Consider the following 57,671-nt stretch of genomic DNA (forward strand, 5'->3'; position numbering starts at 1 on the left):
GTTATCAGCACTCCAACCGGCAAATACACCCTTTTTGCTGCGTTAACCTGAACGGATGCCATACGAGCGGCTTTTAATATCAAAACGTCCTATCCAGCCCATCGACATCTTCAGAAACATGCTCCTAAAATGCGCCCATCTTGTTGTCGTGCTTAGAAAAAGTCGACCGTTCTTTCCGTATCTTCATTTAGTGAGCGTTGCTCTTGAACATTCGCACCTCCCTCATCAGCCTGTTTTTTGCTTTTACAGGTGCGGCACTGTCCACCGGTGCCCTTGCGAACGAACCCGCTGCTTTCAATCGTGACCCGGCCAATCTTCACCTGGCCTCTGGCAGCGCCATGATCACCGACCTGCAAACCGGCCAGGTCCTGTATTCCAGTAACCCGGATGTCATCGTGCCGATTGCCTCGGTGACCAAGCTGATGACTGCCATGGTCACCCTCGATGCCAAGCTGCCCATGGACGAGATGATCAAGGTGGACATCTCCCAAACCGCCGAAATGAAAGGCGTCTTTTCGCGGGTCAAGCTGGGCAGCGAGCTGAATCGCCGCGACATGCTGTTGATCACCCTCATGTCGTCGGAGAACCGCGCCGCAGCGAGTCTGGCTCACAGTTACCCGGGCGGGTACCCGGCGTTCATCAAGGCCATGAACGCCAAGGCCAAGGCGCTGGGCATGAGTCACACCGTGTACATGGAGCCCACCGGCCTGTCGGTGTACAACGTCTCGACAGCGCGGGACCTGACCAAGCTGGCGCTGGCGGCGCGCAACTACCCGCTGCTGCGCGAGCTGAGCACCACGCAGGAACGGACGGTTACTTTCCGCAAACCCACGTACAGCCTCGGGTTCAGCAATACCGACCACCTGGTGCGCAAATCCAACTGGGACATCAAGCTGACCAAGACCGGCTTTACCAACCAGGCCGGGCATTGCCTGGTGCTGTTGACCAGCATGGCCAATCGTCAGGTCTCGGTGGTGATTCTGGACGCCTTCGGCAAGTACACCCACTTCGCCGATGCCAGCCGCATGCGGTTGTGGATGGAAACCGGCAAGAGCGGTCCGGCGCCGGAAGTCGCGTTGCAGTACAAGAAGGAAAAGAACCTGGTGATGAAGCAGAAAGGCCTGCAGGCATCGGACTGACCTCGCGCGGGTCGTCCCTGGCCGTTCTCCTGGAAGGCCAGCGCCTTTTCTGACAACAGTTTCATCCGCGCCATCCAGCAGAACCCCCGTGACCCGCTAAGCTTGCAACGTCAATGCTCGTTTCAGACAGGCTCGGGGGAGTTCAATCATGGTCGTCAAGTGGATAGTGGCTGCGCTGCATTTACTGGCCTTCGGCTTTGCATTGGCGGCGGTACTGGCTCGTGGCCGCGCCTTGCGGCGGTTGCGCAAGGACGACCCCCGCTCGTTTCGCGACGTGTTCGTGGTCGATAACATCTGGGGCGTTTCGGCGGGGATTCTGCTCATCACCGGCGCCTTTCGAGCGTTTGGCGGGCTGGAGAAAGGCTCTTTCTACTACCTGCATCAACCGCTGTTCCACCTCAAGATGACCGCGTTCGTGGCGATCCTGGCGCTGGAAGTCGTCCCGATGTTCGCGCTCATCAAATGGCGCATCGCATTCAAGAAACAACAGCCTGTCGACACCTCCCTGTCCCGTCGTTTCGCGCGGATCAGCCACATGGAGGCGGCGTTGATGGTGATCATCGTCATCGCCGCGACCGGCATGGCACGGGGCATCCTGCTGAGCTGATCGCTTCGCCGCGCGCCGTGCCGCCCGCCCCTGGGTGGGCCGCATCGACGAAGCAAACGGCAGACTCACATCACCCAAAGCACCATCAACGTCACATTCGCCCCTGAGATCAGGCCAAACAGGCTCCAGGCCAGCGCCTTGGTCAACCGGCTGTTGGCAAACGGGCCCATGAGCTGTTTGTCGCTGGTGAAACGAATCAATGGCCACAGGGCGAATGGCAGTTGCAGGCTGAGCACCACTTGACTCAAGACCAGCATTTTGCCGACCGCGCCATCGCCAAACCAGATCACCCCCACCAACGCCGGGATCAATGCTAGGGCGCGGGTGATCAAGCGACGCTGCCAGCAAGGAATCTTGGCCTTGAGAAACCCTTCCAGCACCACCTGACCGGCGATGGTCCCGGTGAAGGTCGAGCTCTGCCCCGCCGCCAACAGTGCAATGCCGAATAACACGCTGGCCAGCGCGCCGCCCACCAGAGGGTCGAGCAGGTGGTACGCATCCTGGATTTCCACCACATCCGCATGCCCGGTGCCATGAAAGGCCGCCGCAGCCAGAATCAGGATCGCGGCGTTGATGACGAGCGCCATGCTCAGCGAAGCAATGGTGTCGATGCGCGCAAAACGAATCGCGCTGGCCTTGCTCTCCCGTGAGGCGCCATTGACGCGGGTCTGGACCACCGAAGAATGCAAGTACAGGTTATGCGGCATGACCGTCGCGCCGAGGATACCGATGGCAATGTACAGCGGCTCCTGCTGGCTGAGCACATCCCACGACGGCTTGAGGCCTGCCGCCACGTCCGGCCAGAAAGGTTTGATCAGCACCAGCTCGACGAAGAAGCAGGTAGCGATGGTCGCGATCAGGCCCAGCACGATGGCCTCCAGGCGGCGGAAGTTGGCCCCCTGCAAGGCGAGCACAATGACGGTGTCAAAGGCGGTCAACGCAACCCCGGTGGTGATCGAGACGCCCAGTAACAAGTGAAAGGCCAGTGCGGCACCGAGCACTTCAGCCAGGTCCGTGGCCAGGATCGACAATTCCGCCAATACCCATTGACCCATGCCGACGCGGCGGCTGTAACGTTCGGCAGACAATTGCGCGAGGTCGCGGCCTGTGGCGATGCCCAGGCGCGAGCAGAGGTTTTGCAGCACCATGCCTGACAGGCTCGCCAGCACCACCACGAACAGCAAGGCGTAGCCGAACCGCGAGCCGGCCTCGATGGCGGTGGCCCAGTTGCCCGGATCCATATAGCCGATAGAAACCAACAGGCCGGGACCGACAAACAGCATCAGTTTGCGAAGGAGCGAGGCGTTAGGCGGGATCGCGACGCTGTCGGTCACGGCGGAGGGGCAGAACGGCGCGGTGGCCGTGGTCGGGAGTCTGTATTTCACGGGGATCCGAAGGCTGGTTGCGAACAGCCTTGAAGCTTAATCGCAAGGAAATATTTTGTCTTGAATCTCGTCAAAAGCTCTAACATGCCCCGTCCCACGCAACGGAAAAATAATAATGGCCTCGCTTTCCCCCGCAACCGACATGCCCCGCGACGGAATCGATCCGATCCGCGCCGCGCACATTTCTGCCCGTATTGACCGCCTGCCGGCCGTGGCCACGATCTGGAAACTGGTGGCGCTGCTTTCGATTGGCGGATTCTTCGAGCTATACGACCTGTTCCAGACCGCCTACATCAGCCCCGGGCTGGTTCGTGACGGACTGTTCGCCACCGGCGCACAGGGCGTGTTCGGCTTTTCCGACCAGGCCGCCTTCGCCTCGGCGACATTCCTGGGCCTGTTTCTGGGGGCCAGCCTGTTGAGTCCGATCGCCGATCGCTTCGGGCGCCGGGCCATCTTCACGTTCGCGCTGATCGGGTACACCGTAGCCACCGTGCTGATGGGCCTGCAAACCTCAGCGCTGGGCATCATCTGCATGCGCTTCGTGGTGGGGATCGGGCTGGGTATCGAGTTGGTGACCATCGATGCCTACCTCTCAGAGCTCGTGCCCAAGCGGATGCGCAGTTCGGCATTCGCTTTCGCATTCTTCGTGCAGTTTCTCTCCGTGCCGTCGGTGGCACTCATGTCCTGGTGGCTGGTCCCACAGGATCCGTTCGGCATTGCCGGTTGGCGCTGGGTGGTGATCGCCAGTGCGGTGTTCGCGCTGTTCATCTGGTGGCTGCGCTCACGACTCCCCGAATCTCCACGCTGGCTTGCCCAACAGGGACGTTTCGCCGAAGCCGAAGCGATCATGGACAGTCTGGAAAGCCGTTGCTTGAGCGACCACGGCAAGCCATTGGACCCGCCCGAAACCCACGACGTGGCCGTCGAAGGCAAAGGCCGTTTCGCTGACATCTGGCAACCGCCCTATCGACGCCGTGCGTTGATGCTCATCGTATTCCACGTATTTCAGGCCATCGGTTTTTTTGGTTTCGGCAACTGGTTGCCCGCGCTGCTATCCGGCCAGGGCGTCAGCGTCACCCATAGCCTGGCCTACGCGTTCATCATCACCCTCGCCTACCCGCTGGGGCCGCTGTTGTTCGTGAAGTTCGCCAACCGTTTTGAGAACAAATGGCAGATTGTCGGGTCGGCCTTGGGCGCGATGATCTTCGGCACGCTGTTCGCGCAACAAAGCAGTGCGGTTGGCCTGATCGTCTGCGGGGTGATGATCACCTTTTGCAACGCCTGGCTCAGCTTCAGCTACCACTCGTATCAGAGCGAACTGTTCCCCACCAACATCCGTGCGCGGGCGGTGGGGTTCTGCTATTCGTTCAGCCGCCTGTCCACGGTGTTCAGCAGCCTGCTGATCGGCCTGTTTCTGGACCACTTCGGCACGCCCGGCGTGCTGACCTTCATCGTCATCAGCATGTTGATCGTGATGATCACCATCGGTGGATTTGGTCCGAAGACGCGCAATCTGGCGCTGGAAGACATCGCGCATCGGTAATGCAGCGAGGTGGCGGCCAGCGAAGGTCCGCCACCTGCGGTCAGCGGCCTTCGGCAGTTCGAACGTGCAGTGTCGAATGCCGCTAGCGGATCCCCAACCGCCTGGCCAGACGACTGAGATTGGCCCGGTCCAGTTTCAGCTCGCGCGCCACGTCCGCCCATTTACCCTGGTGTCGGCTGAGGGCTTCGATGATCAGACGTTTTTGAAAATCATCGACGGTCTGTTTCAGGCCCTCGCCCGGTGTGGGCACGGCGTCGGGGCCAAGGGGTGCAGCGACGCCTGGTACGAAGGGTGCTGGGTCTTGCTCCAGCCCCAGGTGATGGGCTTCCAGGGTCAGAATCTTCGGCCGCTCCCTGTGGACCGACAGCGCTTTGAGCACGGCTCGGCTGATGAGGTGTTCCAGTTCACGCACGTTCCCCGGCCATGGATGCCCCAGCAACGCTTTCTGTGCGTCCGATCCCATGCGCAGGCTGCGCAACCCCATGCGGGCACGGTTCTCTTCGAGGAAATACCCCGCCAGCAACACCACGTCCTTGCCGCGCTCCCGTAACGGAGGAACCACCAACGGGTAGACGCTCAGTCGATGGTAGAGGTCTGCACGGAAACGCCCGGCCCGCACCTCTTCGGCCAAGTCGCGGTTGGTGGCTGCGATGATCCGCACATCCACCCGGTGTTCCTGGTCCGAGCCGACCCGTTGCAACTGACCGCTCTGCAGCACCCGCAGCAGCTTCGATTGCACCGGCAACGGCAGCTCGCCGACTTCGTCGAGAAACAACGTGCCACCATCGGCCAGCTCGAATTTGCCGCTGCGCCCACTGACGGCGCCGGAAAAAGCACCTTTGACGTGACCGAACAATTCGCTTTCCACCAGCAACTCAGGCAATGCCGCGCAGTTGAGGCTGATCAACGCCTTGTGCCCGCGGGGCGAATGCAGATGGATCGCTTCGGCCACCAACTCCTTGCCTACCCCCGTCTCACCCGTAATCAACACCGTCAGCGGGCTGTTGCCTACCCACTCGATTTCTTGCTGCAAACGCCGGTGTACCGCACTTTGACCGATCAGCTCGCGCGGCCCGCGTGCTCCCGCCGCACGCTTGTAGACCTCCGCCAATTGCCGCTGATCTTCAAAGCTGCGCGCCAAATGGTCGATCCGCTCGCTGGCCATGACCGTGGCTGCCGCCAGGCTGGCGAACGCCTGCAGATTGCCCAGATCGACGTCGCCAAAGCGCGATGGATCGAGCGAATCGAGGGTCATCACGCCCCACAGTGTGCCTTGCACGTACAGCGGACAGCCCAGGCAATCATGCACTTCGAGATCGCCGTGCACGCCGTCTACCAAGCCGTCATAGGGATCGGGCAACTCGCAATCGGTGGAAAAACGGGTCGGCTCGGGGTGCTGCACGATGCGGTCCAACCGAGGGTGCTCACCGAGCCTGAAGCGGCGCCCGAGGGTGTCCGGACTCAAGCCTTCGACCGCCAACGGCACCAGCACGTCGCCTTCGAGCCTGAGCAACGCGACTGCATCGCAGGGCAGCCATTGGCGCAGGGACCGCAAGAGTCGTCGATAGCGCTCTTCGTCGGAAAGCTCGCGAGTGAGGTCAGCCACCACCGGTACCAGGGCCAGTAATAAAGGATGAGTCATGACCGCTCCGGTTGAGAAATGTGGTCATTATGACCGCATCGCCGAGATAAACGACAGCCCGAGCGTCAAAGAACCCCTGTACAAAAAGGGGCATGTCAATTTTCAGTGAGCAATACCCCGCCAAATAATGAGCGGTCCAGCGTTTCAATAATGATACGCCGCACTGTCTTGGGCGTTTTGTGGAACGTCTTCAACTTCTGGCGCCAAGCGGTCGTCAAGAATGACCGGCATGTTTAATTTAAATGAAGTGGTGAAAATTTTATTTTGTTTATAGTCGGATGGTCCCCGAAAGGAGCATCCGACATGGCAAGAATTCAGGGAAGAGTTCTCGAGACATTCCCCCCCTTGGTCGTCGATCTGGATGGCACGCTATTGCGTTCGGATCTGCTGATGGAAACTGCGATGGCCTTCGTCAGAAGCCAGCCGACGCAGGCGTTCCAGATGCTGCGCTGGTTGTTCAAGGGCAAAGCGGCACTCAAGGAAGCGCTGGCGCAGGCAACCGAAATAGACGTGTCGGTGTTGCCCTACGATTCGCACATCATCGAGATGATTCAGGCCGAGAAAGCCAGCGGCCGGATGATCGTGCTGGCCACTGCCAGCCATGTCAGTCTGGCCGAGCGCATTGCCGAACATTTGCAGTTATTCGATCTGGTGTTGGCGTCCAATGCCAACCGTAACTTGTCCGGCAATAATAAGCGCGATCTGTTAGTTGCCCACTTTGGCGAAGGGGGTTTCGACTATATCGGCAACTCCAAAGATGACTTGCCGATCTGGAAAGTGTCTCGCCAGGCGTATGTGGTCAATCCGGATTCGGGTGTGGAATCCCGGGTCAAAGCCATGCATCAGGTTCAGCCCACCGTCCGCACCAACGCCTCCGGTGTTCGCGATTGGCGCAAGGCCCTGCGGCTTCACCAGTGGCTGAAAAACACGCTGATCTTCGTCCCGCTGCTCGCCTCTCACCGGTTCGTGCAGCTGGATCTGCTGCGTGATGGCGTCTTCGCTTTCTTTTGCTTCGGGCTGTGCGCATCCAGTGTCTACATCCTCAACGACCTGCTGGACCTCTGCGATGACCGCCACCACAAAAGCAAATGCCATCGCCCCTTCGCCAGCGGTCGCCTGTCGATCAAGTCCGGGCTGATTCTGGTCCCTACCCTGCTGCTGACGGCCTTCGGTGTCGCCCTGGCGCTCTTGCCCTGGCAATTCTCGGCCGTCATGGCCGCGTACTACGGGCTGACGCTCGCCTATTCGTTGCAGCTCAAACGGCTGATGGCCTGGGACGTGATTGCCCTGGCCATGCTCTACACCGCCCGGATCATCGCCGGTGTCGCGGCGTTCAACCTGACGTTGACCTTCTGGATTCTGGCCTTCTCGATGTTCATCTTCCTGAGCCTGGCGATGGTCAAGCGCTACGCCGAACTGCGTGATGCGCGAGCCCGCGAAGTGAACACCTTTGCCCGGGGCCGTGGCTATTACCCGGGCGATCTAGACATGATCGCTTCATTGGGCGCCTCCTCGGGCTATCTGGCGGTCATGGTATTGGCGCTGTACATCCAAGACGCCAAGACCACTGCTTTGTACGTGACCCCCCACGTGATCTGGTTGGCCTGCCCCCTGTTGCTGTTCTGGGTCACCCGCGTATGGATGCTGACCCATCGCGGACAGATGAACGAGGACCCGGTGGTGTTCGCCATCCGTGACCGTACCAGCCAATTGATCGGCGCGATTTTCCTCCTCATGTTCTGGATCGCCGCATGAGCGCGCCGCTGTATTCCTGGGGGCGGTTTCCGCGCACACCCCAGCGTGGCCACGGTTGCGTATGGCTCGACGAGCTGCCCGGCCACCTGGACAAGGTGATCGAGGCGCACCGCAGCAGCCTGCCGTACGGCAACGGCCGCAGCTACGGCGACAGTTGCCTGGCGACCAGCAATCAAGTGCTGCACATGCGCTCGCTGGATCGCCTGATCGACGCCGACTGGGACGATGGCGTGCTGACGGTCGAGGCCGGTGTCACGCTGGCCGAGGTGCTGACAGTGAGCATCCCCCGGGGCTGGTTCCTGCCGGTCACGCCCGGCACCCAGTTCGCCACCGTCGGCGGCGCCATCGCCAATGACGTCCACGGCAAAAACCACCATGTGCGCGGCACGTTCGGGCGCCATGTGCGCAGCTTCGGCCTGCTGCGCCCCGGCCAACCCGGCATCACCTGCTCGCCCGACGCGAATGCCTCGCTGTTCTCGGCGAGCATTGGGGGGCTCGGTCTGACCGGGATCATCCATTGGGCACAGCTACAACTGATGCCGATCCGCGCCAGCCAGATCGACACCACGACCGTACGCTTCGCCAACCTGGCGGAGTTCTTCGCGTTGTCTGATGAACTGGATGAGCAGCACGAGTACAGCGTGGCGTGGGTCGATTGCCTGGCCAAGGGCGCCGATACCGGCCGTGGGGTGTTCATCGTGGGCGATCACGCGCCCTACGGATCGCTCGATGTGGGGCGCCGGACGAAGCTGAGCGTACCGCTCACGCCCCCAGTGTCGTTGATCAACAGCGTCTCATTGGGCGTGTTCAACACCCTGTATTGGCGCCTGCATCCGAGTCAACGCAGGCTGGGGCGCAGCGATTATGAGCCGTTTTTCTACCCGCTCGACCGCGTGCTGCACTGGAACCGCATTTACGGTCGTCGAGGCTTTCAGCAATACCAGTGCGTGATCCCGACCGCCAACGCCGAGGCGGCAATGGCTGAGTTGCTGCGGGCCATCGCCCATGCCGGCCAGGGTTCGTTTCTGGCGGTGCTCAAGCGCTGTGGCGATGTTCGCTCGCCGGGCCTGTTGTCGTTTCCGATGCCTGGCACCTCTCTGGCGCTGGACTTTCCGCACAGCGAGCAGTTGGAGAACGTTTTATTTCCCCGACTGGACGCCATCGTTCGCGCTGCGGGCGGCCGCTTGTACCCGGCCAAGGATGCCCACATGAGCGGCGCCGACTTTCGCCAGGCCTACCCCGCCTGGGAGCGACTGGAAGCGCTGCGCGATCCTTCCCTGATGTCCCGTTTCTGGAGCCGCGTGCTGTCATGACCCTTCCCACCGCAAAGAAAATCCTCATCATCGGTGCGACCTCGGCCATTGCCACGGCCTGTGCCCGTCTCTGGGCGAGCCAGGGCAGCGATTTCTTTCTCGTTGCGCGCAACGTCGACAAACTTCAACAGACCGCCGCCGACCTCAAGGCGCGCGGAGCGAAAAACGTAACGCTGCACGAAATGGACGCCACCGACATCGACGCCCATCCATTGATGCTCAGCCGTGGACTGACGGCCCTGGGCCAGATCGACATCGCTCTGATTGCCCATGGCACCCTGCCTGACCAGAAAGCCTGCGAACGAGACGTACAGCTGGCCATGCGCGAATTCGCCAACAACGGTACCTCTGTCATCGCCCTACTGACGATCCTCGCACAACAGTTCGAAACTCAACGTTGCGGCAGCCTGGCGATCATTTCGTCAGTGGCGGCGGACCGAGGACGCCCTTCGAATTACCTCTACGGCAGCGCGAAGGCGGCCGTCTCCACCTATTGCGAAGGCCTGCAAGCGCGTCTGTTCAAGGTGGGCGTTCACGTCACCACCATCAAGCCAGGGTTTGTCGACACGCCCATGACCCAGGGCCTGTCGCTGCCAGCCGCGCTGCTGGCGCAACCGGCCCAGGTGGCTCAGCGCATCGTCAACGGCATCGCGCAGAAGGCACCGACGTTATACGCACCCGGCTTCTGGGCACTGATCATGCTGATCATCCGCTCGATACCGCAACCGGTGTTCAAGAGGCTGAACCTGTGAATGCCGCGTCGACCGATGCCGTGCGGCTGTCCGGCTGGCGTTACCGCGCGGTGATGCTCTCGGTGGTGGGCTCGGCGCTGGGCTATCTCGGTTTTTCGCTCTGGGGCGGATGGCAGGCGGTCGGCGCAGCGGTGGCTGAGGTCGGGCTGGTGGGTATCGTCATCGCGCTGCTCATGTCGTCAGTCAACTACGGCCTGCGGTTTTTACGCTGGCAGGCGTACCTGAACGTATTGGGCCATCCGATACCGTGGCGCCCGAGCCTGAGGATCTATCTGGCGGGTTTTGCGCTGACGACCACCCCTGGGAAGGCCGGTGAGGCCCTGCGCGGCGTACTGCTCAAACGTTGGGGCGTGCCTTATCCGCAAAGCTTCGCGGCGTTCTTCAGCGAACGGCTGTCGGACCTGTTCGCCGTGGTCCTGCTGACGTTGTTCGGCCTGACGCTGTACCCCGAAGCAATGCCAGTGATCGTAGTGGGCTTGGGTCTGGTACTCACCGGGCTGCTGGTCTTGTCGCAGCGCCGCCTGATGCAACGGCTGATGAACGCCGTGCCCGGTGAGGGTGGCAAATTGATCGGACTGCTGCGTCACCTGCTGCAAGTGCTGATTCATGCCCAACACTGCCATCGGCTGCGCCTGATGCTGGGGCTGACGCTGCTCAGCGTGGTGGCCTGGAGTGCCGAGGCGCTGGCCTTCGATTGGATTCTCGGCTGGATGGGCGCCGACATCCCGCTGCCGTTCGCGGTCTTCGTTTACGCCCTGGCGATGCTCGCGGGCGCGATCAGCTTCATGCCCGGCGGGCTCGGCGGCGCGGAGGCCGTGATGGTCGGGCTGCTGGTGTGGAAAGGCATGAACAGCGCCGACGCTGTCGCCGCCACGGTGCTGATTCGCCTGGCCACGCTGTGGTTCGCGGTGGCCATCGGCGCCTTGATGCTGCTGCGGCTCAAGGGTGAAAACGCGCCCGAGCCGCACCCCATTCAACAACCTTGACCTACGGACAAAACACGGACTGGAGTGCATTTCATGGTGGCAGCTGTTGGTAATCGCCCCTCGACATCAATTCCCCTGCTGCTGGTGATAGGGGCCATCATTGCAAGCTTTCTTGCATCCAGCGGACCCGTCCAGTGGATGGACAATGGCATGTTTCTCGCGGACGCCGCGCAGGGTCAGTATTTCAGCCAAACCCTCACGCCGCTGGACCATCCGCTGTACCTGTTCGTCACCACCGCCTTGTTCGACGGCTTCGGTCCGCACGTGTTGAGCTTCATGAATTCACTGCTGCTGATCCCCTTGGCCTGGGCGATCTTCCGCCTGGCCCGTGGTGTGGGCGCCACCACGACCCAGGCACTGCTGGCGATTGCCGCGGCGGTGCTGAGCCATTGCGTGTTCTGGGTGTCGACCAAGGCGGAAGTCTACCTGCTGCACACGCTGCTGGTGACCCTGGCCTATATGGTGCAGTTCAATGACAAGCCCCGCCTCGGGGCGACCCCTGCGCTGTTGCTGATCGGGCTGCTGACCGGGCTGGCGGCGGCCATTCACCAACTGACCTTCATCGTGCTGTTCCCGCTTTACGTGCAACTGCTGTGGCAGCACAAAACGCGCACTTTGCTGACGCTGCCCGGCTTCGTTCTGGGGTTCGCGGTCGCGTTCCCCAGCATCCGCAACGAGCTGCAGACGGGCATGAGCCTGATCGACATCGGCCACCGCTACCTGATCGGCATTCCTGACAAAACCAGCGAGCAGAGCTGGCAAGGCGCGTTGTTCCGTTTCGACGACATGTGGCACGAAAAGAATTCCGTAGGGCTGCTGCTGTTATCGCTGATCGGCCCGCAATTGGCCGGCCTGGTGCTGTTCCCTAAAACACCGGCATTGAGGGTGCTGTGGTGCGCGGCCATGATGAATTTCATCTTCGCGGTGTCCTACAACGTCACTGACCGCTTCACCTTCTTTCTCCCAGGCGCGGTCTTACTGAGCATCCTGGGCGTCATCCAGCTGTACGCCCTGCTGCCACGCAAGGTGGCGGGGCTGGTCATGGCCTCTCCGCTTGCCGCTCCGGTCGCGATCCTGGCGGTGTACGCGGTTTATGCCAGCGGCGCGATCCAATTGCCCGTTCACAAGGAGACGTTGCCATTTCGCGACGACATTCACTACTTCATGACGCCCTATCTGAATGACCGCTCTGCCGAACAGTTCGTCCGCAGTTATGAAGCGTCCACCCCCGAGGGCTCGCTCATCATCGGCGACTGGACCCCCAACGGCGCCCTGCGCTCGGCCCAGGCCAGTGGCCTGCTCAAGGGCAGAACCTTCGAGCTGTGCGAAGAAGTGCAAGACATCGACCACTACCTCAACGGGCCTGGCGCCTACCTGGCACGCACGAGTTATTGCGACGTGATCGGCCAACGCTTTGCGCTGGAGACATTGCCGGTGGGGTACGAGTTGAGGGTCAAATAGGCCAGTGCGCCTGGCCTCAGCGCCTGGCGGGCGCGTTCAAGCCTTTTCCAGCGCGCCTTCCTTATGCATCGCCAAGTGCCCGGTCTTGTCGCTCTTGACCTCATATTGGGGGTCATCCTTTGAGGCTTTGCGCTGACGCCCCATGAATTCCACGTCGTGGGTGACGACGCGGGTCACCACGCCTTTCACATGCCCGGCCTCCGAGTTCCAGCGGACGTGGTCGCCTTTTTTGAATTTATGCGTCATGGGTTTCTCCTGGGTTCATGGTTGCCAGAGGGTCTGGGTGCCTTCGAGTTTGCGGTCTAGAAAGCTCGCCGCGCTGATCAATGCCAAGTGACTGAGGGCTTGAGGGGTGTTGCCCAAATGGTGGCCGCGGCTGTCGAATTCTTCGGCGTACAGGCCCAGTGGATTGGCATAGCGCAGCAACTGTTCGAATTCCAGATGGGCCTGTTCGACGCGTCCGGCGCGGGCCAGGCATTCGACGTACCAGAACGAGCAGGCAACGAACGCGCCCTCTTCTCCTTCCAGGCCATCACCGTAGCTGTCGTCGTTGCGATAGCGGTAAACCATGCCGTCGCGCACCAATGTGCGCTCGATCGCATCCAGCGTGGCCAACCATTTGGGGTCGCTGGCGCCGACGAAGCGCACCAGCGGCATCAACAGCATCGACGCGTCGAGGTTTTTGCTGCCTTTGTACTGGACGAAGTGGCCAAGGTCCTTGTCCCAGAAGTTCTCCCAGATGTCGTCGTGGATCGCTTGACGGGCCTTGTCCCAGCGGTCGAACGGCGCAGGCAGGGAGCGTTTGAGGGACAGGCGCAGGGCGCGGTCCAGCGCGACCCAGCACATCAGCCGCGAATGCAGGAAGTGCTGATCTTCGCCACGCATTTCCCAAATGCCGACATCCTTGCTCTGCCATTTTTCGCACAGGTCATCGACCAGCCGGGTGGCGTTTTTCCAGCCCTCATGGGAGATCGCCTCGCCGTATTTGTTGGCCAGGTAGACGGCGTCCATCAGTTCGCCGTAGATGTCCAACTGCGTTTGCTTGTAAGCCTCGTTGCCGATGCGCACAGGGGTGGCGCCGCCGTAACCGGCGAGGTGATCGAGGGTTTCCTCGGGCAACTCTTCCCGGCCATCCAGCGAATAGAGAATGCCCAGTTTGCGCGATTCCTCACAGCAATCCCCCATACGCCCGCGCACCCACTGCATGAAGGCGTTGGCCTCTTCGGTATAGCCCAGACGCATGAAGGCGTAGACGGTGAAGGAGGCGTCGCGTATCCAGGTGTAGCGGTAATCCCAATTGCGCTCGCCGCCCTGTTCCTCCGGCAAGCCAAACGTCGCAGCGGCAACGATACCGCCGTGTTTGCGCGAGGTCAGCAGCTTGAGCGCCAGTGCCGAGCGGTTGACCGTCTCTCGCCAGCGCCCGCGGTAGTTGGCATGACGGCTCCAGCGCTGCCAGAAGTGCACCGTATTCTTCAGGTCGCCATCGCACTGGCTGGCTTTCACGTTGACGTCATCCGCCCCGCCAAGCATGAACTCGACGATATCGCCCTGCTTCATTCTGAATTCGGCAACGGCGGCATTCCCGTCGAGCTTCAAGGGTATGGTCGCCGACAAGCGCAAGGCCGGTTGGCCTTTTGCTTCGAAACGCACGTCTTCGCCGTCCAAGGTCGCCTTCGTCTCGGCGCGGCTGTAATCGTGACGAACGCGGCACAGCATTCGCCCCCGCGCAGCGCCGTGGCGGACATGAATGCGCCGGACTAGGCGGGGCAGTTCGTCCACATCCGAGGCGATCGGCATCAGGTCGGTGACCTCCACCACGGCATCTTCGCCGATCCAGCGGGTCATCAACACATTGGTTTCGGGCAGGTAGAGCTGTTGGCGCCGGGCATCCGGGAGAACGGGCGACAGTTGGAAAATGCCTGCCTCCGGGGTGTCGAGCAGCGCGCTGAAAATCGTCGGGCTGTCGAAGTCTGGCCAACAGCAGAAATCGATACTGCCGGTGTCGGCGATCAGTGCCGCACTGCGCATGTCGCCAATGATGCCGTGATGCTCGATGGCGTTCTGTGCTTCGTCACGCGGATCGGCTTCAGTGTGCGGGCGCTCAGCCATTGTTGCGGAACTCCGGGTAAAGGCTCATGCCACCGTCGATGAACAACGTCGCGCCGTGTACATAGTCCGAGGCGTCTGAGGCCAACCAGACGACGGCGTTGGCGACGTCTTCGGCCTCCCCCACGCGACCATAGGGGATCAGTTTCAACAGTTTCTTTTCTGCGTCGCCTGTGGTCGCCTCGGTGTTGATGGCCGTACGAATGGCGCCAGGGGCGATGCTGTTGACGCGAATCCGCTGCTCACCCACTTCCTGAGCGATGCTGCGCATCAGCAAGTCGACACCGCCTTTGGAGGCCGCGTAGTTGACATGGCCGGCCCAGGGAATCACCTGGTGAACCGAGCTCATGTGAATGATCTTGCCCAACGCCCGGGAAATGTCGGATCGGATGGTCTGTTTTGCGAACTGACGCAACGCGGCTCGGGCGCAGAGAAACTGGCCCGTGAGGTTGACGTTGATGACGGTGTTCCAGTCTTCGAGGGTCAATTCGGCGATCGCGGCGTCTTTCTGCAGACCGGAATTGGCCACCAGAATGTCGAGCCGCCCGAAAGCGTCGAGGGTCGCGGCGAAGAGTCTTTCGACTTCGTTCTCTTTGGAGACATCAGCACCGACGGCGATGGCTTGACCACCCGCAGCGCGGATCTCGTCCACCAGTTTTTCGGCGGGCTCTGGTTGGGAGTGGTAATTGACCACTACCGCCGCGCCGGACGCTGCCAGGCCTCTGGCGGCGCCAGCACCGAGACCGGAACTGGCACCCGTGACCAGAGCGACCTGGCCTTTCAAGGAAATCAGCATGGAATGTCGAGCCTCAGGTAAGCGTTTCAATGCTGACTGATCGGGTGCGGAGGAAGTTCAGTTGGACCGCACGCCGTTCAGCGAGCCCCGCGCGACCTTGTGCTGGATAGCGGTTGCGCTGGACGTCGGGCAAACCCGGTCCATACACTGTCGCGCATCATTTCTCAGGCGTTGAGAGCAGGGGTACGAATGTTGGGTAACGGGGGCCAGGCATGAACCGCAATGAGCTGCGTAAGGCGGATATCAACCTGATGGTGGTGTTCGAGACCTTGATGCAAGAGCGCAATGTGACCCGTGCCGCCGAAAAGCTTTTTCTGGGTCAGCCCACCATCAGTGCCGCGCTGAACCGGCTGCGGGCGTTGTTCAACGATCCGCTGTTCATTCGCGTCGGGCACCGCATGGAGCCCACGGCGCGGGCCAACGAGATCATTCATCACCTCTCCCCTGCACTGGATGCGATGTCGGTGGCGCTGAGCCTGACTCGCGAGTTCGACCCCGCCAGCAGTGACATGACCTTCCGTATCGGCCTGTCGGACGATGTCGAGTACAGCCTCCTGCCTCCACTGCTGCGTGCGATCCGCGAGGAAGCGCCGGGGGTGATTCTGGTGATCAAGCAAGTCAACTACTGGAATGTTTCGGAATTGCTCATGTCCGGCGAGATCACCGTCGGCGTTTGCCTGACCCGTGAACTGCCCGCCAACGCCAAGCGCAAGCTGCTGCGCAGCGTTCAGCCCATGGTGGTGCGTTCCGATGAGTCACCCGAGCCTTTGACCCTGGACGAATACTGCGCGCGGCCCCACGTCGTGGTGTCCCATGTCGCGAATATCTCGAGCTTTGCCGATGAGTGGCTGGCCGCGATCGGGCGCAAGCGTCAGGCGGTGTTGTCGGTTCCGCAATACAGCACCCTGCCCGCCCTCATGGCCGGTACCGATCTGCTGTGCAACCTGCCGGATCACTTGACGCTGGCAATGGGCAAGACGGGCTTGCTGCGCGGAGAACCCTTGCCGTTCATCACGCCGAACCTGGAGCTGTCGATGGTCTGGCTGAGCGTGATGGATACCGATCCGGCAGAGCGCTGGCTGCGCAAACGCCTGGAGCAGTTCATGGGGGACCACAGCACGCTCCCGCCCTTGCCCAAGGGATGAGCGACGCGCCTTGACCGACCGCCCCTCGCCTGGCGATCGGTCATGTGACGGACCTCAGCCGAAACGACCGGTGATGTAATCCTCGGTCTGGGTCTTGGTGGGCTTGGTGAAGATGGTGTCGGTGTCGCCGTGCTCGATCAGCTCGCCCAGGAACATGAACGCGGTGTAGTCCGAGCAGCGCGCGGCCTGTTGCATGTTGTGGGTGACGATGACCACGGTGAACTGCTCTTTGAGTTCGGTGATCAGCTGTTCGATGCGGCCGGTGGAGATCGGGTCCAGCGCTGAGGTCGGTTCATCGAGCAACAACACCTGCGGACGCAACGCAATGGTGCGGGCAATGCACAGGCGCTGCTGCTGACCACCCGACAAACCCTGGGCATTCTTGTCCAGCTTGTCTTTCACTTCGTCCCACAGGGCTGCACCGCGCAGGGCCTCCTCGACGCGGTCTTCCATTTCCCGACGGTTGAGCTTCTCGTGATGCTTGACGGCGTAGGAAATGTTGTCGCGAATCGTCATGGGAAACGGCACAGGCTTTTGGAAGACCATGCCCACGTGGCTGCGCAGACGGTTCATCGAGTAGCCCGGAGCGAGGATGTTTTCGCCGTTGAGCAGCACCTCGCCCTTGGCTTCCAACTTCGGGTACATCGAGTAGATCCGGTTGAAGACGCGCAACATGGTCGACTTACCGCAGCCCGAAGGGCCAATGATCGCGGTGATGCGCTTCTCCGGAATGGTCATGTTGATGTTCTTCAACGACTGATGGCCGTTGTAGAAAAAGTCGAGGTTGCGCACCTGGATCTTGGTTTTTTCGTCGGCAAGGGAAAGGTTGTTCATCAGGACGCCTTATTGCGCAAAAGAAGGAGACGGGAGCTGAGGCTCAGCACCAGTACGAAGAGAGTCATGATCAGTGCGCCAGCCCAGGCCAAGGAATGCCAGTCATCGAAGGGGCTCATGGCGTACTGGAAGATCACCACTGGAATGCTGGCGATCGGCTTGAGCAGGTCGCCGCTCCAGAACTGGTTGCCGAACGCGGTGAACAACAGGGGCGCGGTTTCACCGGTAATACGGGCCAGAGCCAACAGGATCCCGGTGATCACGCCCGCTCGAGCGGCACGCAGCACGATCTGCAAGGTCAACTTCCACTGGGGGACTCCCAGCGCCAGGGCGGCTTCCCGCATGGTCGCCGGTTGCAGTTGCAGCATCTCGTCGGTGGTGCGCACCACCACCGGGATCACCAGGAGTGCCAGGGCCAAGGCACCGGCGAAGGCCGAGAAGCCGACGCGATGATCAGTGACGGCGCTGATCGGCAAAATCACCGCGGTGTAGACGAACAGCCCGAGGACGATCGACGGCGCGGAGAGCAGAATGTCGTTGATGAAGCGAACGGCGTTGCCCAGCTTGGTGTGACGGGCAAACTCGGCCAGCCAGATCCCGGCCATCAGGCCGATCGGCGTGCCGATGACCAGGCCCAGGCCGGACATCAGGAAGCTGCCGTAGAACGCGTTGGCCAGCCCGCCCTCGGCGCCCGGCGGCGGGGTCATTTCGGTGAACAGGCGCAGGTTGAGCGCTTGAAAGCCATTGATGACTGTGGTGAACAGAATCCACACCAGCCACAGCAGACCGAACACGGTCGCGCCACAACTGAGCACCATGGCGAGCTTGTTTTTGAAAGCCCGCATCCGGTACAGATTTTCATTATCGGCCTTGCTCATACACCCTCCTTGCGCGACAGACGAGACAGCATCAGACGGGCGATGGCCAGCACGATGAAAGTGACGACAAACAACAGGAAGCCCAGCGCGATCAGCGACGAGCGATGCAAATCGGTGTACGCCTCGCTGAATTCGTTGGCGATCACCGAGGCGATCGAGCTGCTGGGCATCATCAACGATGCGGAGAACTGGTGCGCATTGCCCAACACGAAAGTCACCGCCATGGTTTCACCGAGGGCGCGACCGAGACCGAGAAAAATCCCGCCCACGACGGCCGTGCGGGTGTAGGGCAAAACGATGTCCCACACCACTTCCCACGTCGTGCCCCCCAAGGCATAGGCCGACTCTTTGAGGGCCACTGGCACGGTGCGAAATACTTCGGTCATGACCGAGGTGATAAACGGAATGATCATGATCGCCAGGACGATGCCGGCCGTCAGCATCCCGATGCCCAGTGGCGGGCCTTGAAACACCGGGCCGATCAGCGGCAGCGCCCCCAGGTTGTCGTTGATCCACGGCGCCAGGTAGGCCGCCATGAACGGGCCGAAGACGAACAGGCCCCACATGCCGTAGATGATCGAAGGGATGCCCGCGAGCAGTTCGACGGCCGACGCGATCGGTGTACGCAACCAGGGCGGGGCGACTTCAGTCAGAAAAATCGCAATGCCGAAGCTCACCGGAACGGCGATCAGCAAGGCGAGAAAGGACGTGACGAGGGTGCCATAGATCGGCACCAGTGCGCCGAAGTGGCCGTTTACCGCGTCCCATTCGGTACTGGTAAGAAATTCGAAACCAAAGGTCTTGAACGCCAGGGCTCCGCCCCACAGCGTCGAGCCAGCGATACTCGCCAGCAACAGCAGAACCAACAGAGCCGCGCCCAGCATCGCGCGCCTGAACCAGGCATCGTGACGGTGATCGCGGGCCGCTCGTTTTTCGCTCTCGGATTCCACATCCGGAATAACAGCGGACATATATTGGGTGTTCTCAGTCATGTTGGGTCCACTCGCAAGGAAACCCTGTCACCGAGCGCTCGATGACAGGGGTAAGCCGGGTTGCATCGAGCTGTTACTTGAACTCGGTTTTCCAGTAAGTCTCGATCTTGCTCACCAGCTCTTTGGGCAATGGCACGTAGTCCAGCGACTCGGCCTGAGCCTGACCGTTCTCGAGGGACCACTTGAAGAAATCGAAAGCGGCCTTGCTTTCATCGGCTTTCTTCGGCTGCTTGTACATGATGATCCAGGTGGTTGCCGTGATCGGCCATGCCTCGGCGCCCGGTGCGTTGGTCATGATCAGGTTGAAGTCCTTGGCGCTCGCCCAGTCAGCGGTGGCCGCGGCAGCCGCGAAGCTCTTGGCGCTAGGCTCGACCACTTTGCCGGCCGCGTTTTGCAGCTTGGCGTAAGCGATGTTGTTGGTTTTGGCGTAAGCGAACTCCACGTAGCCGATCGAGCCTTTGATCTGCTTCACGTAGGCGGCCACCCCTTCGTTGCCCTTGCCACCGACACCGACCGGCCACTGCACGGCGGAACCCTCGCCCACGGCGGATTTCCACTCAGGGCTGACCTTGCTCAGGTAATTGGTGAAGTTGAAGGAAGTGCCCGAGCCGTCCGAACGATGAACGACGGTGATGTTGGTTTCTGGCAGTTTCAGACCGGCGTTCAGCTTGGCGATCGCAGGGTCGTTCCATTTGGTGATCTTGCCTTGGAAGATGTCAGCCAGCGTCTTGCCGTCCAGTTCCAGTTTGCCGCCTTCTACGCCTTCAACGTTGATGACCGGCACGATGCCGCCAATCACGCTTGGAAACTGGCCCAGGCCGCTGGCCTGCAGGTCTTCAGCTTTCAGCGGGGCATCGGAGGCACCGAAATCGACGGTGGCTGCCTTGATTTGCGCGATACCACCGCCCGAACCGATGGATTGGTAGTTAACTTTGTTGCCGGATTTTGTGCTGTACTCGGTCGCCCATTTGGAAATGACTGGAAAAACGAAGCTCGAACCAGCACCAGTGACGTCCGTAGCGTGTGCCATTCCGGACAGGGCCATGGAAGCCAGCAGGAGTGACAGGCGTGTTTTTGTCAGCAGATTCACGGCAATACCTCAACAAGAGAGTGTGGGTTTGTGGTCAGAGTCGAGACCCGATGCAGATTTAAAACCCCAAACATTTCTGTTTGATGACAATCTCTAGACAGGCCTGAAAATCCCCCTGGTTTTGTAGGCCGATGCTGACAGCCTGTGCACACTAAACCCCCGAATTCACTGGAGAATCCGGGGGTTGTCTAGACGACGCAGAATTAGTGTCAATGCGCCACATCGCGACCGCCTATTCCCCGCGTCAACAGGATTTCAGCGGGGTTTATGACGTAAAGATGTCAGTTACGTGGCAAAGCGAGGTTCAGGGCAGTCATTTGGCGGCGGATGCCTTTGCATCATGTGTTTCAAAGTTTTGCCCAGGGTCCATCTCATCGGCCACGAAGGTTTTCTGCGGCTGCATCGTGAACGTCATCAACACGCCGAACGCCAGCACCCCGATGGAGATGAGAAATGGCAATGCCCAATTGCCAGTCTGATCGATCAGGTAGCCGGCCAGCACGGGGCTGATGATGGTCGCCGTGGCGGCCGTCCCGTTCATGATCCCGCTTGCCGTTCCGGCGCGATCGGACGCAATGTCCATCGGCACGGCCCACATCGGCCCAACCGTCATCTCGTTGAAAAACAGCGCCATGGCCAGAAACACGAGCGAGTACATCGGCTCCTGAAACAGCAGCACGGGAATCAGGGACAGCCCGGTGCACGCCATGCAGACCGCCACCAAGTAGCTGCGTGCCACCTTCACATTGCCGGTCTTGCGCAGCAGCCGATCACTGATCATCCCGCCGAGCAAGTCACCCACGACACCGGCAAAAAAGACCCCGGAGGTGAACAACACGGCATTCTTGATGTTCATCTGGTAGTTGTGCATGAAGTACATCGGGATCCAGCTGAGCATCAGCCAGAGAATCCAGTTGTAGCAGAAGTACACACTGGACACCGGCAACATGCGCCGGAACAGACGACCATAGGTGCCCGGCGCATCGATGCGCCGGGGCTTCGGCACTGGCAACGCCGCCAGTTCTTCAGCTGTGATGCGCGGATGGTCGGCGGGCTTTTCAGTGTAAGTGACGTACCACAGCACCACCCAGCCGAAGCTCAAGCCACCGAGCAGGTAAAACGAAAAGCGCCAGTCATAGGCCGTCATCAATGCCGCCACGATCAGCGGCGCACAGGCGTTACCCAGCCGAGCCGCTGCGTGGGTAATGCCTTGCGCGAAGCCGCGCCGGTCCTTCGACACCCAGGCTGCCATCGCGCTGGTCGAGGCTGGAAAGGTCGCGCCCTCCCCCAACCCCAGCAACATGCGCGCCGCCACCAGGCTCAAAAATCCACCGGCCATACCGGTGAGCACCGTTGCCCCGGCCCATATAAAGGCACAGACGATCAGGGTGCGCTTGGCGCCATAGCGGTCGCTGACCCAACCGCCGATGAACTGGAACACCATGTAGGGGTACGCGAAGGCCGAGAAGATGAAACCCAGTTGCGTATTGCTCAAGCCCAGCTCGCTGCTGAACTGCCCGGCGGCGGTGCTGACGTTGACGCGGTCCACGTAAGTGATGAAATACATCAGGCACAACAGCGCCATGACGACAGTGGAAGCCTTGATTTTGAGACGGTTCATGAGTGCGGTCCTCAGTGCTTTTTATAGTTGTTCACTAACGCGCTTTCAGGTTTTCAGGACGCGAGAATCGCCCCCTCTCGCAGCAACTCGGCCACTTGGCCGGCGTCATAGCCGTATTCGGCAAGAATTTCCCGAGTGTGCTCACCCAACAAGGGCGAAGGCCGGTTGACCTGCTTGGGCGTCTCGGAGAAACGGATCGGCAAGGCAATGCTGCGCGCCGCGCCGGTGACCGGATGATGGGTCTCGACGATCATCTCGCGCTCCAGAATCTGCGGATGCTCGACGGCTTGCGAGATGTCGAGCACCGCGCCAACCGGCAGGCCCGCCGCATCGAGCCGCGCGACCCAGTTGTCCGTGGTGTCCTGAACCAGGCATGCCGTGATCAATTCGACCAGTGCGTCGCGGTGAGTCATGCGCAGCACATTGGTGGCAAAACGCGGGTCATCGCTGATGTGGGGCGCATCCAGCACCTGCAACAGCCGTTCGTAGTTGCCTTGGTTGGCCGCACCGATGTTGATCCAGCCATCTTGCGTCCTGAACGCCTGATACGGCGTACTGGTGGAATTGGCCGAGCCCATCTTCGGCAGGATCACGCCTTCGGAGAAATAATTCGCGGCTGGCCAGTACATCTGCTGGAACCCCGCCTCCAGCAAAGAGGTGTCGACGACCTGACCCAGGCCGGTTTTCTGCTTGTGGGCATACGCGGCGGCGATGCCCAATGCCGCGAGAATGCCCGCGTTGATGTCGGCAATCGGCGAACCCGCCTTGATCGGCGCCTGGCCCGGCTCGCCTGTGGCGCTCATCAAACCAGACAAGCCTTGGGCGATGAGATCGAAACCGCCCTTGTCCGCATACGGCCCTGTACGCCCGTACCCGGATACCGAGCAATAAATGAGCCCCGGGTTGAGTTGCTTGAGCGTCTCGTAACCCAGGCCAAGCTTCTCCATGGTGCCTTTTCGGTAGTTCTCAGTGACCACATCGGCCTCGCTGAGCATGCGTCGCAAGACCTCCTTCCCGCCTTCGGTCTTCAAGTTCAGTGCGATGTCACGCTTGTTGCGGTTGAGGATCATGAACGACGCCGACTCGCCGTGATCGAGAATCGGTGCAAAACGCCGGCAGTCGTCGCCGTCCATTTTTTCCACCTTGATCACGTCGGCCCCCATGTCGGCGAGCATCATCCCGCAGATGGGGCCGGACATGATGTGCGACAGCTCGATGACTTTCATGCCTTGCAATGGACCGGCCATATCATTTGCCTCCGAAAACAGGTGTGCGTTTGGCGAGGAAGGCCTGGTAGCCGATCTGAAAATCTTCGGTGGCAAAGCAGTCGAACGCCTCGTCGTATTCCTCCGCGCTCAATGGCGACGGGTCGAGGCTGCGCTGGACGAAGCGCTTGTGCCAGCGCGCCACCAAGGGCGCGCCATCGGCGATGCGTCGCGCGGCGAGCATGGCCGCTTCTTCGACTTCGTCATCAGCCACCACCCGGCTGACGATGCGTTTTTGCAGCGCCTCCTGCGCGCCGAACACCCGGCCTTCCAACAGCATTTCCAGCGTGACGTCAGGGCCGGCAATGCGCATCAGGCCGCCCATTTCGTCGTGGGACATGGCCAGGCCCAGCTTGTTGACCGGTACGCCAAAGCGACTCGACTCACCGCAGATGCGCAGGTTGCAGAGCGAGGCAATGCCCAGCCCGCCCCCCACGCAGATACCGTGAATCATCGCCACGAGCGGGTGGCGGCATCGGGCAAGGGTGCGCAAGGCACCGTGCATCACGGGTCCGTAGTGCCGTGCTTGCGCCTGGTTGCCACGATGGGTTTCGAATTCGGAAATGTCATTGCCGGGACCGAACGCCCGGGTCCCGGCCCCCCGGATGACAATGCAGCGTACCTGGTCGTCAGTATCGAGCATGGCCATCGTGTCATTGAGCGACTGCCACATCGACAGCGTGGTGGCGTTTAGTTTTTCCGGGCGATTGAGGATAACGGTGGCAATGCCGCCGTCGCGCTCAACGAGCACTTCTGGCGAGCGGAAATGAGGAGGGTTCATAGGTGTACCTTTTTATTTTTGGGATACCATTTCACAGGTTTGGCATCCCAAATATAGGACGACTATTTTTATGCGCAAGGCTTTTTTTGCATAAAATGACAGCCGCTGATGGGCAAAGATGAACGCGGACGCCAGCGATTTCGACCTTCAGCCCCCTAAACGTGGATTTCCCATAGAAAAAAATCGGCGTCATCGCGATAATCGCTCGCACGATGAAAATGATGTATGGGATACCAAGAGAGGGAAGGATGTCCGAAACCGGTCAGCTGACGAATATCAACGAGGCCGCTTACGCTGCCCTGCGCGATCGCATCATCAGTGGCGAGCTGATGCCGGGGGCGCCGCTGTCGGAGCGAGCCCTGTGCGAGGAACTGGACGTTTCCCGGACGCCGTTACGTGAGGCCATCAAAATGTTGGCCCGCGAAGGGCTGGTGGAAATCTCCGCCACCCGGCGTGCACGGGTCGCGAGCGTGAGCCTGGAAGAAGCGGCGAACATGTTGACCCTGTTAGCCGCGCTGGAAGGTCTATCGGGTGAACAGGCCTGTCAGAAAATATCGGCCAGTGAAATCGCCGAGCTGGAGGCTTTGCAGGCCGCCATGCGGCTGTCCCATGAGCAGAACGACCTGAGCAGCTACTTCAATCTGAATCAGCAGATCCATCTCAAAATCCTGCAGGTGGCCGACAACCGGGTTCTGTCGGAAATGTTCAATAACCTCAACGCCCGGCTGCGCCACGTGCGTCGCCGGTTGAACCCGACCCCCGGCCGCTGGCAGCAAGCGATCAATGAGCACGAGCAAATGCTGACGTATCTGAAAAAGGGCGAAAGCAAGAAACTGCGCGCCCTGATGGAAGATCACCTGCGCAACAAGATCGATGTGTTTCTGGCGACGATGCTCGAGCACGGGATTGTGAGTGTGCAGCGCTCCGCATAGCACCTGATCGCCTTCCCGACTCTACCGCTTGTCGGCAGAAGGGCACCTCTGAACACCGTCGCTTGACCAATGGGTATCCACAACAGAAAAGGGATTCACATCATGATCAAGACCCGATTGACTGCCCTGACCCTCGCAGCCCTGATGACGGCAGCCACCGGCTCGGCGTTCGCCGGCTCCACCGGCCCCACCGACCCGGTCGACAGCAGCACCACAACCGGGCCTCGCTCCAGCAGCGCGGGCCCGAATACGGACGGCACGCCGAAAACGCCGACCACCTCGACACCCGGCACTAAAGGCATGGGCAGCTCCGACGGTAATGGCAGTACCGGTCAGGGTGGGATGAACAACGGCAGCGGCACCGGCAGCAGCTCGACGGGTTCGAGCGGGTCGAAATAAGCTCCCGTCATGTGTTCCCTGGCAGTGTGGATGGCTGTCGAAGCTTGAATCAGGCATCGCCCATCCGCACCGCCCTTCATGCCACGGCATTTCTTCTGCTTTCCTCCCATCTTCTGCGCGATCGTCTGGCTCGCCGCTCGTTTTCCTCGCCTTACTTCCTTTAATTGGCCTACTCGTCAATCACCTGATTGGATACTGGCAATTGCACAAGTCCCCACTACTATGGCAACGGTTGAAATGACGATCTCGTTGCGACGGAGACACCCGCATGACCCAAGAAGTAGCCTCTAACACCGTAAAAATCTACGCCGCGCATGGACGTTCCGAGGAACTTGGGGAGTACCTCGCCAGCGTCGTAGAGCGCTTACCCTCCCTCCCCGGTTGCTTGAGTTGTGGGCTGAACCGAGACGCCCAAGACAGCGACCTGTGGGTCATCGATGTGCACTGGTCATCCTGCCAAGCCATGTCGGAGCACTTCGCCAAACCCAGCAACGAAGGCCTCAATGGACTGCTCAGCAATTGCTTCGTGCGTCAGGTGGTGTTCGACAGCGACGTTGAACGCTGCGAATTGCCGGGCGCCGTCTGAGGCGGTACGACTGCACAACGCACTTTAACCAAGCGCTTTAATTGCCTGTTAAGTAAACCAATCGTCTGATTCATAACCGTTGGGAAGGCAATTGCGGGTGCGCGGTGGCGAACTCATGCTCAGGGATTACGCTTTGCGACGTGCGGCAAGCGCGGTTATTGCACCCGGCGGTAATGGCGGCTTGCCTCAATTCTCCAGAGGTCATGCCATTATGAGAGTGATAAGCCTAAGCCTGATCGCGTTGGCGGTATCGGCGGGATATGTCCGATCCGTAGAAGCAGAAGCCTTCGTCAGTGACCAAGCCGATGCCAAAGGCTTCGTCGAAGACGCCCAGTTGAATGTGCTGTTGCGCAACTATTACTTCAACCGCGACGGCAAAGAGGGTGCCGGTGATCGGCGAGACTGGTCCCAAGCGGCGTTGGCCAATTTCAGTTCGGGTTTTACCCCTGGCACGGTCGGCTTCGGGGTGGATGCGTTTGGCTGGTATGGCCTCAAGCTCGATGGCGGCGCGGGGCATTCCGGCACCGGCAACATTCCAGTGGACAGCAGCGGTAGCCCGGAAGATGAATTCGGCACCGCAGGGGGCGCCCTCAAAATCCGCGTCTCGAAAACCGAACTCAAATGGGGAACGATGCAACCCACCGCTCCGGTTTTCGCTGCTGGGGGTACCCGCCTTTTCCCACAGACCGCGACGGGCTTCAGCCTGCAAAGCAGCGAAATTACAGGCCTGGACCTGGAAGGCGGCCATTTCACCGCAGGGAATGGCCCGCAACACACCAGCGCCAGCGGCGAGTTGTACGCCAGTTACGCAGGCGTCACTACCCGGCAGGTGGATTTTGTGGGGGGCAAATACGCGATCAATGACAGCCTTTCAGTGCAGCTCTACGGCTCTGAATTCAAGGCTGTGTGGCGCCAGTACTACGTCAACGCCAACTATGCGATGGCCTTGCCAAGCGAACAGGCGCTGACGTTCGATTTCAACCTCTACCGCACCAACGACGAAGGGCAAGCCGAGGCTGGCGAGGTCAACAACACCACGTGGTCGCTGGCGGCGGCGTACAACTTCCTGGCCGGTCACACCTTTACCCTCGCCTATCAGAAGGTGCATGGCGATGAGCCCTTCGACTACGTGTCATTCGGTGACAACGGGCCGGGTACCACCGGCGATTCCATCTTCCTCGCCAACTCGGTCCAGTATTCGGATTTCAATGGCCCAGGGGAAAAATCCTGGCAGGCCCGCTACGACCTGGCCATGAGTGCTTATGGCATTCCGGGGCTGAGCTTCATGGCGCGCTATATCAACGGCCGCGACATCGATGGGACCAAAATGGCCGCCGACAGCCCCTACCGTGCCTACGGCTACGGCGAGGACGGCAAGCACCACGAAACCAACCTGGAAGCCAAATACGTCATCCAGGGCGGTCCGGCCAAAGACCTGTCGTTTCGCATCCGCCAGGCCTGGCATCGCGGCAACGCCGATCAGGCCGAGGGTGATCAAAACGAGTTTCGCCTGATCGTCGACTACCCGATTTCCGTGCTATGAGGCAGGATCCCGCGCCGTCGTGTCAGGCGGCGCGTAGCGCTAGGCGTCGATGCGCGGATTCAACCTTTGCCATCACAAGTCGATAACGTGGGAGTAGAGCCCAAACCCTGGGCTGCCATTGCTGAACGAAAGGCTTGAACATGCACGACATCTATCTGCTGGTGGAACACGGTCGCGAACAAGGGGAAGTGTCCGTTCTGGGCTGGTTCGACGACGAACACGCCGCCAAAGAAACCGCCGAAGCCATGGAGTGGAAGGCCTGGCGCGAGGCTTCGAAACGCCACCATCAATGGACCAGCCAACCCTTGCTCCCACCGGACCAAACCCCGCATCGCCGATTCTGGGTAAAGGGCATTTCCAAATTCGCCCACACCCCTGCGCCGCGCTCTTGGGCTGTGCATTGAGGCGCGGGTGGCGTGGGTGAGTGGGCTGGGCTTGGCGAGCTAGTTGCTCTGTTCCTTGATTAATCCTGACCGACGTGGCGGTTGGCCCACTCGATTTGACGGCGAGATGCAGCGCAACGCTGATCGTCAGAGGGATGGTGGCCGTCTTGAATGTCCGGGTTCAGGCGCGGAACTGAAAGAACGAGCGGGCGCTACCTAAGACATGGAATTCCATCAACAGCCAGGAAGGTCCTGAAGAGTGAAGGCACGGGTTGGAAATTCAGTGAATGCTTCCGAACGAACTTTGCACCGACTCCTCAACACCGTTGCGCCCAATACCCGAGGCTCATCAACAACGGTCACCCAATACCCTAACTTGAGCGCAGCGGAAACTCCTCAGGATTGGAAACTTACGGGCTTTCGACCAGGTTCCATAACCTTAGCTTCCTGGTCCACAAGCAAATGCTCGAACGCATCGCTACTATGACGCCTTGTGTGAGATCTTTCAGACTCCGAAATCGCTATGCATTGCACCCAATTGATTCTCACGTCACCGTGAGTCAATTCTGTAAAATTGCCATCCTTCCACAGAAACGGAAAGGTTATCCGTGAGGCCCAGATGACATTATCCAAGTTATAAGATTTCATCACGGCACACACAATGGCGTGACTAGCTGAATGTTTTTTCAGATAGTGTTATATCACTCGCTGAAATGTTCAAAATCCGCATGATTCATCTGAGCAGTACGCAGGACAGCCAAGGCATTTTCCGAAACAACCATCCTGTGATCTTCTGCAATACCGAAATCATCAGCACCTGCATCGCCCGTTACTTGAAACCAGACAAATTCTGGTAACTCCTGATGACCATGGATATTGAAAAACACCTCAGACTTACTGATCTGTACAGGCGCTAGACGAAATCCCGACAGAATTTTAGAAGAATGTTTTTGCCCAAGCGATTTTGTAATAATAAAACAAGGAAAGCTTTCAAGTATTTCATCACCGAGCCAACCCTCAAATTTGTAATCAAGTCGACTAACGATGGGAGGATGGGAACCGGTATCCATCACAGTGCCGTCTCCCAATCCGCCAGCCACTTCGGGCTCTATGAAAAAAAACATTTTCTGCTCCATCAGTCTGTAAGTGGCAGATTAATCTGCGCCCCGACCCTCTTATCAATTTCAGTTTCTTGGTTCAGCAAGTGTTGAGCAGCATTAGCCAGTTTTGCCAGAGGGAATGTTCTCGTTAGACCAGACGTGTGTTGCAGATGCTAATCTGTGCCGAGGTTGATCAATCCCACCTACAGATGCAGCTTCTTCATCAAACCCGCAATAGCCTTCATGCCGCGTGCATCTTAATAGATTCTTAGGAGGCACTGACACTTAGCCTATGACCGTCGAATGATAAGATCAAGCACGAACTCCAACAACTGCCAAAATCAAACTCTTTAAGTGATGGTTAGCCAATACTAAAAATAGCAAAGGAAAAACCTGGCCATGCATATCTATTCCTCATCCTCGTGACTCAATAGATATTCAAAAAAACTCGCGTAGCTACTCCAACTGTCGGGCTCATTGACAAATTCCATGGTATTCAGCTTATTTACCTCAACGGCGTCGCACCAGATAACTGATGGAGGTCTTGTAACGTTAAGCACGATCAAGCTTCCGGACGGTTCAGCTAGAACTACATAGTCCTGACTCAGGCCGGTGGCTGCTCTTATCCTTAGGGTCTCTTGGACAATATTAGTTGCCTCGCCATGGGCCGCGATTTCATGATGGCTAATGCCCCCGAGGAAGCCGCCACTATAAAATTCCGATATTATTTTAAAGTCATCTGGAAGTCTTACACCAAGAGCATCCTCAATTTGGCGTAGTTCTTCAGCAGAACATCCTTCAAAACCATATATTGCAATGTATTTGTCTTTCAGCTTCGCAATGTCAGTCATCACTACTCCTAATTGTTCTCAGATCGCCATTTCCAATATTCGCGAGTATCCACGTCGAATTTTTTCCTATCGGGCTGTATGGTTGGATGAGGCTTACTTCTTCCGTACTGACTATGCAATATATCTTGACCAGGCTTTCCAACTCCATGATAGCGGGTACTACCTTCAACGAGCGGCCCGGGAGCCTTTTGACCAAGATGATGTAAGGTTGCAAAGCTACCATCAGGCAGCTGAGGAGGCAATCCTTTAGCTGAAGCTTCCAAGTTAGATTTTCCAATAAATCTTTTATCCCCGGATGTTCTGATCTGACTCCAATTGATGTCGTTCCTCTGAAAAACTTTATAGTTGTATTTTGTTCCAGCAGGTCGGGTCGCACTCCAGTCCACTGGATTCTTGCTAAAAAACTCAGCATCCCTGCTATAAGACGCGGGTCGCGGAAGTGGAACCACCGCGACCTTGCCTCTCGGAACAATCTCCACATTCCCAAAATTAGATCCTACTCCTTGAACCTTTATCTCATACCGCGCATCAAACCACTTCCCGCCCTTACCGCCTAGCCCACCGCCCAGCAACGCTCCGCCGAAGGCCATCAGTTTCTGACCATCAGAGCCCTCGCCGAATAACTTTCCTCCCCCCCAGTTTCCGCCCAGGCCGCCAGTTATCCCTCCCACCAGGCCAGCGATGACGATCACCGGGCTCGCCAATACGAAGGCGCTGGCTAGGCCCAGCCCGAGAATGCCGCGCTCGAGCCATCCCGGCACTTCTGGGTTGATAGCATCGGTCGTTTCAGTCCCGCCCCCGATATTGACATTGCCCGAACCGGCACTGATCTTCCCGTCGCAGACCGTCCGATCGCCCACTCGCGCCGCTGGCTGACCATTGATATGAACGGTGTTGCTGCCTTGCGCAAGAATTTGCGGCGAGGAACTGTGCTTGTCGCAATGACCGGTATCGACATGCGCGCGAGCCGCGGCCCTGCCGTTGATGTGGACGTTGGGCGACCCCGTCAAGATCTTCCCCGCGTCATGGCAGGCAAACGACAGGCTTCCGATCAATTGTCCGATCCCGGCGCCCGTGGCTGCGCCTGCACCGACCATAGCGGCCAGCGCCACTGCGCCGAATCCACCGGTCCCGACAATTGCAATACCGACCAGTACTGCACCAGCGCCAATGGCGAGTCCGGCCAGGAGCCCGCCGAGTGCTCTGGAGTGCTCAATGGGATCGTCGTCCCGTGCAGCTGCGGCACTCATACGGCCACAGCCTCTCCATTGCCCTTATCCTCTGGGTCACCCACACGCCGTAACTCAAGCGTGTCGATGATGGAAAAGAACGCAGCGCGCTCCTCTGGGGTCATGCCTTTTGCGTTGTTGCTGGTCCCGGTGATTTGCATCAGCAAGGGCTGCTGCTGCTCGTCATGATGCAGAAAAATGACTTGCAGCTGATGCACAGGCTGGCCTTGCTGTCGCCATTTGAACTCCACCTGCCTTGCTTCGACGCCCGCGATTTGGGTAGGAAAAAGCGGCTCGACCCACTGCAGGTGTGAAAGAGACTTTCCAAGTTCTTTGAGCAATTGCTGCGCGACGGTTTCCAGATCAGCATCGCCCTCGACCGCCGATCGGCCCACCACCACCGACATGGGACTGGGTCCGATATCAGTGAGCGTGAACACATGAAAGGTCTTGTCCTTGAACCCAACGGGCCTGATGAAGCTCAGCTCGTTGGTCAGAAACCGTTCGGGCGGTGGTGGGGGTACTTCAAGCGCTTCTTGTGCCAGCCGTTCTTCTTCCTGACGTTGCTGTTCACGGATGCGCTTTTCCGAAATCCGATCGTACATGCTGGTTCGCTTGGGATACATCTCCATGAGGGCGGTCCTTGTCCGTCAGCTTATTTATTCAGGTTGATGATGGTCGAGCCTTCGACGTCGACCACCTTGCCAGACAGGGTAATCGTCCCATCCGAATTCATGATCAGCTTGCTGGCACCCACCTCTAAGGTGATGGACGTCGCCGCCTTGATCTTTACTTCACCTTGATCGACGGTGACGTAATAGGAGCCGTCGGACACTGCGATGCTGGTTTCCAGCTTGATGGTCTCGGCGTGTTTGCCGTCGACCTTGATCGTCCGGTTGCCACCGACTTCATGGGTTTCATCGGCCTCGATCTCCGTGTCCAGATTGCGCTCGGCGTGCAGAATAATCTGCTCGGCGCCGGCCTTGTCTTCGAACCGGAAGAAGTTGGCATTGGACCCCTTGCCCTTCATCGACCGCGTCAAAAACCCACTCTGGGTCTTGTTCGCCGGCAGTGACCACGGGGGCGTGTTCTGGCTGTTGTAGAGGCTGCCCATGATCAAGGGGCGGTCCGGATTGCCGTCGAGGAAGACGACCACGACTTCATCCCCCACACGTGGAATCTGGATGCTGCCGAATCCGCCGCTGGCACCCGACTGGGCGACGCGGACCCAGCAGGAGCTGTGGTCGTTGTATTGGCCGTTGCGGTCCCAGTGGAACTGGATCTTCACGCGGCCCAGTTCGTCGGTGAAGATTTCTTCGCCCGGCGGGCCGACGATGAGGGCGGTCTGGGGACCGGCAATCGTCGGGCGCGGCGTGGACAGTTGCGGGCGGAACGGAATCTTTTTGCGCACGCAGGTGAAGGTGTTGTCGTAGCTTGCCGGGTGGCCGTTGAGGTAGTTGTTGTGCCCTTCGCTGTCGATGCTCATCAGCAGGAATTGCCGGTCTTCGGCCGAGCCCTGATCGTGGTCGTAGTGCTGCAGCAGTTCGAAGGTGTAGCCAGGCTTCATCGCCCGGCAGTTGCTGGCGCCGCTGAATGTCTTGCCCTTGAGTTCCAGGGCCTCGACGCGCAGGCGGACCAAGGCTTCGCCCTCGTCGTAGGTGCCGTGGGTGTACTGGCCGGGGAAGTCGTAGATTTCAAAGTTCTCGACGTCACCTTGCTTGTTCAGGCTGTTCATCGTCACCGGCAGGCGGTTTTTCGGCTGGCGGTAGTCGAAGGTCTGCACGGCGATCTTGCCTGACTGAAGCTGGCGGTTGCCGCTCCACTGGGTGATGGAGTCGGTGGTTTCGGTGACAGAGGCGGTGTGAAAGCGGATCTGAGGCTGTTCAGGCAATGCCACCAGCGTGCTGGAGTCATCGCAGATGATCATGGTGTGGCCTTCGGCAGTGTGCTCGAAGTAATAGAACATGCCCTCTTCTTCCAGCAAGCGCTGGACGAAATTGAAGTCCGTTTCACGGTATTGGGTGATGTAGGTGTAGCGCTTCTGGGGTTTGGTCAGGCGGAACTCGTGGCGGGAGAATGCGGTGCACAATGCGAAGACCTGAGTGACCACTTCCTCGACCGTGTTACCTTGAAAAATCCGCGTGTCGAAGCGGTTTTTCAGCATCGAGAACCAGGGGTTGAGGGTCGCAGTGTAACGGGCCATGCCACCATCGCTGCCGATGCTGGCGAAGCGGGTCAGGTAGCCCGCGATGTAGCGCGGCGAGCCGGTGGCCAGCTCGATCTCGATGGTCACGTGTTGGCCCATCATCGACTTGAGCTCGACCCCGGAATCTTCGCACACCAGCAGCAGCTCGAAGCTGTAGGCCTGCGACAACCCTTCGCGCCCCTTGAAAGACTCGATGAGCAGTTGCTGCTCGGGGTTGGCCAAATTCTTGAACTTGAATAGACGCCGGTTCTGGGGAGTGAACAACGCGGCAAGGTCCATCGACATGTGTATCTCCTTGGAGGCATGGGGAACAACGCTACCGCCATGCTCGGCAACAACAGGTTACGAGCAACCGGGGAGAACAGAGTTTCCTGTTGGCACCCTCGCTTATTTTCGCGGGCGAATCGCGCTACAAGCGCTTCGCGCCCGGTGCGACTGTTCTGAACCCCGTGTAGGACCTGAACTACCGACCTCCTTGAGTTCAGATCACACGGATACCGCGCAAGCGCTCTGAGACCACTCGGTATCGCTCTCGGTTCACACCCCACTATCGTTATTACTGATGAGACGAATTAGCTGTTTTCATGAGCTCGATAGCGTGGGCTCAGCGATGATTGCACTGTGCCATAAAGGCACCTATCTCAATCAATCGCGTCCTGATGGACTTCGGAGTGTTTCATGGCCAACAAAATGACCGTCGCTCAGCGGCTCGGGCTTGGCTTCGGACTGATGCTGGCTTTAATGATCGTGGTCACACTGATCGGGGTTTATCGCGTCAACATGATCGAAGCGAAGCTGACCGAAGTGAGTGAAAACTCGACGGTCAAGCAACGCTATGCCATTAACCTGCGCGGCAGCGTGCACGACCGGGCGATCGCGATTCGGGACGCCATTCTGGCCAACGACGACGCCGCCTTTAAACGCTACGTGGCGACCATCGAGCAATTGGACCAGTTCTACCAGACCTCGGCCAAGCCACTGCATGAAGTGGTGCAAGGCAAAGGCGCTTCCGAGTTGGACAAGACCCGACTGGAGGCGATCATCGCTCAGGAAAATCTCGCTCAACCGCTGACCCGACAGTTGCTCGGGCTTCGTCGCGACAACCAGACCGACCAGGCCCAGGCGTTGTTGCGCGAGCAGGTGGCCGGCGCATACCGGGAGTGGCTCAAGCGCATCAATGACTTCATCGATTTGCAGGAAGCCGATACCGGCAAAAACGTGCAGATCATTCGGGACACCGCAGGGAGCTTCGCGCGTCTGATGCTGTTGAGCACCAGCGTCGCCGCCCTGATTTGCGTCCTCGCTTCGATCCTGATCATCCGCAACATCAAATCGACCTTGGGTGCAGAGCCCGAAGCCGTGGCCGAACACATTCGCGAACTGGCCAACGGTGAGATCAACAACGCCATCGAAACGCGGTACCCGCAAAGCGTCATGGGCGCCCTGCGGGAGAGCAATCAACGCCTTTCCGATACGCTGACCCGCGTGACATCCGCGGCCATCGAGCTGCAAGGCTCGTCGCGCCAGCTCAAGAACAGTTCGGAGTTGAACAACCAGCAGTTGCGTATCCAGGCCGAAGAAACCGAAAAGATCGCCACCGCTCTCTCGCAAATGGCCACCTCCGGCAGCGAGATTGCCCGTTACGCCGAGACCGCGGCGAAGGCGTCGAGTACCGCTGACCATGAGGTGGAAAGCGGCAAGCGAGTCGTCGAAAACGCGAGCGTTGCCATGCGCGATCTGTCGGACCTGCTCAATGATGCATCGTCCTCGGTGGTCCAACTGGCCCACGACAGTCAATCGATCGAAACGATTGTCGGGGTGATCAACTCCATCGCCGAACGCACCAACCTGCTGGCGCTCAATGCGGCCATTGAGGCGGCCCGAGCGGGCGAGTTCGGGCGCGGGTTCGCGGTCGTCGCCGAGGAAGTCAGGTCTCTGGCGACCCGCACCCAGGAATCCACCCAGCAGATTCGAAACATGGTCGGCCAGTTGCAGAGCGGTTCGAGTCATGCGGCGTCGATCATGCAGAACAGCCGCGAGATGGCCGAGCAGACGCTGGAACAAACGCGGGTTGCCGAGCAGTCGCTGACCACCATCAGCCGTGAGGTCAGCGCCATTAGCGACATGAACGCCCACATTGCCAGCGCTTCGGCGCAACAAGGTGCGGCGGTGCAGGACGCCAGCCAGAACATCGCGCGCATCCACGTTGCGGCCCAGCGGACCTCGGTCAATTCCGCCGACGTGGCCAGCTCCAGCGAGGAACTGGCCAACGTCGCCAGCGGACTGATGGACAAGGTCAGCTTCTTCCATGTCTCGAGCGCTGACACCCCGCGCCCGGCCGCCCATCGGGTGCGGGACATCGCCTAGCAGCTGTATGCAGCCAGCGGTTAGGGAACTTCGGGGGCGAGCGGCGGGCGCCGTGTGGAACAGCGCAAGGGATGCGCAAGCGATCAAGCGCTATGCGGTGCCCGGATTCAGGCGGTTTCCAGTCTCCGGGCACTCTGTGCTTGAGGGCTTGAAAGCCCTGCGGTTTCAAGGCGTGGCGAGCACCGGTGCAGTTTTTTCACGGCGCACGGTCATGATCACGGCAGAGGCCACCAGGCACAACACGCCCGCCGCCATGAAAGCAGGAAGGTAACTGGAGACGTTCTCCCGCGACCAGCCGGCAGCGAAAGCGGCAAACGCGGCGCCGATCTGATGGCCTGCGAACACCCAGCCAAACACCAACCCTGCCCGCTCCGGCCCGAAGCGGCTGATGGCCAGGCGCACGGTGGGAGGGACCGTGGCGATCCAGTCCAGGCCGTAGAACACCGCGAACGCCGACAGACCGAGGAGGGAGAAATCCGATTAAGGCAAGGCGATCAGCGACAAACCCCGCAGGCCGTAATACCAGAACAGCAGGTACCGGTTGTCGAAGCGGTCGGACAGCCAGCCTGACAAGACCGTCCCGATCAAATCGCAGAAACCCATGGCCGCCAGCAGACCGGACGCCTGCAGCGGGCTGATGCCGAAGCCGCCACACAGTGGGATTAGGTGCACCTGCACCAGGCCGGAAGTACTGGCGCCGCAGACGAAGAAGGTGCCGAACAGAATCCAGAACACGCGGGTCTTGGCAGCGTCGCGAAGCGTTGTGAGGGTGGCGGCGAAAATCGAATGACCGTTTTGCGCCGGTTCAGCGATTGGCGCTGTGCCGGTATCGCCATAAGGCCGCAGCCCCAGATCACTGGGACGGTCGCGCATGATCATCAACACCGCGACCGCCGCCACCGCCAACATCGTCGACAGCACCACCAGGGCCCAGCGCCATCCATAATGGTCGGACACGCTGGCCAGCAGTGGCATGAAGATCAGCTGGCCCGTCGCATTGCTGGCCGTGAGCACGCCAACGACCAGGCCCCTGCGATGATTGAACCAGCGTGACGAGACCACCGCGCCAAGCACCAACGCGGTCATCCCGGCACCGACCCCTACACCGATCCCCCACAGCGCCATCAGTTGCCAGACCTGTGTCATGCCCAGGGACAGCAACAGGCTGGTCATGATCACGATGATCGCGGAAATGGTCACGTTCCGCGGGCCGTACTTGCTCATCAACGCTGCTGCGAAGGGGGCGGTCAGGCCGAACAGAATGAAGCGAATCGACAGCGCCGAGGAAATGTCCACCGTGTTCCAGCCAAACTCCATCTGCATGGGCACGATGAAAATGCCCGGCGCACCGACCGCCGCCGCGCTGACCAACGAAGCCAGGAACGTCACCGCCACCATGGCCCAGCCATAGTGGATACCTCGACGCGTGAGGGCGTGTGAAAGCCATTCAGACAGCATGATTACCTCGATCAAATGGGCTTCGCTTGAATCACCGCGGCAGCACCCGGCCACGGCCTGCGGAACGTCATGCGTTGCGTGCAGGCGCCGTTCCTGGAGCCGAGCCTCAGTAATCATTGAACGAAAAGGTGGGAATGAGCCTTGCGGGATGATAGGTCGACCGTCATGCAAAGCGCGTCGAAACAGAATCTAACATTTGTTAGATGATGATTGCAATCTAAAGCGGTTTCTTGGCTCTCTCTGGTGTGTCTCACCCGTCGAGCCTGGCCGAGGGCGAGGATCAGTCGGCAGTCGGGCGATTCCCTGCAGGCTCGGCCAGCCGCTGACGGGCCTGGGCCAGCACCTCGTTGGCGAGTTCGGGATCGTCGAGCATACGGGCCAAGGTCACGGCACCGATCATCGCGGCCAACCTGAACATTGCGTCGGCACGGGCGTGGGTCGAGCCCTGCTCCTCGGCCTGCCTGGCCAGGATGTCGATCCAGGTGCGAAAACCTTCCGAAATCGCATGCCGCGTATGCTCGTCGGCACGCGCCAGCTCGCTGCCCATCGTGACGAAGGTGCAACTGCGTGCGCAGTCGTCGTGCTGAGTCAGGGATAGAAAGTCGTTGAAATAGTCGGCGAGCCCGCGCTCCCCGCCGCCGACCGCCGCGCTGGCCTTCTCGGCGATCCGTTGCATGGCCGTCGCGCAGGCTTCGGCCAGCAGTTGTTCCTTGGAATCGAAGTGGCGATAAAACCCGCCATGGGTCAAACCGGCGGCGGCCATGATGTCCGAGACCCGTGTCGCCTGGATGCCGGTTCGCTTGAATTCCCGCGACGCGACGTCAACTATCCGTTTGCGGGTCTGTGCGGTCTCGGCTTTGGATTTTTTCATGGCTGTTCCTGTGTCTGCACCCGAGGCCAGGCGGGGCCGTGGCGTCATGGGGTGCGTCATGGGGTAGAGAAAGCTTACCTAATTGTTCAGGGATTGACGCCTGGCCAGGCGCGCCAGTGGGTCGGCTCTACGCGCTTTTCAGCTATTTCTGCCTGGGCGCCGCACCAGCCGCGCAGTGAGCGCACGCTGCGTGGAACGGCTTCAAACGGTGGCTCGATGCGCTACCCTGCTCCCCCAAGCCGTGCTTTTCCATGAGGATGTGATGACACTTGCCGCCGCTGCCGCTTATGACGAGCTTGAGCTCGAATTCATCCCACCATTCGACTGGACCCGAATGCTGCGATTTTTCAGCGGCCGGGCCACCGGCGGCGTAGAAGCAGTGCATGAACAGGTGTACTACCGGACTGTGAAGGTCGACGATGCGACCGGCTTGCTCAGCGTACGCCGTGATCCGCAGCGCGACGTGCTGATCGTGCGAGTCGAGGGTGAGGCGCGGCATCATCTGGACCGGATGACGCCACGCCTGGTTCGCCTGTTTGACCTCAAGACGCACCCGGACGCTGTCCGGCAAGGCCTGACGCAGGACCCATGGCTCGCCTCGCTGCTCGACAATGCGCCAGGGCTGCGCGTCCCCGGCGCCTGGTCCGGGTTCGAAATGGTGGTGCGAACCATCGTCGGGCAGCAGGTGAGCGTCAAAGCGGCGACGACCATCGTTGGCCGCCTGGTGCAACGCGCCGGTACCGCTGCGACTGAGCCCTCTCACCCCCTGACGCCGTGGCATTTCCCGACACCGCATGCCTTGGCGCAGGTGAACCTCGACAAGATCGGCATGCCGGGCAAACGCGTCGCCACGCTGCAACGTTTTGCCCAGGCCGTGGCCGACGGTGAGGTGGACATCGATAACGACGAGCCCGACATCGCGACGCTTCGCAGGCAACTGCTCGACATGCCGGGAATTGGCCCCTGGACCGTCGAATACGCCGCGATGCGCGCCTGGCGTGACGCCGACGCCTGGCCTGCCACCGATCTGGTGCTCATGCAGGCCATCGCGCGGCGGATGCCCGAACTGACCCGCAAGGCCGACCAACTCAAGCACGCGCAGAGCTGGAAGCCATGGCGGGCCTATGTGGCGATGCACCTCTGGAATGAAATTGCCGATCAGATGGGGCTGGCACGCGGCGGCTGAGGCCCTGATAGGCCCTCGCCTGAGTGAGTCTATAGGGGCACGCGCCCGTCATTCATGCAGCCCCCGGGCTGCGCTCAGTAAGCTGCGGAACTTCGCATACCGCGCCTGCAAGGCCGGCTGCACGGCGGGCATTGGCTGGAAGCGGGCCTGGATCGGCAGCCCTGCCGACAGGCGTTCCTCGGAGTGACCGATGGCCAGCAATCCCAACTGCGCGGCGCCAATGCAGGCACTCAGTTCGCTGCCCTGCAAGGTGAAGATTTCGCGATCCACAATGTTGGCCAACAACTGTGCCCAGTAATCGCTGCGTGCGCCCCCGCCCACCAACGCACAGGCGTTGACGGTGGCCCCCGCCGACAACACCGCATTCATCGCGTCCAGCAGCCCGAAGCCCACCCCCTCCAGCACGGCGTAGCCGAGCATCGCCGGGGTGCAGTCGTGCCCGAGGTTCATGAAGCCGCCACGCAACAGCGGATCGTTGTGTGGCGTTCGCTCGCCCGCGAGATACGGCAGAAACAAGGGGTGCGTCAAGGGAACTGGCCGATCGAGCGGCAAGGCCGCGCGGACCTGCTCCAGCAGCACGCGCTCATCCGGCTGGCCCAGCAGGCGGGTGACCCAGCGCAGGCAACTGGCTCCTGCCAACATCGCCCCCATGGTGTACCAGCGGTCCGGCAGCGCATGGCAGAAGTTGTGCACGGCACGGGCCGGGTTACCCGCGGGGTGCTCGGTAATCGCCACCAGCGCGGCGCTGGTCCCCAGGGTAATGAAGGCATCGCCTGCGCGGATTGCGCCAATGCCGACCGCCGCGACCGGGTTGTCGCCGCCGCCGGTCGCCACCACAAGGTCCCGAGGTAGCCCGAGCGCCTGGGCCGCTTCGGACGTCAGGCACCCCGCCGGCTCGCTGGCTTCCAGCAGGCGAGGCATCTGCGCGAGGGTGAGGCCGCAGGCGCGCAGCATCGGTTCGTACCAGGTGCGATTGGCCACATCCAACCACAGTGTGCCGGCGGCATCGGAGACATCGCTGGCTCGCGCTCCCGTCAACCGCAGGCGCAGGTAATCCTTGGGCGACAACACGCAATCAACGCGGGCGAACACCGCTGGCGCGTGCTGCTTGAGCCACACCAGCTTGGGTGCCGTCAGGCCGGCCATGGCCAGGCTGCCCGTCACCTGCGCGTAGCCGGGAAAGTCGCGGTTCAGCTGCTCGGCCTCTTCAACGGCGCGTGAATCATCCCAGAGCACCGCAGGGTAAAGGACCTGCCCTTCGGCATCGAGCAGCACCGCGCCGTGCATCTGCCCCGAGAGGCCGATGCAAGCGATCCGGGCCCACGCCATGGGGGCGTCGCTGCGCAGGCGCTCAAGCGCATCGGTGCAGGCCTGCCACCAGTGGAGCGGATCCTGTTCGGACCAGCCCGGTTGACGGCGAGCCGTGGTCAGCCCAGCACCGGCTTTTGCCAGTACGTGCCCGTGACTGTCGAGCAGAATCGCCTTGAGTTCGGAGGTGCCCAGATCGATGCCCAGCGAAACGGCGTCGCTCATGTCGGTTCAATTCCTTTCAACGGGACGCCGAAGGGGCATCCACACGAATTTCGGATGCGCAGCGTGGCGGGCAGGCGTTCAGACTGGCGCTCACCGTCGGGGTCGTCGATGCGCTGCAACAACAATTGCACCGCCCGCTCGCCCAAGGCCTTCACCGGCTGAGCGATCACGCTCAGGCGCGGCAGGAAGAAATCCGCCCAGTCGAAGTCGTCGAAGCCGACCAGCGCCATCTGATCCGGCACCTGTACACCGGCTTCTCGCAGGGCCTGCATGGCGCCGATGGTCATCAGGTTGTTGGCCGCCATGATCGCCGTCGGCGGCACCGGCAATGCCAGCAAGCTCAGGGCCGCCCGGCGCGCCGATTCGCTATTGGACTGGCCGTTGACCAGCAGGCGGTCGTCGAACTTCAGGTTCGCGTCCGACAGCGCCTGCTGATACCCCTCGATGCGCTCTTCGGTGGTGCTCAGGCCACGGTGCCCGGCAATCATGCCGATGCGCTGGTGACCGTGGCCGATCAGATGCGTCACCAGCGCCTGGGTCGACGCGCGGTTCTCTACCCCCACCTGATCGAAGCCCTCCGCCGCCAGCCGGTCCACCAGCACTGTGGGAATGGCATGGGTCCGCAGGTAGCCGAGTGCTGCCCGTTCTGGATCGCTGGACGGTGCCAACAGAATGCCGTCGACCCGGCGGTGATGCAGCGCTTCCACCACGCGCAATTCCTGCACGGGGTCATCGTGGGTGTCGGCGAAAAGCATCATCAAGCCGTGCCGGGCGCATTCGGTTTCGATGGCGTGGACGGTCTCGCTGAAGTAGTGGTTGGAGAGCGCCGAAATCGCCACGCCGAGGGTGTAAGTGCGCGAACGGGCCAGCGAGCGCGCGAGGGTGTTGGGGATGTAACCCAACTCCCGCACCGCTTGCTGCACCGCGTCCACCGTTTGCGCGCTGACTTTGCGCGTGCCGTTGAGCACGTGGGACACGGTCGAGGTCGACACCCGCGCGCGGCGCGCCACGTCCTCCATCTTGACCACGGCGTACACTCCCTCGGCATGGCGCTTCAGCGTTTGCTCGACCAACCGGTGTAGGTGCCGACATTGTCACGGGTGATCAACTTCGGCGTGAGTTGGGTCACCGCTTGTGCCGGTGGCTTGTCATTGAGCAGGTCATTGCCGATCACCACCGCCTGCTGCGCCATGGCCCAAGGGTCCTGACTGGAGGAGGCCTGAATCAGCGAATCGGACTTCAGGGCGTGTTCGATGTCCGGTGCGCCATCGACCGATGTAATGATGATTGCGCTGCGTTTGAGCTGGCGGGCCGCCAGGTCGCTGCCAATGGCTTGCGGATCGTTGATCGCGAACAGGCCATCGATTTTCGGGAAGCGGGTCAGATAACCCTGCATGGCGTTCAGGCCGCCGTCGCGGGAGCCCTTGGCGTCCTGGTCATCGGACAGGATCTTGATGTCCGGAGCGGCGGCGAACGCGGACTTGCAACCGGCGACCCGGTCGGTCACTGCAGTGACCTGCGGGCCGTTCTCGATGATCACGTTCCCTTTGCCCGACAGCTTGTCGACGATGAACTGGCACGCCAGCTTGCCCGCCTCGACGTTGTCGGTCTGCACCGTGGCATCCACCCCGGCAGCGCTGACATCGACGGCGACCACCTTGATACCCGCGGCTTGCGCTTTCTTGACCGCCGAAGCGATGGCTTTCGGGTCCACTGCGTTGATCAGGATCAGGTCGACGCCTGCCGCAATGAAGTTGTCGATCTGGGAAAACTGTTTGCTCAAGTCGTAATCGGCCGAAACCGACGTCACCTTGGCCTGCGGGTTGATCTCCAGCGCCTTGGCTTTCGCGCCTTCGGCCAGGGTCACGAAATAGGGGTTGCCCAGCGAACCCAGAGTGATGCCCACGGATTTCAGCTCGCGGGCCTCGACACTTTGGGCCACGAGTGCAGCCAGACACAACGATACGGCAGTGGGGAATAGGCGTTTGACGTTCATGTTTTCTCTCTTGTGATTGACGCGTTCAACGGGTATCCAGTTCGTGATCGGTGTGGCGGAGCCTTTCCATCAAGGCGCCACGGTGCTCAGCGGCAGGCCCTCAGGTTCGTGCACCGGACTGGCGATAGCGGTCCAACGCCACCGCGCCGATGATCACGATGCCTTTGATGATGTACTGCCAGATGTCCGAGACGCCCAGAAGCACCAGGCCATTGGTCAGCACGGCAATGATCAGCGCCCCGATCAAGGTGCCGCCGATGGTGCCCACGCCCCCGGTGAAGCTGGTGCCGCCGAGGATTACCGCAGCGATGGCGTCCAGCTCATAGGATTGCCCGAGCTGCAGGCCGTTGGCCGCGAACAGGCGCGATGCGCTCATCACGGCACCGAGCCCCGCCAGTGCACCTGAAACGGCGTAGACGAACAGCAGGACTTTCCACACCTTGATACCGGACAAACGGGCGGCTTCAGGATTGCCGCCCACCGAATAGATTTGCACGCCCATGACCGTGCGCCGCAGGATGAACCAGGAAATCACGATGACCGCTGCGGCGATCACCACCAGCCAGGGCACGCCGAATAATGCATCGTTGCCGATGAAGGCGAACGGCAGGTCGGGGTTGAACACCGTCTTGTCGTCCGCCAGCAATCGGGCCAGCCCTCGCATGGCGGTGAGCGCACCCAGGGTGACGATGAAGGGCGGCAAGCGCATGAAGGCGATCAGCCCGCCATTGACCAACCCCAGCAGCAAACCGAAGCCCACCCCGGCGAAGATCCCCAGCATGCCCCACTGCGGCGACATCGAGGCTTGCAAGGCCACGACCGCCGAGGCCGCGAGAATTGCCCCCACCGACAGGTCGATACCGGCGGTGAGTATCACAAACGTCATTCCCGCCGCCAGCACCACATTGACCGAAGCCTGCTGGGTGATGATCGACAGGTTCTGCCAGGTCATGAAACTGTCGGTCATCAGCGCGAAACCGAGCACCAGCAATACAAGCACCGGCAACATACCCAAGGTGCGCATCAGGTCACGCATACGCTCGCGCTTACTGATCGCGGCGACGGCGGGCGAGTTTTGCAGAGGCAGACTCATCGTCCAGGCTCCTTATTATTGTCGTTGAGGTTCAGGCCTTCATATCGCAGCGCCGATGGCGTCGGAACCCGGTTGCGCAGCCTGGCCGCCCGTGGCCAGGTCGATGATCCGCTCCTGGGAAATCGCCTGCCCCGAAGCGCCGCCGACTTCCGCCACCAACTGACCTTCGCGCATGACCAACACCCGGTCGCAGGTGCCGATGATTTCCGGCAACTCGCTGGAGATCACCACAATGCCCACCCCGGCTTTCGCGAGTTCGTTGATGATGCGGTAGATTTCCGATTTGGAGCCGATGTCCACCCCACGCGTGGGCTCGTCCAGGATGAGCACGTGAGGTTTCACTTCCAGCAGTCGCGCCAGCAGCACCTTCTGCTGATTGCCGCCGGACAGCGCACCGACATTGACCTTGCCCGACGCCACCCGGATCGACAGCGAACGGATAGCCTCCGCGGCCCGTTGCGCGCCTTTGCCACGGTCCAGCACGCCCGCGGCATGGGCATCCGGCACACAGGCACAGACGTTGATGTTGTCGCGCACACTCATGTCGAGAAACAGCCCTTGCGCCTTGCGGTCTTCGGTGAGGTAGACCACTCCCGCGCGAATGGCATCCGCTGGGGTGTGCAGGTCCGTCACCGGTTTGCCCGCAACTTCCAGGGTCCCTGAGCGGCGCGGATCGGCCGCGAAAATCAGCCGCGCCAGCTCCGTGCGCCCTGCTCCGACCAGCCCCGCTATGCCCAGCACCTCGCCGGCGTGAAGGTCAAAACTGCAGGGCTTGACGCGCTTGCCGTCCGCCATATCGCGGACCCGCATCACCACTTCACCGGGATCGTAAGGCGCGTGCTCTTTTTTGTAGAACCCGGACAGGTCGCGGCCCACCATCATTTTCACCAGCGCCTCGGCAGACAGCTCGTCGCGACGCAGCATGCCGACGTACTCGCCGTCACGCAGGACAGAAACGCGGTCGGACAGCTCATAAATCTCGGCCATGCGATGGCTGATGTAGATGATCGCCAGCCCCTGATCGCGCAGTTGCTTGATCAACGCGAACAAGCGGTCCGTTTCGCGGGATGACAGCGGGGTGGTCGGCTCGTCCATGACCAGGATTTTCGCCTTCGCATGCAAGGCCCGGGCGATCTCCACCAACTGGCGTTCGGCGATGGACAACAGGCTGACTTTGGTGGACGGCTTGAAATCCGCCCCTAAGCGCACGAGGACATCGACGCAGCCGGCCTCCATCGCCTTGCGATCGATGCTCCACCCGCGGCGCAGTTCGCGGCCCAGATAGATGTTTTCCGCCACGCTGAGATTCGGGCAGAGGCTCAGTTCCTGGTAGATCACCGCAACACCCTGCGCCTTGGCCGTCAGCGGGTCGAAGGCCGACAGGTCATTGCCGGCAATACGGATCTGCCCTCCCGTGTCGGCCTGATAAGCGCCGGAGAGTATTTTCATCAAGGTGGATTTGCCCGCCCCGTTTTCACCCATCAGCGCATGGACTTCACCGGCATAGACTTTCAACGAGACTTCCTTGAGCACGCGCAGGCCGTTGAAGGTCTTGGAAATGGCCTTCATTTCCAGCACGGGATCGAGGGGTTCAGCGAGGACGGCGCTCATGGTCGCCCCTGCGCAATCGATGGAGAGGGGGCGTCAACGAGCATGCCTGTAACGGGCGGCACAGCGTATGGGCTGTTCATCAGTGTCTCCGAGGCTCTTGTTTTTATGCCTGGGCCGCCTCGTGCACCGCGTGCAGAGGCCGCTCTCGGGAAGTACGTTGAAACACAATAGAAGAGCTGAAACGATTCACGCAAGCGCTTGCGCGCACCTAATTAAAAAAGGCGACCTGTGGCAGTCGCTCTTCGGATCGCTCCGAAGGCTCTGGCTGGGCTGGCAATTCTTCAAAGGCCTTTCACATGAGCGCAATCAAGCTGGCGCGACACGAGTGGTACCTAAAAGACTGGACACGTGTTTAGTCGCTAAATCGCACGTGCCCTAACGCGATACTCACGACCCGCATATACAACTACGCGCCGGTATCAGGCGGCATTAATCCAATGAGCCGGGATCAAACCATCACCTCGGCGCTCCCAGGCCTCGACCTCCACTGTGTGCTCAACCTCTCCCCAGATATCAGGCCCGGCGTGCTCCAGCACAATGATTTGGACGAAATGCCCCGCACGTTTCAACCCTTCGGAAAGCACCTCGAAGATTCGTCGAGTGGCAATTACGTCTGCGGGGCGCGCCTTGCTGATTGCCTCAAAGCCATCATCTAGGGCGTTGAAGCCACCGGAGTTACTTGGAAAGTACACCTGGCTCGGCTGGTCAATCACGATGAAACTGAAAGGAGGCAGGTTCCTGTTCTCTTCTCGTGATAGGTATTCATGGATGCCAAGAAAAGTCGCGATGTGGTACCCCATCCAGTTCGCACCACTGCCAATCTCCCAGAGAAAATCCCTTCTGTCGTCGGAGTCGAAGCGCAGTGTGAGCTCTTTTCTGTCCAGCAGAATCCGAGAATCCGGGGTGCCATTCAGACCAAATTTGTCAGCGTACTCCTCGATCATCGGGGTGAGCTGACGATCAACTTTTCGCTCCTGCTCAGCCAAGTGGGTAGCTGACATGGCATCGCTGTAATCCCTGATGATCTTGTCTAGCTCAGCAAGACGTTTCAGAAGATTTTCATCGGCGGTGGATCCGTCCAGTTGCTTGACGAGCCTGCTGATCTCGCCCGCTACAAAATAGATCTGGCCGATCGCATCGCGAGTACGCTCATCGTCCTGGATCAGCCGATTTCGCTCCTTAAGCAGCGAAGATAGTTCGCGCTCTTCTTTCGCACGCTTGCGCTTGAGAACCGCAAGTTGCTGATCGACGACCGGGTTGTCCTTCAGTGCATCTGAGATTCGAGTGACCTTGTTGACCCTCGTTTCGAGGTTTTCGATCACAACAGGCAGTGCATTGGTAAAGGAGCCACAGGCGACGCAGTGCCCGCCGTCAGCGACACTCTCTTTTAGCCATTCGAGCCCGATCACATGAGACTTTTCGGTATCGATCGCTGCAACGAAACGTTGACTAGTACGTGCAAGATGAGAGAAACCGTCGATCTGTGTATCAAGCTCGTCGACAACCCCTTGCTGCTTACCGACCGCTTCTATCACCTCCTTGAGTTTTTGGGAGATGTGAAGACGCTGAGGCTCTAACAGGGTCTGTTCCAACCGACCCTCATGGGTTGCAGACAGTATGCGTTTGAGCTGCATCACCTTCTCAGCGTTCATCGACGCGTTGGCATTCGATAGCAATCCAAGCTGAACACATCGATCAAACAGCTGGTCGACATCAGCGTGATGACTTGCCTTCGCGGCGGCATGCACGTCCATCAGTTTACGCAGCTTGTCCTGTTCCCTTTGGGCCTCTTCTCGGCGGCGCGCGTTCATCACGTAGTTAGCGTCGACCATCCCCAAGGCGTAGGGCATCGCACGAGTTAAGCGTTCCTTGTGCGCAAAGGAGTCGGTTTTGAAGAACAATGTGTTGGGGTTCGCGACAATGTGCTGCGGAAGAAAATTGAACGCTGCCATATCACGATACGTGCTGCGTCGGTCGAAGTTGGACGGTTCCTCATCATCTGAATGTGGCAGGTCACTCACCCTTACCATGGCGTTGAATGCTGCCTGGTACTGACTTTGGGTATGAGTCCTGGTAACGGTTTCGGGAATGTCTCCTTCTTCAGAGACGAGCATGAAGAAGTCGCTGGATGCCTGAGAAGAACCCGGCGTGCGCCGAGCAACGATATGCGTCGCGTCCAGGATGCGGATTTTGAGGCCAAACCATTCGACGGTGTCTCGAATGATCCCGATTGGGATCTGGCATTTCTTCGCACCGAGGACGTAGTCGATGATGTGGACAATCGACGACTTACCCGTGCCGCTCAGCCCGTGAATGATGTTGATTTTGCCTTCAACGAAGGGAATGACTCGTGGCTCCATGCCCTGAAAACGAGGCCAGAGGACTACAGCGTCAATTGTGAATTTCATTAGGAATTCCAAACAAGAGCTTGTACAGATTTTCGGTGGACTCCGCAGCGAACCATTTAGCCAACTTCTCGACGGTCTTAAGCATCGCGGTAGGAATAGTGTTCCGAATACCCCTTGGCCAACGATCCGCCAGTGATTGAAAGCTCGCCACGTCACCACTACCAATCTTGCCAACCAAACGTGAGGACACCGCGAGGTTGAGACCTTGCAGCGTGGTAGGCATGTGCCCCGTTACTCGCTGCGCAAGATCAATCTTCAATACGGGAGCTTCCCTCATCACATTCGCGATCGTTGATCGGGAATTGCGCTTGCTGAGTGCCTCGCGCGATCGTTCACTCCAGGTCAGCGGAAGCACGAGCATCAACTTCGGTAGATCGGGAGGTTGGCCAGAGGCTGCGTCCTGGTATTGCTCGATGAAGTGCGCGAGGAGAAAGCAAGCCAGTGATGAGTTATGAATCAATTGGCGATCTAGGTAAGGCTCACTCATGCGTCACCTGCCGAAACGTCGCGGTGCCAATGAATAGGCGATAGGGTTTCCACCGCATTTGCCATCCTGTGGTACGTCCCACAAAAAAGGTATTTCGCCGACGAACTCATCCGCCCGACTTTCATCGGAAACGTTTCCGGGAACAGCGTCTTGGCCAGGACAGCGTTGTAATCCGAGATGTCGAACTGGTCGAGAGTCTTGCTGGATACGATTCGGTGAGCACTGCCAATCGATTTCCATCGATCGCTCAAAACACCTTCAGCTTTGTCGAAATCACTGAGCAACACACGTCCCGACTCAAGCAGTCGAACCCGCTCTGAGTAGGCGGCGCAGAAGTAACTGAACTGCTCCATAAGCAGATCGCCAGGCACACTCAGCTTGTCGAGTTGTGCCATGAAGCGCATGTCAGAGGGATCAATTTTTTCCGCCCATTCTGCAAACTTGGTTTCCTCGAATGGCATGGGCTCCCATGGGCCATCCAGAAACCTGTTAACCAAAGCCTGGCGATGGTTATAAAACGGTTGAGCGCACGTCCAGAATTGTCCACGGGACTTCCATGTTTCCTGGCACTGGGTGAACAGGAACCCCACCAATCCCGAATAGATCGATTCGCTGCACGCAAGGGCATCTTCTGGCAGATGCAGCGAGGAGATGATCCGCTCCTTCATCTGCGCATTGAACTGACCATCCTCGACGCGCATGTGCCCAATCAGAAATTCCAGGTCAGCATCAGAATATGCCGCTACTTCCTTTGCAATCTCACCGCCCTTCCCCGTCATCCCGTGAGCTTGAGTTCGTAAATCGATGAGTACCTGAGCAATCTCGTCCTTTGACTGAGCCTCCGACAACCGCATGACCAAAGTGCCCTTTTTCAGGACTTTATTGGTCACCAGTAAATACTCCAAGTGATCATATTTCAGGCGGGCCTCAGCCATCCCGGCCAACCAAATCCGTAGAGTTTTCCAGAGGTTTTGACTGCTGTCCTGTAGGGGGTTCTTGCGCGGCTGAACCGACAGCTTAGCTTGCTCCGAAACCCGACGTGACCCGGATGAGGTCTGGCTGATCTCTTCCACATCGTCAGCCGTTTCGATGCCGAACCATGTCTGTGCGTTTGGAGCAGTGTAGATGCGGTAAAGAGCACGTTCGTACTGATAGCCATAGCCAGCAGCGCTGGCACTTCCTTCTGGATCCCTCATCGCCCCATCCCGTATTCCAGTCCTCGCCATACCAAAGTGCTCGCTCATGCGACTTATTTTCAAGTGCAAGGGCAGATACGCACCAGATGATACCACTTAGCCATTAATTAGTGACAAAATAGGATCCAAGAATATTTAAGATCGCCGCTAGCCGATCTCCAATTGAGACGCGTAGAACACGCGTGTATTGAGCCGTATCCGAAAGGCACCTTACACACCCTCTCCAAATCCACGCTCTGAGCGTTACCCACTCATCTGAGGAAACACGCTCATAGGCGGTGTTTTTGATTCACAATTGTAGTGGTCAACTGATCCCGGACACGACATTAAGTCTTTTTTAGGACTGAGCTGGTGGCAGTCCGTTATTGAACTGATGTGGCCTAATCCAGTCGTGGCGATGCATCAGATAATGATCTGATGTCCCGCTGAGCTTCCTGGGCAGCCATGTATCCCACAGTCGGTACCCACTCGGTTTTTAATACTCGCGCCATCGGCGAGTTGTCGTAGCAGTTGCCACGGCGACTCATGCTCTGGCGAATGCGATACCGCCAGAGCCGCTGGTGAAACTGTCGGCTACCATATTGGGCCCCCTGATCCGAGTGGAACAGCAGACCTTGGGGCTTACCGCGTTGCTCATAGGCCATATCCAGCGCCTTGATCACCAGATCCGTATCCGGTTTGCTCGACAAGGCCCAGCCCACCACTCGGCGCGCGAAGATATCCATAACTACGGCCAGGTAATGCCATTTCCCTTGTGCCCAGATGTAAGTGATGTCGCCGCACCAAACCTGGTTGGGCGCGGGAACATTGAACTCTCGATTCAAATATTCGGAATATCTGGTCGCTCCACCGTCGCTTTTTTACAAGCATCCGAGCCCGGTTGTTTGCTGACCAATCCCAGCTCTCGCATCAAGCCACGTACCTTGAAACGGCCAATGTGCTCGCCATCTTCCTGCATGATCGAGACGATGCTGCGGCTGCCGAGTGCTCAGTTGATCAATCAGCGCGTACGCCCGTGCTCTTCCGACATCAAGAGCGCGGTAGCCTTTTTTAAATGGACTTCTCGCTCAAGTCGAGCGATTCGAGCTTCCAATTCTTGGATTTTCTGCTGCTCTGGCGTCAGCGCTTTACTCTGCGGAATAATGCCGGTGCGCTCCTGCTGAAGCTTATCAACCCAACGGCGCAACGCGGACTCAACGACCCCGAGCGAACGGCAGGCCTAGATATGGCTGTAGCCTTGACCGAGTACGACTCCTGCGGCCTCGCGTTTGAATTCAGCGGAAAAGGAACGACGTTGTTTGGTCATCAGACACCTCTATCTGGCGAACACTCTCGCCTATATAGGTGTCCGGTTTCATTAGACCATCACAAGGAGCAGGAGCAGGAGCAGGAGCACCAAGAACTTGTGGGTCTTGGCATCAAAAGCCAATAAAAATCAAAAGTCAGAGCTAGGCTAAGCTGATCGAGACACCTGAGATTTATTGTCCGGAAAATGACGAAGGGCAGTTTAAAACAAGCGACCGGTGGCAATCGCTTGTCGAATCGCTTGGAAGGCTCTGGCGCGCAGCCTCCCGAGGCATGAGCGCCCCTCGTTGGCCACTCGAAAATTTTTCGGCTGCGCTTGTCCATGGAGCATGAAGCGACACCGCCCCGCAGGCCAGGCGCTTGCTTAGAACAACCCCATCTGGCCGCCAATCAAGGTCGTGAAGTTGTCGTCGACGAAGGGCAGTATCGCGTCGGCGATCGGCTGCAGTTGGCGCGTGATGTAGTGGTCGTAATCGATCGGTGCACTGCGGCATTCCAACGGCTCAGGACCGGCCACAGTGATCACGTAGCTGATCCAGCCGCGGTTCTGGTATTGCAGCGGGCGGCCCTGGCGACGGTTGTAGTCATCGGCCAGGCGAGCCGCGCGAACGTGAGGTGGCACATTGCGTTCGTAATCATCGAGGGAACGGCGCAGGCGTTTGCGGTAGATCAACTGGTCGTCCATCTCCCCCGCCAGCGTCCTGCGCACGTAGTCGCGGACGTAATCCTGGTAAGGGCGGCGCTGAAAAATGCGCTTGTACAATTCCTGCTGAAAGGCCTGGGCCAGCGGTGACCAATCGGTGCGCACGCTTTCAAGGCCTTTGTAGACCATTTCGTCTTCGCCGTTGGCGCGGGTGACCAGCCCGGCGTAACGCTTCTTGCTGCCCTCCTCCGCGCCACGGATGGTCGGCATCAGAAAGCGCTTGAAGTGTGTTTCGAACTGCAGCTCCAGGGCGCTCTGCAGGCCGAACTCGGCGCGCAAGTGCTCGCGCCACCAGTCATTGACGCCCTGCACCAGGGTTTTGCCGATCTGCGCGGCTTCGTCCTGGCCATGGGGGCGCTTGAGCCAGACGAAAGTGGAATCCGTGTCGCCATAAATGACTTCGTAGCCCTGGGCCTCGATGAGTTCACGGGTCTGGCGCATGATCTGGTGGCCACGCATGGTGATCGATGAAGCCAGACGGGTATCGAAGAAACGACACCCGCTGGAGCCCAGGACGCCATAGAAGGCATTCATGATGATCTTCAGCGCCTGAGACAGTGGCCCATTGCGCTCCCGCTTGGCGGCTTCGCGCCCCTGCGCCACGCGCTCGACGATGGCAGGCAGGCAATGCCGGGTCCGGGAAAAACGGCCGCCGCGAAATCCGGCGACCGATTCACTGTCGTCGGGGTGCTTCAAGCCTTCGATCAATCCAACCGGGTCGATCAGAAAACTGCGGATGATCGAGGGATACAGGCTCTTGTAATCCAGCACCAGCACCGATTCGTAGAGGCCGGGGCGAGAGTCCATGACAAAGCCGCCGGGGCTCGCTTCGGGCATGCGCTCGCCGAGGTTGGGGGCGACGAAGCCCTGACGGTGCATCAGCGGCAGGTACAGATGCTCGAAGGCAGCGACCGAGCCGCCGCTGCGGTCGGCGGGCAATCCGGTCACCGTGGCCCGTTCGAGCAGGAACGTGAGCAGTTCGGTCTTTTCGAAAATCCGGGTGACCAGCTCGCAATCCTTGAGGTTGTAGCGGGCCAACGCAGGCTTGTCCTCAGCGAACATGCGGTTGATTTCGTCCATGCGCTGGTAGGGGTTGTCGATTGCCTTGCCCTCGCCCAACAGCGTCTGGGAGACGTTTTCCAGGCTGAACGAAGGAAAACTCCAGGTCGCCGAGCGTAGCGCCTCGATGCCGTCGATGATCAACCGTCCCGCCGCCGAGGCGAAGTAATGATGGGCCTGACCGTGCTCCCGCCAGCCCATGGCCTCGCCATCACGCCCCAGGCGCAGCGGCACATTGAGGCGTCGGGAATGTTCATGCAGCACCCGCAGATCGAACTGCACCACATTCCAGCCGATGATTGCGTCGGGATCATGCCGTGCCATCCAGCCGTTGAGGCGCTCTAGCAGCGCGGCTCGGCTGTCGCAGTATTCCAGCAAGAAGTCCACGCCCGACGCATCGCCATTGGGCGGGCCGAGCATGTACACCTGACGCTGGCCGCAGCCCTCCACGGCGATGGAGTACAGCTCGCCACGCTCGGTGGTTTCGATGTCCAGTGAGGCCAGTTTCAACTTGGGTCGGTAATCCGGTGCGGGCCTGAGGTGCGCATTGAACCAAACGCCGCTGGCATCCGGTTGACCGCTGAATTGCACGGGTGCGGTGATGAAACGCTCCATCAGGTAGCGCTCGGGAGGCCGTACATCGGCTTCGTACACGTCCACACTGGCCTTGCGCAGTTCCTTTTCCAGGTTCATCAATTGCCGGTGCTGCCGGGTGTAGAGCCCCAGCACCGGCCGATGGCGGAAATCACACAGTTCCAGCGGCTTGAGTTCGACGTGGCGTTCCTGGCGCAGCACGGCTTCGGCCCGCTCGCGATGCACCGCTGGAATGAACGCCGTCGATGTCTGCGGCGGCAGACGCAGGTGGCGTGGCCCATCGTCGGTGGCCAGCCAGAAGTCGACCTCGGTCCCTGCCTCCGTGTCACGCCAATGTCGGGTCAGGACAAAGCCCTGCTGCACATCCACTGCTACCGCCTTGAAGAAACCGATGAATAAGCCGTGATTCTACGGGATCGGCACGCAAATGCGCGTCCGGTCTCCCTGCGTTCACCGGGCAAACGGACGGACGCCATCGCGGGTCCTGCTGGGAAAAAACCTGGCGATACTGAATTTTTTTGTATCCCTTCGTATCTGAACCAAGAGCGATGCCATCACACCGACAGCATCGACGTCCTGCGATACCGATCAGCAATCGAGTGACCCGAATGAAATCAGGCAAGAAAAAAGTCCAGCCCATTGGGCTCAAAGACATCACCATCGTCGACGATGCAAAGATGCGCAAGGCGATCACCGCCGCAGCATTGGGCAACGCTATGGAGTGGTTCGACTTCGGCGTGTACGGCTTCGTCGCCTACGTGCTGGGCAAAGTGTTTTTCCCCGACGCAAGCCCCGGCGTGCAGATGATTGCAGCCTTGGCCACCTTTTCGGTGCCGTTCCTGATTCGGCCGCTGGGGGGCGTATTCTTCGGTGCGCTAGGGGACAGGTACGGTCGCCAGAAAGTCCTGGCGGCCACCATTGTGATCATGTCGTTGAGCACCACCGCCATCGGCCTGATTCCCTCCTACGCGTCCATCGGGATCTGGGCGCCCATCCTCTTGCTGTTGGCGAAAATGGCCCAGGGCTTTTCGGTCGGCGGCGAATACACCGGTGCCTCGATCTTCGTTGCCGAATACGCCCCCGACCGTAAACGCGGGTTCCTCGGCAGTTGGCTGGACTTCGGTTCCATCGCCGGTTTCGTTCTGGGCGCGGGCGTCGTGGTGCTGATCTCGGCTGTCATCGGCGAGGACCAGTTCCAGGAATGGGGCTGGCGTCTGCCGTTCTTCCTGGCGTTGCCGCTGGGCATGCTGGGGCTTTACCTGCGCAACGCCCTTGAAGAAACGCCTGCGTTTCAACAGCACGTCGACAAGCTGGAACAAGGCGATCGGGAAGGTCTGTCCGGTGGCCCGAAAGTGTCGTTCAAGGAGGTCGCGACCCAACACTGGCGCAGCCTGGTGACCTGCATCGGGATCGTGGTGGCAACCAACGTCACCTATTACATGCTGCTCACCTACATGCCGAGCTACCTCTCGCACAACCTGCATTACAGCGAGAACCATGGGGTGCTGATCATTATTGCGATCATGGTCGGCATGTTGTTCGTTCAACCCCTGATCGGCTTCCTCAGCGACAAGATCGGCCGCAAGCCTTTCATTATCGTGGGCAGCATCGCGCTGTTCGTTCTGTCGATCCCGGCGTTCATGCTGATCATCAGTGGCAAGATCGCTTTGATCTTCGCGGGCCTGTTGATCCTCGCCGTGGTGCTCAACTTCTTCATCGGCGTGATGGCCTCCACCCTTCCTGCGATGTTTCCCACCCACATTCGCTACAGCGCGCTGGCCAGCGCATTCAACGTGTCGGTATTGATCGCTGGCCTGACCCCGACGGCCGCGGCGTGGCTGGTGGAAAGCACCGATAACCTGTACATGCCAGCGTATTACCTGATGGTCATCGCGGTCATCGGCCTGGTCACGGGTGTCACCATGAAAGAAACCGCTAACCGACCGCTGCGGGGTGCCGCGCCTGCGGCTTCGGATATCCAGGAGGCGCGAGAACTGCTGCAAGAGCACCATGACAACATCGAGCAGAAGATCGAAGACATCGACGCGCAAATCGCCGAACTGGAGGCCAAGCGCAAGGAACTGGCACAGCAGCATCCTCGCATCGACTGATGCCCTCTCGTGCCCCTGCCCAGGGGCACGCCCCTTCAGAAGCGGCGGACGGGGGGCCCATTCGTAGCGGCCAAGCGATCGACTACAAATGCGCGCGTCTGCCCCGCCGTAAAAAAGCAGCGCAGTCAGCCGGTTTTTTTTATCATGCCGTCCTCCCCGCACGATGAGACTGCCATGACCGCCCCCGTTTTTCGCACCGCCACCCTGGCCGATGTCGAGCGCTGCTTCGAGATCGAAACCACGGCCTATGAGGGTGATGAAGCCGCCACCCGTGAGAAGATCGCGATCCGCATCGCCCAATACCCGGAAGGTTTTCTGATCATGGAGCTGGCCGGGCAGATCATCGGCTTCATCAATTGTGGCTGCGCCCATCAAGTAGTGATGTCCGATGAAGCGTTCAAGGAGTTGGTCGGTCATGACAGTGCGGCGCCGAACGCGGTCATCATGTCCGTGGTGATCGACCCAGCCCATCAAGGCAAAGGCTACGCCAGCCTGATGATGCGCACCTTCGTCGAGCGCCTGCGTGCGCTGGGCAAACGCACGATCCACCTGATGTGCAAGGAACGGCACGTCGAGCTGTATGCGCGCATGGGCTACCAGTACGTGAAACCTTCCGAATCGGACCATGGCGGCATGGCCTGGCATGAAATGGTCATGACGCTGTAGACCCTTCAGTTTCCTGACGTGCTGCCTACGCCGAGCATGTCGCTGATCCACCGCACTTCCCTTTCGATGGCGTCCACTTTCTCGCCGGGCACCGGCCGCCGGGCGCGAGCGAAATCGGCCAGCGTTCGTTGCCGGCCTTCGAGCAGGCGCTGCCACTTGAGCAGAAATGCCGCGGGGCGGGATTGCAGCAAAAGCGGGCCGAAATACAACGCTTCGGGGCTGTAGCGAACGGGCCCGGTGCGCTCGGCGACGATGATTTCGTAATCGAAACGGTTTTCCCGCAAGACCTCTTCGTGAAGAATGCGGTAGCAGTTATCCATCAGCCATTGGCGCAGGGGCTGCTCGCCGCCATTGGGTTGCAGAATCAGGCGCTCCTGGCCGGTCAGCCGCTCGTGGTCGCGGTCGAGGATGTCGCGAATGGTTTCGCCGCCCATCCCGCACAGGCTGACGGCGGTGATACCGTCACCCGGTTCAATGGCGGCCAGTCCATCGGCCAGACGCACCCGGACGGTCCCTTCCAGGCCGTTATCACGCACGGTCCGCAGGGCGGCAGCGAAAGGCGTCTGCGCTACCTCCCCCGCCACGGCAGCTTCGATGAGCCCGCGACGCTTCAAGGCCACCGGCAGATACGCATGGTCGGAGCCAATGTCGGCGAGGCGCGCGCCCCTTGGCACGCACTGCGCAACGCGCTCGAGGCGGGCGGACAATAGCTGTTCGTTCATGGGCATATTCCTGGAGGGGTCGATCCTGACCCTTTACTCAACTTTTACGGAACGCAGACGTTCCTTTACAGCGATTCGGGGTTTCATGACTCCATGGCGAACCCAATACCTCGCCTGAGGAGACACCATGATTTCTAAGATGACAAAAGCCCTGATCCTGTCCGGTTGCCTGGTCGCTGCGGGTGCCGCATCGGCCGCCGATCGCGACGTCGTCGTGCCGGTCATCGCCGGGGCCGCAGTGGGTGCGGTATTGGCCACGGTGATCAGCGGCTCGGGCCATGATCACCACCGCCCCGATTATCGGGATTATCGGCCTCGCCCGCGTTACCAGCCGGTGTATCAGCCGGTGGCCTACGTGCCCGTCGCGCCACGCCGGTTCGCACCGCCACCCCCTCCGCCGCCACACGCCTGGCACCCGCGGGGCCATGACTATCACGTCGACTACCGCAGGGACAATCGCTGGTAGACGCCCACAAAAAAGGCCAGCTATTTAGCTGGCCTTTTCCGTCTTCTATGTGGCTCCACGACCTGGACTCGAACCAGGGACCCAGTGATTAACAGTCACTTGCTCTACCAACTGAGCTATCGCGGAATGCGAGCTATCTTACTGATTGAAAAAGGGAAGTCAAGCAACCGGTCGAAAAAAATCGAAGGACGCCCTGACACAGGATCGAGGCGTCCACTGATCAGCGACGATCCAGCCACACCGTCTGGGCGTTGCAGAACTCACGAATGCCAAAATGCGACAGTTCGCGGCCAAAACCGCTTTTCTTCACGCCGCCAATCGGCACCCGTGCGTCGGACGCGGTGTAGCCGTTGATGAATACGCCACCGGTTTCCAGCCGAGCCGCGATGTCGCGCGCCTTGGTCACGTCAGCGCTCCAGACGCTGCCTGCCAGGCCGAATTCGCTGTCGTTGGCCAAGGCCACCGCGTGGTCGGCGTCGCGGGCGGCAATCAGCGAGGCCACCGGGCCGAACAGCTCTT

51 protein-coding genes, 1 tRNA gene and 1 pseudogene (1 of these 53 only partly in view) are annotated in these 57,671 nt (G+C 60.0%); 19 read left to right on the plus strand and 34 right to left on the minus strand.

Annotation, left to right across the window (positions count from 1 at the left end; genetic code table 11):
* Positions 1-197 precede the first annotated feature (197 nt).
* The gene (gene pbpG, locus DBP26_RS13805) at positions 198-1,139 is read left to right on the plus strand and encodes a D-alanyl-D-alanine endopeptidase (RefSeq protein WP_108238010.1); all 942 of its coding nucleotides are present in this window, start codon (positions 198-200) and stop codon (positions 1,137-1,139) included.
* Between the two features lie 148 nt (positions 1,140-1,287).
* Positions 1,288-1,746, plus strand: coding sequence for a DUF2214 family protein (locus DBP26_RS13810; RefSeq protein ID WP_108238009.1), 459 nt, complete (start codon positions 1,288-1,290; stop codon positions 1,744-1,746).
* 65 nt (positions 1,747-1,811) lie between these two features.
* On the opposite strand, the gene DBP26_RS13815 is transcribed toward DBP26_RS13810, so the two are convergent.
* Entirely contained in the window at positions 1,812-3,131 is a 1,320-nt protein-coding gene (locus DBP26_RS13815) for an Nramp family divalent metal transporter (protein WP_108238008.1), read from the minus strand.
* Between the two features lie 115 nt (positions 3,132-3,246).
* Here DBP26_RS13815 and DBP26_RS13820 point away from each other — a divergent pair, with 115 nt between their 5' ends.
* Positions 3,247-4,674: an MFS transporter gene (locus tag DBP26_RS13820; protein ID WP_108238007.1), complete on the plus strand. Its 1,428-nt coding sequence runs from the start codon at positions 3,247-3,249 to the stop codon at positions 4,672-4,674.
* 82 nt (positions 4,675-4,756) lie between these two features.
* Here DBP26_RS13820 and norR read toward each other — a convergent pair whose 3' ends face one another.
* A complete protein-coding gene (norR, locus tag DBP26_RS13825) occupies positions 4,757-6,316 on the minus strand; it encodes a nitric oxide reductase transcriptional regulator NorR (protein ID WP_108238006.1) in 1,560 nt (519 codons plus the stop codon).
* A gap of 303 nt (positions 6,317-6,619) precedes the next feature.
* Here norR and DBP26_RS13830 point away from each other — a divergent pair, with 303 nt between their 5' ends.
* The 5 genes from DBP26_RS13830 to DBP26_RS13850 are packed head-to-tail and all read left to right on the plus strand — an operon-like array spanning position 6,620 to position 12,583.
* The gene (locus DBP26_RS13830; RefSeq protein WP_108238005.1) at positions 6,620-8,071 is read left to right on the plus strand and encodes a UbiA family prenyltransferase; all 1,452 of its coding nucleotides are present in this window, start codon (positions 6,620-6,622) and stop codon (positions 8,069-8,071) included.
* On the plus strand, positions 8,068-9,384 hold the full coding sequence (locus DBP26_RS13835) for an FAD-binding oxidoreductase (RefSeq protein ID WP_108238004.1): 1,317 nt from the start codon (positions 8,068-8,070) through the stop codon (positions 9,382-9,384). Before DBP26_RS13830 ends, DBP26_RS13835 begins: the two co-directional genes overlap by 4 nt.
* Complete coding sequence (locus DBP26_RS13840; protein WP_108238003.1) at positions 9,381-10,136, plus strand: SDR family oxidoreductase; 756 nt, start codon at positions 9,381-9,383, stop codon at positions 10,134-10,136. Before DBP26_RS13835 ends, DBP26_RS13840 begins: the two co-directional genes overlap by 4 nt.
* 53 nt (positions 10,137-10,189) lie before the next feature.
* Complete coding sequence (locus tag DBP26_RS13845; RefSeq protein WP_108238149.1) at positions 10,190-11,122, plus strand: lysylphosphatidylglycerol synthase transmembrane domain-containing protein; 933 nt, start codon at positions 10,190-10,192, stop codon at positions 11,120-11,122.
* Between the two features lie 33 nt (positions 11,123-11,155).
* On the plus strand, positions 11,156-12,583 hold the full coding sequence (locus DBP26_RS13850) for a DUF2723 domain-containing protein (RefSeq protein WP_108238002.1): 1,428 nt from the start codon (positions 11,156-11,158) through the stop codon (positions 12,581-12,583).
* Between the two features lie 36 nt (positions 12,584-12,619).
* Here the strand turns inward: DBP26_RS13850 and DBP26_RS13855 are convergent, their stop codons facing one another.
* The 3 genes from DBP26_RS13855 to DBP26_RS13865 are packed head-to-tail and all read right to left on the minus strand — an operon-like array spanning position 12,620 to position 15,485.
* On the minus strand, positions 12,620-12,829 hold the full coding sequence (locus DBP26_RS13855; RefSeq protein WP_108238001.1) for a DUF2945 domain-containing protein: 210 nt from the start codon (positions 12,827-12,829) through the stop codon (positions 12,620-12,622).
* A 15-nt stretch (positions 12,830-12,844) separates the two neighbouring features.
* Positions 12,845-14,692, minus strand: a complete 1,848-nt coding sequence (locus DBP26_RS13860; RefSeq protein WP_108238000.1) for a glycoside hydrolase family 15 protein — start codon at positions 14,690-14,692, stop codon at positions 12,845-12,847.
* On the minus strand, positions 14,685-15,485 hold the full coding sequence (locus DBP26_RS13865; RefSeq protein ID WP_108237999.1) for a glucose 1-dehydrogenase: 801 nt from the start codon (positions 15,483-15,485) through the stop codon (positions 14,685-14,687). Before DBP26_RS13865 ends, DBP26_RS13860 begins: the two co-directional genes overlap by 8 nt.
* A gap of 212 nt (positions 15,486-15,697) precedes the next feature.
* Between DBP26_RS13865 and DBP26_RS13870 the strand changes: the two genes are divergently transcribed.
* Positions 15,698-16,630, plus strand: a complete 933-nt coding sequence (locus DBP26_RS13870; protein ID WP_108237998.1) for a LysR family transcriptional regulator — start codon at positions 15,698-15,700, stop codon at positions 16,628-16,630.
* Between the two features lie 54 nt (positions 16,631-16,684).
* Here DBP26_RS13870 and pstB read toward each other — a convergent pair whose 3' ends face one another.
* From pstB to DBP26_RS13905, 7 genes are all read right to left on the minus strand, one after another.
* Positions 16,685-17,464, minus strand: coding sequence for a phosphate ABC transporter ATP-binding protein PstB (pstB, locus tag DBP26_RS13875; RefSeq protein ID WP_108237997.1), 780 nt, complete (start codon positions 17,462-17,464; stop codon positions 16,685-16,687).
* The gene (gene pstA, locus DBP26_RS13880) at positions 17,464-18,342 is read right to left on the minus strand and encodes a phosphate ABC transporter permease PstA (protein WP_108237996.1); all 879 of its coding nucleotides are present in this window, start codon (positions 18,340-18,342) and stop codon (positions 17,464-17,466) included. Before pstA ends, pstB begins: the two co-directional genes overlap by 1 nt.
* Positions 18,339-19,334 (minus strand): phosphate ABC transporter permease subunit PstC, encoded by a 996-nt coding sequence (gene pstC, locus DBP26_RS13885; RefSeq protein ID WP_108237995.1) that lies wholly within the window; start codon positions 19,332-19,334, stop codon positions 18,339-18,341. Before pstC ends, pstA begins: the two co-directional genes overlap by 4 nt.
* A 73-nt stretch (positions 19,335-19,407) precedes the next feature.
* A complete protein-coding gene (gene pstS / locus DBP26_RS13890; RefSeq protein WP_108237994.1) occupies positions 19,408-20,424 on the minus strand; it encodes a phosphate ABC transporter substrate-binding protein PstS in 1,017 nt (338 codons plus the stop codon).
* Between the two features lie 313 nt (positions 20,425-20,737).
* Positions 20,738-22,045 carry an MFS transporter gene (locus DBP26_RS13895; protein ID WP_108237993.1) on the minus strand — a complete coding sequence of 436 codons (1,308 nt, stop codon included), beginning with the start codon at positions 22,043-22,045 and terminating at the stop codon, positions 20,738-20,740.
* A 53-nt stretch (positions 22,046-22,098) separates the two neighbouring features.
* The gene (locus DBP26_RS13900; protein WP_218565120.1) at positions 22,099-23,292 is read right to left on the minus strand and encodes a CoA transferase; all 1,194 of its coding nucleotides are present in this window, start codon (positions 23,290-23,292) and stop codon (positions 22,099-22,101) included.
* A 1-nt stretch (position 23,293) separates the two neighbouring features.
* The gene (locus DBP26_RS13905) at positions 23,294-24,091 is read right to left on the minus strand and encodes an enoyl-CoA hydratase-related protein (protein WP_108237992.1); all 798 of its coding nucleotides are present in this window, start codon (positions 24,089-24,091) and stop codon (positions 23,294-23,296) included.
* Between the two features lie 248 nt (positions 24,092-24,339).
* Between DBP26_RS13905 and DBP26_RS13910 the strand changes: the two genes are divergently transcribed.
* From DBP26_RS13910 to DBP26_RS13930, 5 genes are all read left to right on the plus strand, one after another.
* On the plus strand, positions 24,340-25,023 hold the full coding sequence (locus DBP26_RS13910; protein WP_158541432.1) for a GntR family transcriptional regulator: 684 nt from the start codon (positions 24,340-24,342) through the stop codon (positions 25,021-25,023).
* 102 nt (positions 25,024-25,125) lie between these two features.
* Positions 25,126-25,422 (plus strand): hypothetical protein, encoded by a 297-nt coding sequence (locus DBP26_RS26960; protein ID WP_158541431.1) that lies wholly within the window; start codon positions 25,126-25,128, stop codon positions 25,420-25,422.
* 268 nt (positions 25,423-25,690) lie between these two features.
* Positions 25,691-26,008, plus strand: a complete 318-nt coding sequence (locus DBP26_RS13920) for an antibiotic biosynthesis monooxygenase family protein (RefSeq protein ID WP_108237989.1) — start codon at positions 25,691-25,693, stop codon at positions 26,006-26,008.
* A 211-nt stretch (positions 26,009-26,219) separates the two neighbouring features.
* Entirely contained in the window at positions 26,220-27,551 is a 1,332-nt protein-coding gene (locus DBP26_RS13925; RefSeq protein WP_108237988.1) for an OprD family porin, read from the plus strand.
* Between the two features lie 140 nt (positions 27,552-27,691).
* Positions 27,692-27,955 (plus strand): hypothetical protein, encoded by a 264-nt coding sequence (locus DBP26_RS13930; RefSeq protein WP_108237987.1) that lies wholly within the window; start codon positions 27,692-27,694, stop codon positions 27,953-27,955.
* 375 nt (positions 27,956-28,330) lie between these two features.
* Here DBP26_RS13930 and DBP26_RS13935 read toward each other — a convergent pair whose 3' ends face one another.
* From DBP26_RS13935 to DBP26_RS13960, 6 genes are all read right to left on the minus strand, one after another.
* A complete protein-coding gene (locus tag DBP26_RS13935; RefSeq protein WP_108237986.1) occupies positions 28,331-28,582 on the minus strand; it encodes a suppressor of fused domain protein in 252 nt (83 codons plus the stop codon).
* Positions 28,583-28,635: 53 nt separating this feature from the next.
* Entirely contained in the window at positions 28,636-29,058 is a 423-nt protein-coding gene (locus DBP26_RS13940; RefSeq protein ID WP_108237985.1) for a hypothetical protein, read from the minus strand.
* A 383-nt stretch (positions 29,059-29,441) separates the two neighbouring features.
* Positions 29,442-29,885 carry an SMI1/KNR4 family protein gene (locus DBP26_RS13945; RefSeq protein ID WP_108237984.1) on the minus strand — a complete coding sequence of 148 codons (444 nt, stop codon included), beginning with the start codon at positions 29,883-29,885 and terminating at the stop codon, positions 29,442-29,444.
* 8 nt (positions 29,886-29,893) lie between these two features.
* Positions 29,894-31,135 carry a PAAR domain-containing protein gene (locus DBP26_RS13950; protein WP_108576129.1) on the minus strand — a complete coding sequence of 414 codons (1,242 nt, stop codon included), beginning with the start codon at positions 31,133-31,135 and terminating at the stop codon, positions 29,894-29,896.
* On the minus strand, positions 31,132-31,740 hold the full coding sequence (locus DBP26_RS13955) for a DcrB-related protein (RefSeq protein WP_108238147.1): 609 nt from the start codon (positions 31,738-31,740) through the stop codon (positions 31,132-31,134). The genes DBP26_RS13950 and DBP26_RS13955 overlap by 4 nt, the downstream gene beginning before the upstream one ends.
* A gap of 29 nt (positions 31,741-31,769) precedes the next feature.
* Positions 31,770-33,605 carry a type VI secretion system tip protein VgrG gene (locus DBP26_RS13960; RefSeq protein WP_108576130.1) on the minus strand — a complete coding sequence of 612 codons (1,836 nt, stop codon included), beginning with the start codon at positions 33,603-33,605 and terminating at the stop codon, positions 31,770-31,772.
* Positions 33,606-33,998: 393 nt separating this feature from the next.
* Between DBP26_RS13960 and DBP26_RS13965 the strand changes: the two genes are divergently transcribed.
* Positions 33,999-35,687 (plus strand): methyl-accepting chemotaxis protein, encoded by a 1,689-nt coding sequence (locus tag DBP26_RS13965; RefSeq protein ID WP_108240514.1) that lies wholly within the window; start codon positions 33,999-34,001, stop codon positions 35,685-35,687.
* A 165-nt stretch (positions 35,688-35,852) separates the two neighbouring features.
* Here DBP26_RS13965 and DBP26_RS27310 read toward each other — a convergent pair whose 3' ends face one another.
* The 3 genes from DBP26_RS27310 to DBP26_RS13975 form a co-directional block, all read right to left on the minus strand.
* The gene (locus tag DBP26_RS27310) at positions 35,853-36,131 is read right to left on the minus strand and encodes a hypothetical protein (RefSeq protein ID WP_256601431.1); all 279 of its coding nucleotides are present in this window, start codon (positions 36,129-36,131) and stop codon (positions 35,853-35,855) included.
* Between the two features lie 36 nt (positions 36,132-36,167).
* Complete coding sequence (locus DBP26_RS13970) at positions 36,168-37,145, minus strand: MFS transporter (protein ID WP_256601430.1); 978 nt, start codon at positions 37,143-37,145, stop codon at positions 36,168-36,170.
* Positions 37,146-37,425: 280 nt separating this feature from the next.
* Complete coding sequence (locus DBP26_RS13975; protein ID WP_108240513.1) at positions 37,426-38,016, minus strand: TetR family transcriptional regulator; 591 nt, start codon at positions 38,014-38,016, stop codon at positions 37,426-37,428.
* Between the two features lie 262 nt (positions 38,017-38,278).
* On the opposite strand from DBP26_RS13975, the gene DBP26_RS13980 reads away from it, so the two are divergent.
* Entirely contained in the window at positions 38,279-39,202 is a 924-nt protein-coding gene (locus DBP26_RS13980; protein ID WP_108240512.1) for a DNA-3-methyladenine glycosylase, read from the plus strand.
* 48 nt (positions 39,203-39,250) lie between these two features.
* On the opposite strand, the gene xylB is transcribed toward DBP26_RS13980, so the two are convergent.
* The 10 genes and pseudogenes from xylB to DBP26_RS14030 all read right to left on the minus strand — a co-directional run bounded on the left by xylB (position 39,251) and on the right by DBP26_RS14030 (position 53,556).
* On the minus strand, positions 39,251-40,735 hold the full coding sequence (gene xylB, locus DBP26_RS13985) for a xylulokinase (RefSeq protein ID WP_108240511.1): 1,485 nt from the start codon (positions 40,733-40,735) through the stop codon (positions 39,251-39,253).
* Positions 40,732-41,763 carry a LacI family DNA-binding transcriptional regulator gene (locus DBP26_RS13990; protein ID WP_108240510.1) on the minus strand — a complete coding sequence of 344 codons (1,032 nt, stop codon included), beginning with the start codon at positions 41,761-41,763 and terminating at the stop codon, positions 40,732-40,734. Before DBP26_RS13990 ends, xylB begins: the two co-directional genes overlap by 4 nt.
* A 26-nt stretch (positions 41,764-41,789) precedes the next feature.
* Positions 41,790-42,731: an ABC transporter substrate-binding protein gene (locus DBP26_RS13995; RefSeq protein ID WP_108240509.1), complete on the minus strand. Its 942-nt coding sequence runs from the start codon at positions 42,729-42,731 to the stop codon at positions 41,790-41,792.
* 100 nt (positions 42,732-42,831) lie between these two features.
* On the minus strand, positions 42,832-43,824 hold the full coding sequence (locus DBP26_RS14000) for a ribose ABC transporter permease (RefSeq protein ID WP_108240508.1): 993 nt from the start codon (positions 43,822-43,824) through the stop codon (positions 42,832-42,834).
* Between the two features lie 39 nt (positions 43,825-43,863).
* Complete coding sequence (locus DBP26_RS14005) at positions 43,864-45,435, minus strand: sugar ABC transporter ATP-binding protein (RefSeq protein WP_256601426.1); 1,572 nt, start codon at positions 45,433-45,435, stop codon at positions 43,864-43,866.
* Positions 45,436-45,854: 419 nt separating this feature from the next.
* The gene (locus DBP26_RS14010; RefSeq protein WP_108240507.1) at positions 45,855-47,843 is read right to left on the minus strand and encodes a DUF3732 domain-containing protein; all 1,989 of its coding nucleotides are present in this window, start codon (positions 47,841-47,843) and stop codon (positions 45,855-45,857) included.
* Entirely contained in the window at positions 47,827-48,330 is a 504-nt protein-coding gene (locus tag DBP26_RS14015) for a three component ABC system middle component (RefSeq protein WP_108240506.1), read from the minus strand. The genes DBP26_RS14010 and DBP26_RS14015 overlap by 17 nt, the downstream gene beginning before the upstream one ends.
* Positions 48,327-49,526 carry an ABC-three component system protein gene (locus DBP26_RS14020; RefSeq protein WP_108240515.1) on the minus strand — a complete coding sequence of 400 codons (1,200 nt, stop codon included), beginning with the start codon at positions 49,524-49,526 and terminating at the stop codon, positions 48,327-48,329. The genes DBP26_RS14015 and DBP26_RS14020 overlap by 4 nt, the downstream gene beginning before the upstream one ends.
* Before the next feature lie 337 nt (positions 49,527-49,863).
* Positions 49,864-50,832, minus strand: a pseudogene (locus tag DBP26_RS14025) (IS3 family transposase).
* A gap of 363 nt (positions 50,833-51,195) precedes the next feature.
* Positions 51,196-53,556: a DNA polymerase II gene (locus DBP26_RS14030; RefSeq protein WP_108240505.1), complete on the minus strand. Its 2,361-nt coding sequence runs from the start codon at positions 53,554-53,556 to the stop codon at positions 51,196-51,198.
* Positions 53,557-53,795: 239 nt separating this feature from the next.
* Here DBP26_RS14030 and proP point away from each other — a divergent pair, with 239 nt between their 5' ends.
* Both proP and DBP26_RS14040 read left to right on the plus strand, forming a co-directional pair.
* Positions 53,796-55,298: a glycine betaine/L-proline transporter ProP gene (gene proP / locus DBP26_RS14035; protein ID WP_108240504.1), complete on the plus strand. Its 1,503-nt coding sequence runs from the start codon at positions 53,796-53,798 to the stop codon at positions 55,296-55,298.
* Between the two features lie 174 nt (positions 55,299-55,472).
* Complete coding sequence (locus DBP26_RS14040; RefSeq protein WP_108240503.1) at positions 55,473-55,964, plus strand: GNAT family N-acetyltransferase; 492 nt, start codon at positions 55,473-55,475, stop codon at positions 55,962-55,964.
* Positions 55,965-55,969: 5 nt separating this feature from the next.
* Here DBP26_RS14040 and DBP26_RS14045 read toward each other — a convergent pair whose 3' ends face one another.
* Positions 55,970-56,686 carry a tRNA (adenine(22)-N(1))-methyltransferase TrmK gene (locus DBP26_RS14045; protein ID WP_108240502.1) on the minus strand — a complete coding sequence of 239 codons (717 nt, stop codon included), beginning with the start codon at positions 56,684-56,686 and terminating at the stop codon, positions 55,970-55,972.
* Positions 56,687-56,813: 127 nt separating this feature from the next.
* On the opposite strand from DBP26_RS14045, the gene DBP26_RS14050 reads away from it, so the two are divergent.
* Entirely contained in the window at positions 56,814-57,152 is a 339-nt protein-coding gene (locus DBP26_RS14050; RefSeq protein ID WP_108240501.1) for a hypothetical protein, read from the plus strand.
* Between the two features lie 50 nt (positions 57,153-57,202).
* On the opposite strand, the gene DBP26_RS14055 is transcribed toward DBP26_RS14050, so the two are convergent.
* Together DBP26_RS14055 and DBP26_RS14060 are read right to left on the minus strand one after the other, a co-directional pair.
* Positions 57,203-57,278 (minus strand) — tRNA-Asn (locus DBP26_RS14055).
* Positions 57,279-57,372: 94 nt separating this feature from the next.
* On the minus strand, positions 57,373-57,671 hold the final stretch of the coding sequence (locus DBP26_RS14060) for an aldehyde dehydrogenase family protein (protein WP_108240500.1). Its footprint extends 1,093 nt past the window's final position; 299 of the gene's 1,392 nt are visible here — the last part of the coding sequence; the start codon falls outside the window, past its right edge; its stop codon occupies positions 57,373-57,375.

Source organism: Pseudomonas sp. RIT409 (assembly GCF_003052515.2).
In the GTDB taxonomy this organism is placed as follows: domain Bacteria; phylum Pseudomonadota; class Gammaproteobacteria; order Pseudomonadales; family Pseudomonadaceae; genus Aquipseudomonas.

Bases quoted from the DNA above. Each gene is read 5' to 3' on its own strand.
- DBP26_RS13845 (WP_108238149.1), top strand. From the start codon at position 10,190: ATGCTCTCGGTGGTGGGCTCGGCGCTGGGCTATCTCGGTTTTTCGCTC.
- DBP26_RS13905 (WP_108237992.1), bottom strand. From the start codon at position 24,091: ATGAACCCTCCTCATTTCCGCTCGCCAGAAGTGCTCGTTGAGCGCGAC.
- DBP26_RS13820 (WP_108238007.1), top strand. From the start codon at position 3,247: ATGGCCTCGCTTTCCCCCGCAACCGACATGCCCCGCGACGGAATCGAT.
- DBP26_RS13975 (WP_108240513.1), bottom strand. From the start codon at position 38,016: ATGAAAAAATCCAAAGCCGAGACCGCACAGACCCGCAAACGGATAGTT.
- DBP26_RS13910 (WP_158541432.1), top strand. From the start codon at position 24,340: ATGTCCGAAACCGGTCAGCTGACGAATATCAACGAGGCCGCTTACGCT.
- DBP26_RS13920 (WP_108237989.1), top strand. From the start codon at position 25,691: ATGACCCAAGAAGTAGCCTCTAACACCGTAAAAATCTACGCCGCGCAT.
- DBP26_RS13980 (WP_108240512.1), top strand. From the start codon at position 38,279: ATGACACTTGCCGCCGCTGCCGCTTATGACGAGCTTGAGCTCGAATTC.
- DBP26_RS13830 (WP_108238005.1), top strand. From the start codon at position 6,620: ATGGCAAGAATTCAGGGAAGAGTTCTCGAGACATTCCCCCCCTTGGTC.
- DBP26_RS14045 (WP_108240502.1), bottom strand. From the start codon at position 56,686: ATGAACGAACAGCTATTGTCCGCCCGCCTCGAGCGCGTTGCGCAGTGC.
- proP (WP_108240504.1), top strand. From the start codon at position 53,796: ATGAAATCAGGCAAGAAAAAAGTCCAGCCCATTGGGCTCAAAGACATC.
- DBP26_RS14020 (WP_108240515.1), bottom strand. From the start codon at position 49,526: ATGAGGGATCCAGAAGGAAGTGCCAGCGCTGCTGGCTATGGCTATCAG.
- DBP26_RS13855 (WP_108238001.1), bottom strand. From the start codon at position 12,829: ATGACGCATAAATTCAAAAAAGGCGACCACGTCCGCTGGAACTCGGAG.
- DBP26_RS13970 (WP_256601430.1), bottom strand. From the start codon at position 37,145: ATGCTGTCTGAATGGCTTTCACACGCCCTCACGCGTCGAGGTATCCAC.
- DBP26_RS13860 (WP_108238000.1), bottom strand. From the start codon at position 14,692: ATGGCTGAGCGCCCGCACACTGAAGCCGATCCGCGTGACGAAGCACAG.
- DBP26_RS13870 (WP_108237998.1), top strand. From the start codon at position 15,698: ATGAACCGCAATGAGCTGCGTAAGGCGGATATCAACCTGATGGTGGTG.
- pstA (WP_108237996.1), bottom strand. From the start codon at position 18,342: ATGAGCAAGGCCGATAATGAAAATCTGTACCGGATGCGGGCTTTCAAA.
- xylB (WP_108240511.1), bottom strand. From the start codon at position 40,735: ATGAGCGACGCCGTTTCGCTGGGCATCGATCTGGGCACCTCCGAACTC.
- DBP26_RS14015 (WP_108240506.1), bottom strand. From the start codon at position 48,330: ATGAGTGAGCCTTACCTAGATCGCCAATTGATTCATAACTCATCACTG.
- DBP26_RS14010 (WP_108240507.1), bottom strand. From the start codon at position 47,843: ATGAAATTCACAATTGACGCTGTAGTCCTCTGGCCTCGTTTTCAGGGC.
- DBP26_RS13850 (WP_108238002.1), top strand. From the start codon at position 11,156: ATGGTGGCAGCTGTTGGTAATCGCCCCTCGACATCAATTCCCCTGCTG.
- DBP26_RS13865 (WP_108237999.1), bottom strand. From the start codon at position 15,485: ATGCTGATTTCCTTGAAAGGCCAGGTCGCTCTGGTCACGGGTGCCAGT.
- DBP26_RS13945 (WP_108237984.1), bottom strand. From the start codon at position 29,885: ATGACTGACATTGCGAAGCTGAAAGACAAATACATTGCAATATATGGT.
- DBP26_RS14000 (WP_108240508.1), bottom strand. From the start codon at position 43,824: ATGAGTCTGCCTCTGCAAAACTCGCCCGCCGTCGCCGCGATCAGTAAG.
- pstB (WP_108237997.1), bottom strand. From the start codon at position 17,464: ATGAACAACCTTTCCCTTGCCGACGAAAAAACCAAGATCCAGGTGCGC.
- DBP26_RS13925 (WP_108237988.1), top strand. From the start codon at position 26,220: ATGAGAGTGATAAGCCTAAGCCTGATCGCGTTGGCGGTATCGGCGGGA.
- DBP26_RS14005 (WP_256601426.1), bottom strand. From the start codon at position 45,435: ATGAGCGCCGTCCTCGCTGAACCCCTCGATCCCGTGCTGGAAATGAAG.
- DBP26_RS14040 (WP_108240503.1), top strand. From the start codon at position 55,473: ATGACCGCCCCCGTTTTTCGCACCGCCACCCTGGCCGATGTCGAGCGC.
- DBP26_RS13900 (WP_218565120.1), bottom strand. From the start codon at position 23,292: ATGGCCGGTCCATTGCAAGGCATGAAAGTCATCGAGCTGTCGCACATC.
- DBP26_RS14050 (WP_108240501.1), top strand. From the start codon at position 56,814: ATGATTTCTAAGATGACAAAAGCCCTGATCCTGTCCGGTTGCCTGGTC.
- DBP26_RS13810 (WP_108238009.1), top strand. From the start codon at position 1,288: ATGGTCGTCAAGTGGATAGTGGCTGCGCTGCATTTACTGGCCTTCGGC.
- DBP26_RS13895 (WP_108237993.1), bottom strand. From the start codon at position 22,045: ATGAACCGTCTCAAAATCAAGGCTTCCACTGTCGTCATGGCGCTGTTG.
- norR (WP_108238006.1), bottom strand. From the start codon at position 6,316: ATGACTCATCCTTTATTACTGGCCCTGGTACCGGTGGTGGCTGACCTC.
- DBP26_RS13950 (WP_108576129.1), bottom strand. From the start codon at position 31,135: ATGAGTGCCGCAGCTGCACGGGACGACGATCCCATTGAGCACTCCAGA.
- DBP26_RS13835 (WP_108238004.1), top strand. From the start codon at position 8,068: ATGAGCGCGCCGCTGTATTCCTGGGGGCGGTTTCCGCGCACACCCCAG.
- DBP26_RS13960 (WP_108576130.1), bottom strand. From the start codon at position 33,605: ATGTCGATGGACCTTGCCGCGTTGTTCACTCCCCAGAACCGGCGTCTA.
- DBP26_RS13940 (WP_108237985.1), bottom strand. From the start codon at position 29,058: ATGTTTTTTTTCATAGAGCCCGAAGTGGCTGGCGGATTGGGAGACGGC.
- DBP26_RS13995 (WP_108240509.1), bottom strand. From the start codon at position 42,731: ATGAACGTCAAACGCCTATTCCCCACTGCCGTATCGTTGTGTCTGGCT.
- pstC (WP_108237995.1), bottom strand. From the start codon at position 19,334: ATGACTGAGAACACCCAATATATGTCCGCTGTTATTCCGGATGTGGAA.
- DBP26_RS13840 (WP_108238003.1), top strand. From the start codon at position 9,381: ATGACCCTTCCCACCGCAAAGAAAATCCTCATCATCGGTGCGACCTCG.
- DBP26_RS13935 (WP_108237986.1), bottom strand. From the start codon at position 28,582: ATGAAATCTTATAACTTGGATAATGTCATCTGGGCCTCACGGATAACC.
- DBP26_RS13955 (WP_108238147.1), bottom strand. From the start codon at position 31,740: ATGTATCCCAAGCGAACCAGCATGTACGATCGGATTTCGGAAAAGCGC.
- DBP26_RS26960 (WP_158541431.1), top strand. From the start codon at position 25,126: ATGATCAAGACCCGATTGACTGCCCTGACCCTCGCAGCCCTGATGACG.
- DBP26_RS13930 (WP_108237987.1), top strand. From the start codon at position 27,692: ATGCACGACATCTATCTGCTGGTGGAACACGGTCGCGAACAAGGGGAA.
- DBP26_RS13965 (WP_108240514.1), top strand. From the start codon at position 33,999: ATGGCCAACAAAATGACCGTCGCTCAGCGGCTCGGGCTTGGCTTCGGA.